The organism is Streptomyces sp. NPDC086080, assembly GCF_044540255.1.
In the GTDB taxonomy this organism is placed as follows: domain Bacteria; phylum Actinomycetota; class Actinomycetes; order Streptomycetales; family Streptomycetaceae; genus Streptomyces.
Genome location: NZ_JBITRU010000006.1, coordinates 78,496 through 136,166, shown reverse-complemented (window position 1 = coordinate 136,166; position 57,671 = coordinate 78,496). Strand labels below are relative to the sequence as shown.

Below are 57,671 nucleotides of genomic sequence, written 5' to 3'. Positions count from 1 at the left end.
GTTGCCGAGCTCCTCCTGGTTCACATAACGACGCAGTTGATCCCGCAGCAACCGCTCGGCGCGCGGCAGGAACGCGGATGTGGGTCCCCCGACGTGCGGGGTGACGAGCACGCCCGGCGCCCGCCACAAGGGGTGTTCCGCGGGCAGCGGTTCCGGATCCGTGACGTCCAGGGCCGCGGTGATGCGTCCGCTCTCCAGCTCGGTGAGCAGCGCTTTGGTGTCGACGACGCCCCCGCGGGCCACGTTCACGAGGAGTGCGCCGTCCTTCATCCGGGCCAGGAAACCGGCGTCCACGAGGTGCCGGGTGGACTCGTTCAGCGGGGTGGAGAGAATGACGACATCCGCCTGCGGGAGCAGAGAGGGCAGTTCGGTGAGCGGATGCACCGGCCCGCGCTCCGTGGTGCGCGCGGAGCGCGCGACGCGTGCCACCCGCGCGAGCTCGAACGGAACGAGCCGGTCCTCGATGGCCGCGCCGATCGAGCCGTACCCCACGATGAGGACGGACCGGTCGGCCAGCGCGGGCCGGAACCCGCCGCGCCACTCCCCCTTGTCCTGCGCCCGCACGAATCCGGGGATGCCCCGCAGGGAGGCCAGGATCAGCGCGAGCGTGAGCTCGGCGGTGCTGGCCTCGTGCACTCCGCGCGCGTTGCAGAGCCGTACGCCCGGGGGCAGGTGCTTCAGTCCGGGCTCGACGTGGTCGGTGCCGGCCGACAGGGTCTGCACGACCCGTACCGAACGCATCAGCGGCATCGGCCGCAGACCGACCCCCGCGGGCTTCATGTACGGCACGACGTAGAAGGCGCAGTCGGCGGGATCGGCGGGAAATTCCTCACCACCGTCCCAGAAGCGGTAGCGCGGCCCCTCGGGGAGGCCGTCGATCTCGTCCGGCGGAAGGGGAAGCCATACATCAGCAGCAGTCATGGTCGGGAGGCTAGTTCAGGAGCTGTCCGCGGCAGAGGTTAGGTTGGGGGGCCGAAGAGGGAGGGTCACGAGCAGGTGGAGCGCAGGACTATCGGCGCGGCGGCGCTCGCGGTGGGGGCCGTAGGACTCGGATGCATGCCGATGAGCTGGGCCTACAGCACGTCCCGGCAGCGCGGCGAGGAGTCGCTCAGGGCGGTGCACCAGGCCCTGGACGCGGGCTCGACCCTCCTCGACACCGCCGACATGTACGGCCCGTTCACCAACGAGCTGCTGCTCGGGCGGGTGCTGAGGGAGCGGCGCCGCGAGGCCTTCGTGTCCACGAAGGTCGGCCTGCTGGTGGGCGACCAGCACATCGTGGCCAACGGCCGCCCCGGGTACGTGCGAAGGGCCTGCGACGCGTCGCTGCGCAGGCTGCAGACCGATGTCATCGACCTCTACCAGCTGCACCGTGCCGACCCGGAGGTCCCGGTCGAGGAGACCTGGGGCGCGATGGCGGAGCTCGTACAGGCCGGAAAGGTACGGGCGTTGGGGCTCTGCGCGGTCGGGGCCCGCTCGTCCCGGCGGCCCGGGGCGCGGCTGCACGACGCGACGGTGCGGCAGTTGGAGCGGGTGCAGCAGGTCTTCCCGGTGAGCGCGGTGGAGGCGGAGCTGTCCGTGTGGTCGCCGGAGGCGCTGGAGACGCTGCTGCCCTGGTGCGAGTCCCGGGGAGTCGGCTTCCTGGCCGCGATGCCGCTGGGCAACGGTTTCCTGACGGGGACGCTGACCCCCGGCGGGGGTTTCGAGGCGGACGATCTGCGCGCCCGGCACCCCCGGTTCACGGCCGAGATGATGGCCGCGAACCAGCCGATCGTGGCCGGCCTGCGCCGCGTCGCCCGCCGGCACGGTGAGCACGTCACCCCGGCGCAGGTGGCCCTGGCCTGGGTGCTGGGCCGGGGTCGCCAGGTGATCCCGGTCCCGGGCACGAAGCGGGAGCGGTGGGTCACGGAGAACGCGGCGGCGGCGGCCCTGAGCCTGACGGAAGAGGACCTGACGGAGATCGCGGGACTGCCTGCAGCCCAGGGGTCGTGGGACTGAGTCGGCGGGCGGTAGGGGGGAGGCGGCCGCCCCGGCACGGCACGGTACGGCCCGGCCCGGCACCAGTGATCCGGTCCTGGGGCAGCCGGACCCGGACCTGCGGGCGGAGGTACGGGAGCGGGTCCGGATCAGCGGGTGCCGGCGGGGGATCGCCTCCTGCGGACTCGTGGTTCGAGGTCGGGCGTTCGGGAACCTGGGAGGCGCGAGCGGTGTATGACAGGTAGAACCCGCCGCGTCGAAGGGATCCATCGTGCGACATCGAGCCGTGACGACCGTGCTGGCCGCCGCCCTCCTGCTGACGGCCGGCTGTTCCTCCGACGACGGAGGAACAGCGGGCGTGGACGGCAGCGCCACCCCGACCGATACGACGGCGCGCTCGTCGGCCCCGGCGCGGACCGGGGAGGAGACCCCACCCGCGAAGGGCTCGGTGAAGGTGGTCCGCACGGTCGCGACGGGTCTGAAGAGCCCCTGGGGTCTGGCTCCCCTGCCGGGCGGAGATCTTCTGGTGTCCTCCCGGGACGAGGCGACGATCACCCTGGTCGACGGGAGGACCGGGGAGAAGACCGAGCTGGGCGAGGTACCGGGGGTGTCCCCGTCGGGCGAGGGAGGCCTGCTGGGCATCGCGCTCTCCCCCGAGTACGCCTCGGACCGGATGATCTACGCCTACTTCACCTCGGCCTCCGACAATCGCATCGTCCGCCTGATCCACGACCCGAAGAAGCCGGCCGGAGAGCAGCTGGGCGCACCGGACACGGTCTTCCGGGGCATCCCCAAGGGTGTGATCCACAACGGCGGCCGGATCGCCTTCGGCCCGGACAAGATGCTGTACGTGGGCACGGGCGAGACCGGTGACACCGGCCTGTCCCAGGACAAGGAGTCACTCGGCGGCAAGATCCTCCGGCTGACCCCGGAGGGCGAGCCGGCCCCGGGCAACCCGTTCCCCGACTCCCCCGTGTACACCTACGGCCACCGCAATGTGCAGGGGCTCGCCTGGGACGGCAAACAGCGGCTGTTCGCCTCGGAGTTCGGCCAGAACACCTGGGACGAGCTGAACGCGATCGTGCCCGGCGACAACTACGGCTGGCCGGACGCGGAGGGCGAGTCCGGCGACAGCGGTTTCCACAATCCGATCGACCAGTGGAGCACGGACGAGGCCTCCCCGAGCGGCATCGCGTACGCCGAGGGGTCGGTCTGGATGGCGGGCCTGGGCGGCGAGCGTCTGTGGCGCATACCCCTGAAGGGCACGGAGGCCTCGGCGGACCCGCAGTCCTTCCTGGAGGGCGAGTACGGCCGGTTGCGCACGGTGGTCTCGGCGGGCGACGACACGCTGTGGCTGGTCACCAGCAACACCGACGGCAGGGTCACCCCGAAGGAAGGCGACGACCGCATCCTGGAACTCCGAGTGAGCTAGTCGGCGTTCAGTCCTCCTCCGTTTCCTCGACCGGTTTTTCCTCCGACGGCGTCGGCGACCGTACGGTGACCTTTCCGGACGCGAGGTCTATCGGGCCTCGTCCGGGATCGGCGTCGCCGACGTCCTCCCGGGTGAGTTCCAGCCGGTTCTGCTCGTCGCGGGTGTGCTTGCGGCCCGGGGCGAACAGTTCCTCGAAAGCACCGAACATCGCTCCCCTTCCCGGGACCGCCCACGTCGTACGCCTAGTATCCCGCCGCCAGCCGTTCCCCGGCCTCCGCCGGAAACAGGCCGAGCCGATGGGCCAACGCCGCCGCCTCGCCGCGACCGGAGACGCCCAGCTTGGCGAGGATGTTCGAGACATGGACGCTGGCCGTCTTCGGGGAGATGAACAGTTCCTCGGCGATACGCCGGTTGGTGTGGCCGGCCGCCACCAGGCGCAGGACATCGCGCTCCCGGCTGGTGAGACCGAGGGCCTCCACCGGATCGGCGGGAGTGGGAGCCGCCTCTCGCGCCGCGAGGGCCGGCACGAGACGCGCCCGCTGGGCCAGCAGGGCGGCGGCGCGGGCCAGCGGGGCGGCACCGAGATGGCCGGCGACGGCGTCGGCCAGCCGCAGCAGTTCCGTGGCGCGGGCGCGTTCGTCGTCACCCGCCCCCGAGGAGAGCAGCGCCTCGGCGAGGCGGAACCGGACGCGCGCGAGGTCGTAGGGCCGTCCCAGCGGCTCCACCGCCTCGACGGCCGCGGACCACTCGTCCGGCGCGGTCCTGCCCTCGGCCCGCAGCAGTTCGGCGCGCAGCCACAGGTCGTAGGCCCGCCACACGGGCACCCCGGTCGCCAGGGTCTTGGCGGCCTTGCGGACCCGCTCCAGGATCTCCGGCCGGCCGGCATCGGTCGCCTGGGCGCCGCGGGCGTCCGCCTCCGCGGTGGTGGCGGCGAGCAGCAGCGGCCAGCCGTAGCGCTGGGTGCCGGGCGGGAGTCCGGTGTCCAGGGCGGCGAGCAGTTCGGCGCGGGCGTCGGGCAGACGTCCCTCGTCGGCGGCGATGCCGAGGGCGACCCGCTTCATGGGGAGGGCGTACTGCGGCATCGGGTCGTGGGTGCCGAAGAAGGCGCGGGCGTCGGCGAGACGGCGGGCCGCCTCGGCCAGGTCCCCGCGGTCGTAGGCGAGGTGCGCCAGGCGCGTCGAGCCGCCGGCGCGTGGCTTGGCGTTCTGTTCGAAGCGTTGCGCGTTGGCCGCGGCCTGCGCCGCCTCGTCCCACCGGCCGAGGGAGTGGAAGGACTCGGCGAGGTTGCCCCACACCCAGCCCTCGGAGTCCAGCAGTCCGAGCCTGCGGGCGATGTGGACGCCCTCGGCGAGGAGTGTCGCGGCCTCCTCGGAGCGGCCGACGCCTTCGAGTACGGAGGGGAGGTTCACATGGGCGCGTGCCACCACCATGTCCACGCCCAGTTCGATCGCCCTGTCCCTGACCTCGTACATCTCGGCGAGTCCGGTCTCGATGTCCCCGGCGTCGACCATGAGGCCGCCGAGGGTGAGCCGGGCGTTGAGCTCGATGTCGGGAGCGCCGACCATGCGCGCGTACTCGACGGCGCGTTCGGCGGCGGCCATGGCCTCGGGGCCGGGTTCGTGCAGCATCGACCAGCCGGCCGCGGAGGCGAGGACGTCGGCGTGCACCTCGGAGGGCGGCAGTCCGCGCACCAGGTCCTGTGCGGTGCCGAGTTCGGCCCAGCCGTCACCGCGGGCGAGGGCTTGGGTGAGCAGGGAGCGCTGCACCCAGAACCAGGCGGCGCGCAGGGGTTCGGGGTCCTCGTCGAGGAGGCGCAGCGCCCGTTTGGTGATCTTCAGCGAGCGTTCGCGTTCTCCGCAGAGACGGCCGGCGACGGCGGCTTCGGCCATCAGGTCGAGGTACCGCAGCGGCGTCTCCGGGTCGCCGCCGCACGGGGGGTAGATCTCGGCGTAGTCGACGGGTCGCAGGGTGGCCCGTACGGCGTCGGGGACGGTGTCCCACAGCTCCATGGCCCGTTCCAGCAGACGCAGTTGCTCGGCGTAGGCGTGGCGCCGACGGGCCTCGACGGAGGCGTCGAGCACGGCGGGCAGGGCCTTGACGGCGTCGTGGGCGTGGTACCAGTAGCTGGCCAGACGGGTCACCCGCTCGTCGGCGGGGACGAGGGTGGGGTCGGCTTCCAGGGCCTCGGCGTACCGGCGGTTGAGGCGGGAGCGTTCACCGGGCAGCAGGTCGTCGCTGACGGCCTCGCGGACCAGGGAGTGACGGAAGCGGTAGCCGTCACGGTCGGGCGCGGGGGCGAGGATGTTCGCGTTGACACCGGCACGCAGAGCCTCGATGAGGTCGTCCTCGGTGAGCCGGGCGACGGCGGCCAGCAGCCGGTCCTCGACGGTGGAGCCGCCCTCGGCCACGATTCTGGCGACCCGCTGGGCGGTCTCCGGCAGGCCCTCGACGCGGACCAGGAGCAGGTCGCGGAGGGAGTCGGTGAGGCCGGTGCAGCAGCCCTCGTCGGCGGCGACGGCGAGTTCCTCGACGAAGAAGGCGTTGCCGTCGGAGCGGTCAAAAATGTCGTCGACGCGGTCCGGGTCGGGTTCGCGGGCCAGGATGCCGGCGATCTGCCGGTGGACCTCGTCGCGGTTGAAGCGGCCGAGTTCGACGCGCTGGACCGTGCGGACCCGGTCGAGTTCGGCGAGGAGGGGGCGCAGGGGGTGGCGGCGGTGGATGTCGTCGGAGCGGTAGGTGGCGAGAACGACGAGGCGGCCGGTGCGCAGGGTGCGGAAGAGATAGGCGAGCAGGTGGCGGGTGGAGGCGTCGGACCAGTGCAGGTCTTCCAGGGCGAGGACGACGGTGTGCTCGGTGGTGACGCGTTCCAGCAGGCGGGCGGTGAGTTCGAAGAGGCGGGCCATGCCCTGCTCGTCGCGGCGGGCCTCGCGGGTGGCGGAGGTGCCGATCTCGGGCAGCAGACGGGCGAGTTCCTCCTCCTGCCCGGAGGCGGCCGCGGCGAGTTGCTCCGGCAGTTCGCGGCGCAGTTGGCGCAGCGCGGTGGAGAAGGGGGCGAAGGGCAGTCCGTCGGCGCCGATCTCGACGCAGCCGCCGAGCGTGACGATCGCGCCCCGGCGGCGGGCCACCGCGGCGAACTCCTCGACGAGGCGGGTCTTTCCGACTCCGGCCTCACCACCGACCAGCACTGCCTGCGGCTCACCGGCCGCGGCACGGGCGAGTGCGTTGGTCAGGGTGTCGAGCTCAGTGGTGCGGCCGACGAACACCGGACTGACAGACTTGGTCTCCACGCTCCCGAGCATCGCACGCACCTCCGACAGCAGGGCACCGGTTTTCCTCACGGCAGAGCAGCCCACCGCACCCCCGCTGCCGACCTCGCACGGAACCGCCGCGGCCCCGCACCGCGCACCACCCGGTGCCGGGATCCGGCCGGCGGATGTCGGCGCGCCGCCAGACTCCGGCCCCGTACCGGCCACCAGCCCACTGCCGGAACCGGGCCCCACGGCGATCCCCGGCCGGTGCCGGGGAATTCCGGCCGACGGGCTTCGGCACACCGCCGGACTTCGGCCCGGCACCGCCCACCGGACGGGCCGGTGCCTCGCATCCGCGGGGGCGGCCGCCGACCCCCGTGCGGCCGCCGTCGCCCGCGGAGGGCTCATGCGGCGCGGGTGAACCGATGTCGGCGGTGGCCGTGGCTTTCGGGGTCGGCGGCCCGCGCGGCGGCTTCGCGGCGGGCGGCCCGGCGGAGGCGCAGTGCTTCACGCACCTGTCGCTCGTGCTCGGCCCGATGGAGGAGCTCCTCGTGGCGGAGCTGGTGGAGAGCGTGCTCGAACATGGTGTGGTCCCCCTGGCGGAGTCGGTGTCGGTATCGCTTTTCGCGATGCCTCCACCTTCGTCTCCGAGACGGGCCGGACACATCGGGAAGGTTCCATATCTTCGAGGGTCCGCGGGACCTTAGAAGGTCCTCAGTACGGTCACCGGGCTCTCGGGTCCTTCTAAGCCCTCGGTCCGGCCCGTGCCGTGCCGGAACGTGCGCGAGGGGTCTCCGGTCGCCCGAAGACCCCATCGTGACCTGCGCCGGATCAGCCGGTGGCGGGCAGTCCCAGCAGTACGCCGGTGTACGTGAGGACCGCCAGCAGCAGTCCGACGACGCCGAGCGTGACGCCCGCCCAGGCGACCGAGGTGATCCAGGGCGCCCGGGCCGTCCGGCCGGGCCTTGCGAAAGCGGGTCCGGCGAGCACCACCACGCCCACGATCAGCGCGGTCAGCGCGAACAGGCCACCCCACAGGGCGCTGGTGTTCCAGGCGTCGCCGTAGACCTCCTTGACCTGGGTGGCGACGTCGGCGTCCGCCGCCGTCTCCAGCTGGCCCACGAGGGTCTCGCGCGCGGCGGCGACGGTGCCGAGCCAGCTGCCGGTGAGCGAGACGAGACCGAACGCCCCCGACACGACGGCGGCGGCGCCCTGCCCGACACCGGACGATTCCTCGGCCCCGGCCCCGGCCCCGTCTGCGTCCTGTTCCGGCTCCGGCTCCGGCTCGGGCTCGGGCTCCGGCTGTGTGGCGTCGGCGTCAGGGGCGTCCACTGCCGTGTCGTCGCGCTCGTTCTCGGATCCGGTCCCGGGCCCGGCCCCGGTTTCCGTTTCGGTCTCTGTCCTGGTTCCCATGCCCCGCACCGTACGGACGCTCTCTGAGAGAACGCTCAATGATCCTTGTGCGCACGCCATTCCGAGGCCAGGACCGACCACACCTCCAGGTCATGGCGCACCCCGTGGTGGAGATGGGCCTCACGGCGCACACCGTCGCGGGTCATACCGAGCCGGCGGGCGATCGCGATGCTCGGCGTATTGCCCGCCGCGGCGACCCATTCGACCCGGTGGATCCCCCGCTGCTCGACCGCCCAGTCGATGAGCACCCGCATCGCGCGGGTGACGAGCCCGCGCCCGGTGGCCGCGGGCTCCAGCCAGCACCCCACCTCGCAGGTGCCGTTCCGGGCGTCGAAGTTCAGGGTGAGCACACCACCGACGAGCTTGCCGTCCAGCCACAGCCCGTGCAGGGAGGCCGTATCGGCGGCGCGCCAGTCGGCGTACCGCTGGAGCGCCTCCCGCGCGCCGGCCACGTCCGTGGCCTGGGAGCCGAAGGGGACGTACTGGTTGATGAACTCCCGTCCCCTGTCCAGATGGGCAAGGAACTCCTCGGCGTGCCAGGGCTCCAGCGGGCGCAGTTCGGCTCCGTCGTCACCCAGTCGTATCGCGTACATCCCGCTGTCGCTCCTCCTCGGCCAGCACGTCCGCCGCCTCGGCGTCCGTGGCGGCGGCCAGCCTCTCATGCGCGGCACGGGCCTCGGGCGGCTCGATGCTGATCCGGGGCAGGACACGGTCCAGCCGGCGCGGCAGCCACCAGTTGGCGCCGCCGAGGAGATGCATGAGCGCGGGGACGAGCAGGGTGCGCAGGACGAAGGCGTCGAGAGCGACGGCCACGGCGAGCGCGATGCCGAACATGGCGATCACACGGTCGCCGGTGAGGACGAAGGCGAGGAAGACCGAAATCATGATCACGGCGGCGGAGTTGATCACCCGGCTGGTCTCCGCGAGGCCGACCCGCACGGCACGTCGGTTGTCGCCGGTCTCCAGCCACTCCTCGTACATCCGGCTCACCAGGAAGACCTGGTAGTCCATGGAGAGCCCGAAGAGGACCGACACCATGATCACGGGCAGGAAGGGCTCTATGGGGCCTCCCGCGCCCAGGCCGAGCATGTCGCTGCCCCAGCCCCACTGGAAGATCGCGACGACGACGCCGAACGCGGCGGCGACGGCGGCCACGTTCATCGCGGCGGCCTTGAGCGGGATACCGATCGAGCGGAAGGCCAGCAGGAGCAGCACGAAGCCCAGGCTGATCACGACGCCGACGAAGAGCGGCAGCTTGTCCACGATGACGTCGGCGAAGTCGTCGTAGCCGGCCGTCACGCCACCGACGTGCAGATCGAGCGAGGTGCCCGACTCGGCGCGGGGCAGCACGTCGGAGCGCAGCCGGTCGACGAGGTCACTGGTCTGCTTCGACTGCGGCGACGACTCCGGTACGACGGTGAGGTAGGCGGTGTCGCCGCTCTGCGCGTAGGTCACCGGTGACACCGAGGCGACTCCGTCGGTGCCGCGCAGGGTGGGGCCGAGGTTGTCCAGGGCCAGCCGGTCACCGGCGCCGTCGACCTCGGTGACCAGGGTGAGGGGCCCGTTCACTCCGGGACCGAAGTCATCGGCGAGGAGGTCGTAGGCCTGACGCGTGGTGGACGCCTTGGGGTCGTTGCCCTGGTCGGAGGTGCCCAGGTGCAGCGAGAGGGTGGGCAGCGCGAGGACGGCCATGACGACGACCGCGATCGCGCCGAGCAGCTTCGGGTGACGCTCCACGAACGCGGACCAGCGGGCGGCGAACCCGGTCGGCAGCTCCGGCTCGGGCCCGAGTTCGGCCAGTCGGCGCCGCTCCCGACGGCTGAGCGCGCGCATGCCGATGAACGACAGCAGGGAGGGCAGCAGGGTGATGGAGGCGGCGATGGTCAGCACCACGGTGAGCGCGGCGGCGATGGCGACGCCGTTGAGGAAGTTCAGCCGGAGGATCAGCATGCCCAGCAGGGCTATGCATACGGTCGCACCCGCGAAGACGACCGCCCGTCCGGTGGTGGCGACGGCGTTGGTGGCGGCCTCGGTGACGGTGAGGCCGCGCTTCAGTCCGCGTCGGTGCCGGGTGACGATGAACAGCGCGTAGTCGATGCCCACGCCGAGACCGACCAGCATGCCGAGCATGGGCGCGAAGTCGGCGACGGTCATGACGTGCCCGAGCAGCACGATCCCGGCGTAGGCGGTCCCGACACTGACCAGGGCGGTGGCGATGGGCAGCAACGAGGCGGCGAGCGAACCGAAGGCGAGGAACAGGACGACGGCGGCGATCAGTACGCCGACGATCTCGGCGGTGTGCCCTCCGGAGGACTCGCTGACCTCGACGGCGCTGCCGCTCAGCTCCACGCTCAGTCCGTCCGCCTCCGCGGCCTTGGCCGTCTTGACCACGGCGGCGGCCTCGTCGGCCGCCAGGTCCTCGCTCCGGTCCTCGAAGGTGACCGTGGCGTAGGCGGTGCGGCCGTCCTGGCTGACGCGTCCGGCGCCCTCGTCGTCGTACGGGCCGCTCACGGCGGCCACGCCCGGCAGGTCCTCGATCCGGTCCAGGGTGCGGGTCATGGCCTGCTCGACGCCGGCGTCCCGGACACTGCCGGACCCTACGTGCCAGACCACGTTGTCGCTCTCCCCGCCGAGGTCGGGGAAGCCCTCCCGCAGCAGTTCGGTGGCCCGCCCCGACTCGGTGCCGGGCACCTGGTAGTCGTTCGAATAGGCGGAACCGGCGGTGAAGGCGCCGACGGCGACTCCGCCGAGGGCGAGAAGCCAGAGAAGAACGACGATCAGACGGCGTCGGACACACCAGCGTGCTAGGGCTGCCACGAATGTGCTCCCGGGATGACTCGGTGTGGATCTTTGGCCGGGAACAGTCGAGCGAGAACCGAACAGCCCGCAAAGAACGCATGAGCAATGTCCTGCCACTCTTGCAGGCAGAAATGATCGTTTGTCGCTTTCGTGCACTAACTCACATTCGCGGAGCGGGTCAGTCGAACTGGTCCCCCAGCGCCATCACCAGGAGTCCTCCGATCAGCAGCCACAGGGCCCTGCGGGTTCGCCCGCGCGCTCCGAGGACGGCCGCGAGGCCACAGACCGCGGCCCCGCAGGCGTAGGCGGCCGGGACAAGGGCCGGGGCGGAGCCCGTGTTCCGGAGCAGGGCCGCGGCCACCCCGGCCACGGCGAGCACGCCCCCGGCGCCGGCCGCGGTCCACCGGGCCCGTCCCGCTTCCCCCTCGACGCCGTCACCCTGCTCGGCGTGCTCGGCGTCACCCCCGTCGCGGGCGTCGTCCCCGTCGCGGGGGTCCTCGGCGTCCTCCGGGTGCCCGGCACCCTCGGCGGCCTCCTCGGTCCGGAGGTCCCGGGGCGGGCGCGGGTGGTCGGAATCAGCGCGTCCACTCATGGCGCGGGAGCGTAGCGCGTCGGTTCGGGAACCCCGGATGCGGGTCCCGCCGGTCGCCTGCCGGCGGCGCGCGGACCGGGGCCGCACCCTGGGCTTCGCACGCGTGGTCGGCCGTCGTCGCTGATCGCATGGCAGAGGGGCGCACCGTGACCCGGTGCGCCCCTCTGTCTCCCGTACCGGCGGGACCTCAGCCCTCGCCGACGCCCAGCTTCTCCAGGATCAGCTCCTTCACGCGGGCCGCGTCGGCCTGCCCGCGCGTGGCCTTCATGACGGCGCCGACCAGCGCGCCGGCCGCGGCGACCTTGCCACCGCGGATCTTGTCCGCGACGGCCGGGTTGCCGGCGATGGCCTCCTCCACGGCCGTGGTGAGCGCGCCCTCGTCGGACACGACCTTCAGACCGCGCTTGTCGACGACCTCGTCCGGAGTTCCCTCACCCGCGAGGACGCCCTCGATGACCTGCCGGGCCAGCTTGTCGTTGAGGTCCCCGGCGTTCACCAGCTCGGTGACCCGGGCGACCTGCACCGGGGTGATGGCCAGCTCGTCGAGCGCGGTGCCGGACTCGTTGGCGGCGCGGGCCAGCTCACCCATCCACCACTTGCGGGCGGAGGCGGCGTCGGCACCGGCGTCGATCGTGGCGACGATGGAGTCCAGCGCACCGGCGTTGAGGATCGCCTGCATGTCGGTGCCGGAGATCCCCCACTCCTCACGGAGCCGGTTGCGGCGCACCAGCGGCAGCTCGGGCAGCCCCGCGCGCAGCTCCTCGACCCACGCGCGCGACGGCGCCACGGGCACCAGGTCGGGCTCCGGGAAGTACCGGTAGTCCTCGGCCTCCTCCTTCACGCGGCCCGAGGTCGTGGACCCCGTGTCCTCGTGGAAGTGCCGGGTCTCCTGGATGATCGTCCCGCCCCCGTCGAGGACGGCGGCATGCCGCTGGATCTCGAAGCGGGCGGCGCGCTCGACGGACCTGAGCGAGTTGACGTTCTTCGTCTCCGAGCGCGTGCCGAACTTCTCCCGGCCGTGCGGGCGCAGCGACAGGTTCACGTCGCAGCGCATCTGGCCCATCTCCATGCGCGCCTCGGACACGCCGAGCGCGCGGATGAGCTCGCGCAGCTCACGGACGTACGCCCGCGCGACCTCGGGGGCGCGCTCGCCGGCACCGGTGATCGGCTTGGTAACGATCTCGATGAGCGGGATGCCCGCGCGGTTGTAGTCGAGCAGCGAGTGGGAGGCGCCGTGGATACGGCCCGTGGCACCGCCCACGTGCGTGGACTTACCGGTGTCCTCCTCCATGTGGGCGCGCTCGATCTCCACGCGGAAGGTCTCGCCGTCCTCCAGCTGCACGTCGAGGTAGCCGTCGAAGGCGATCGGCTCGTCGTACTGGGAGGTCTGGAAGTTCTTCGGCATGTCCGGATAGAAGTAGTTCTTCCGGGCGAAGCGGCACCATTCGGCGATCTCGCAGTGCAGCGCGAGACCGATCTTGACGGCGGACTCGACGCCGGTCGCGTTGACGACCGGGAGAGCGCCGGGCATGCCGAGGCAGACGGGACAGGTCTGCGAGTTGGCGGCGGCGCCGAGCTCCGTGGAGCACCCGCAGAACATCTTGGTCTTGGTGCCGAGTTCGACATGGACCTCGAGGCCCATGACGGGGTCGTACGACGCGAGAGCGTCCTCGTACGACACCAGGTCGGTCGTGGTGGTCACGGTGAAACTTCCCTCTCAGCCCAGCAGGACGTCGTCGTCGCCCAGCCGCTTCAGCTCGCGGTAGAGGATGGCGAGGCCGGTGACGATGGCGGCGGCGGACACGGTGGCGTCGATCAGGACCAGGGTGTCCTTCTCCAGCCGCGCCTTCTTGACACGCTTGGCGACGCCGATCGCGCCGAACGCGGTGGCGGCCATGGACAGGTACGTCCCGGACCGGGACTTCTTGAATCCCTTGGCCTTGGTCAGTGCACTCACAGCGACGGAGCCTCCTCGATCAGCGGGTGGCCCCACTTTTCCACGAAGGCGGCCTCGACGGCCGCACCCACCTTGTAGAGGCGGTCGTCCTTCATGACCGGGGCGATGATCTGCAGTCCGACCGGCAGGTTGTCCTCCGGCGCGAGTCCGCAGGGCAGCGACATGGCGGCGTTGCCGGCCAGGTTGGTCGGGATGGTGCACAGGTCGGCGAGGTACATCGCCATCGGGTCGTCGGCGCGCTCGCCGATCGCGAAGGCGGTGGTGGGTGTCGTCGGGGAGACGATCACGTCGACCTGCTCGAACGCCTTGTCGAAGTCCTGCTTGATCAGCGTGCGGACCTTCTGGGCGCTGCCGTAGTACGCGTCGTAGTAGCCGGAGCTGAGCGCGTAGGTGCCGAGCATGATGCGGCGCTTGACCTCGTCGCCGAAGCCGGCCTCGCGGGTCAGCGAGGTGACCTCCTCGGCGGAGTGCGTGCCGTCGTCGCCGGTCCGCAGGCCGTAGCGCAGGCCGTCGAAGCGGGCGAGGTTGGACGAGCACTCGGAGGGCGCGATGAGGTAGTAGGCCGACAGGGCGAGATCGAACGAGGGGCAGTCCAGCTCGACGATCTCGGCGCCGAGTCCCCTCATCAGCTCCACGGCCTCGTCGAACCGCTGGACGACACCGGCCTGGTAGCCCTCGCCGCGGAACTGCTTGACGACGCCGACCCGCATGCCGGCCACGGAGCCGTTGCGGGCGGCCTCGACGACCGGCGGGACGGGCTCGTCGATGGAGGTGGAGTCCATCGGGTCGTGCCCGGCGATCACCTCGTGCAGCAGGGCGGCGTCCAGGACCGTACGGGCGCAGGGGCCACCCTGGTCCAGGGAACTGGAGAAGGCGACCATGCCGTACCGCGAGACCGCGCCGTACGTCGGCTTCACACCGACGGTGCCGGTGACGGCGGCGGGCTGGCGGATGGAGCCGCCGGTGTCGGTGCCGATGGCGAGCGGCGCCTGGAAGGAGGCGAGGGCGGCGGACGAGCCACCACCGGACCCCCCGGGGATCCTGGTCAGATCCCACGGATTGCCGGTCGGCCCGTAGGCGCTGTTCTCCGTGCTGGACCCCATGGCGAACTCGTCCATGTTGGTCTTGCCGAGGATGACGACGTCGGCGGCCTTGAGCCGCTTGGTGAGCGTCGCGTCGTACGGCGGGATCCAGCCCTCGAGCATCTTGGAACCGACGGTGGTCGGGATGCCCTCGGTGGTGAAGATGTCCTTCAGCGCGAGCGGGACGCCGGCCAGCGGGCCGAGCTTCTCGCCCCGGGCCCGCTTCTCGTCGACGGCGCGCGCCTGCGCCAGGGCGCCCTCACGGTCGATGTGCAGGAAGGCGTGCACCTTCTCGTCGACGGCCTCGATCCGGGCCAGGTGCGCCTCGGTGACCTCGACGGCGGTGAGTTCGCCCGAGGCGATCTTCGCGGCGGTCTCGGCGGCGGTCAGCTTGATGATGTGATCGCTCATGGCGGGTTACTCCTCCCCCAGGATCTGCGGCACCTTGAAACGCTGCTGCTCCTGGGCCGGGGCGCCGGAGAGCGCCTGCTCGGGGGTGAGCGAGGGACGGACCTCGTCCGGCCGCATGACGTTGGTCAGCGGGAGCGGGTGCGAGGTCGGCGGGACGTCTTGGTCGGCGACCTCGCTGACGCGGGCGACCGCGCCGATGATGTCGTCGAGCTGGCCTGCGAAGTGGTCGAGCTCTTCGGGCTTCAGCTCCAGACGCGCCAGCCGGGCGAGGTGGGCGACCTCCTCGCGCGTAATGCCAGGCATGCAGCGATCCTCTGGGGTGAGTGTGTGTGGTTTGGGGCCAATCCTATGGGGCGGGGGGCGGTGTCCGTGCCGATGGGCCGGGGGCCGTGCCGGGGAACTCCGTTCCGGTGGCCGCGCTGTCCCGCACCGGTACGGAATCACGGGGCCCGGCGTTGCGGTACCCGGCGGGGCTTTCGCACCCCCTCCTGGACGACCCGGCGCCCCGCAGCATCCCCGGCGTGGACGCTGGGCGGGGGGTGTTCGCGCAGCCCGGCGCCTACGGGGCGCCGTCGCGCCCACCCTCCCCCACTCTCGGCTTCGCTCGAGCGGGGGACCCCCATCGCCCCAGCGGCACGACTGCCCGCGGAGAGCGGCGAAGGCGCGGCACGGCACGCCCGCAGAGAGCGGAAGGTGTGGCACCACTGCCCACGGAGAGCGGCGAAGGCACGGCACGGCACGCCCGCAGAGAGCGGAAGGTGTGGCACCACTGCCCACGGAAGCGGCGAAGGCACGGCACGGCACGCCCGCGGAGGGCGGAGGGTGTGGCACGACTGCGCGCGGGAGCGGCGGAGTGCGGTGTGGGGGCGGGCGGCAGGCGGGTGCGACAGCCGTACACGGGTGTGGCCGACAGGCCGCATATGGCGGTGGGGGACGGATGGCGGTGGGCGGGGCGCGGGCGCCGACGGCGGGAAGGGGACGGGGCGGGGGTGCCCGCCCGCAGCGGCCGGCGCGTCCGCGCCGCTCACTTCACGAAGTACCTATTCCGCGCCGGACCGAGGACGGGTACCCCCGACCCGGCCCCGACCCACCCACCACCCCCGGGCGCTACCTCAGCCCCCACCGAAGGGACAGCTGCGCCGCAGGCATACGACCGACGACCCGCACCCGACCAAAAAGCCGGCCGCACCCCCGCCGGAACGGCGCCGACGCCGGCACCGGCTAGTCGTCGGACGTTCTCGCCGCCGGCAGTGCCGCCGCGGGCCGTTGCCAGCCCCGGGAGCCGCGGGCGAGCAGCCACGCCGTGGTCTCGTCCGGCGGCATCGCCGCGGCGACCAGCCACCCCTGCACCGCGTCGCAGCGCAGATCCCGCAACCGCTCCCAGGTCTCGTCGTCCTCGACCCCCTCCGCGACGACCAGCAGCCCCAGCGAGTGCGCCAGATCGATCGTGCACCGCACGATCTCCGCGTCCTCGGTGTCCACGGCCAGCCGCGCCACGAACGACCGGTCGATCTTCAGCTCGCTCACCGGCAGCCGCCGCAGATGCACCAGCGAGGAGTAACCGGTGCCGAAGTCGTCCAGGGACATTTTCACGCCGTGCCCGGTCAGCGCGTTCAGCGTGTCGGCCGCCCGCTGCGGGTCCTCCAGCAGAACATGCTCGGTGATCTCCAGTTGGAGCGCTCCCGCCGGCACTCCGTGCCGGGCGAGCCGCGCCGCGACGGACCCGGCGAAGCCGGGGGTGTGCACATCGCGGGGCGACACGTTGACGGCGACCGGTACGAACAGTCCCTGGGACCGCCACTCGGCCACCTGCCCGAGCGCGGTCTCCAGCACGTACTCGGTGAGGTGCGGCATCAGCCCGGACGATTCGGCGATCGCTATGAACTCGTCCGGGGGCACCCTGCCCCGATCCGGATGCACCCACCGCACCAGCGCCTCCAGCCCGGCGACCTGCCCGTCGAAGCGCACCTTGGGCTGGTAGTGCAGTTCCACCTCACGGGCGTCCAGGGCCCGGCGCAGATCGCCCAGCAGCCCCAGCCGGTCAGGAGTGTTGGAGTCCCGCTTGGACTCGTACGCCTCGACCCCCGTACGGTCCCGCTTCGCCTGGTACATCGCCACGTCCGCCCGCCGCAGCAGCCCCTCCGCGTCGACCGCGTGGTCCGGGAACACGGCGACTCCCGCACTCGCCTCCAGGACGAGGGTGAGCCCGTCGAGGTCGAGCGGGGAGCTGAGGGCGGAGACGAGACCGCGGGCGACCCGGGTCGCGGATGTCGTGGAGTCGGCGACGGGCAGTAACACGGCGAACTCGTCACCGCCGAGCCGCGCGGCCTCCGCCCCGCGCGGCAGGGCGAGTCTCAGCCGGTCGGCGATCTGCAGCAGCAGCCGGTCCCCGGCGAGATGCCCGAGCGTGTCGTTGACCGAACGGAACCGGTCCAGGTCGATCAGCATGAGGGCGGAGCGCACGCCGATCCGCTCCGCGTCGTCCAGCGCGGTCCAGATCCGTTCCAGCAGCCACTGCCGGTTGGGCAGTCCGGTCAGCGGATCGCGCAGCTGCTCCTCGGCGCGGGCGCGGGCTATCCACAGGGTGGAGTCAAGGGCGATCAGCGGGATGGAGAACAACGGCAGCAGCACGGGTTTGGCCTCGGCGACGACACACACGAGGGGTGCTATGCCGAGTAGGGCGACCGCCACAAGCCCTTGCCGCAGCAGGGCGGTCCGGGCCACGGTGGGCAGCCCCGCGCGGGGTGTGTGCAGGTACCACAACAGCCCGCGGGTGACCAGGAGATAGACGGCGGCGACGAGCACCACCCCGGGCGCGGTGTACAGCGTCCAGGTGTCCGGGCTCGACGGCGACTCGACGGACGGCACGGAGCCGAACGCGGCCAGCACCAGCGCGCCGGCGCCGATGCCGAGCAGATCCACCGCGCCGTGCAGCACGCCCTGCCGCCAGCGGCCCCGCCGGGCGACGCCGACCAGGACGACGACGGTGAGGCTGACCATCCCGGCCGCGACCCAGCCGTACAGCAGCAGCACGGCCAGCGTGAGAGCGGCACCCGAGCCCGTGCCGCCCCACCAGCGGGAGCGCCCCAGCATCACCAGATGCCCGACGATGATTCCGGTCAGCACGGCCAGGGACCAGCCGACGGCCCCGCCGGGGAACAGCGCGTGTCCTCCGGTGAAGGCCCGCAGGAAACCCGCGCCCAGCACGAAACCGGCCGCCGCGACGACAGCCGTGGGCAACGCGGGCCAGGACGGGTGCCGTTCCGTCTCCCCCTCGGACAGTGAGCCGGACAGCGAACCGGACAGGGACTGTGACGCGGACAGCCCGGCGCCGCGCCCGCCGGCCGGCTGTCCGGCGCCGCGCGCGTCCGCGGTGCGCGCACCGGTGCGCCCCTGCGCGCCCGGCTGCCCCGCGGGCCGCCCGCCCCCGCGGCCGCGCCGCCGTACGACCGCGATGCGGCGCAGGCGCAGCCGTGAGCCCGGGGCGGCGCTCTCGGTCGGTTCCATTCCCGTCCCTCTCACAGCCGGCGGTGCCCACGCCACGCGGCCCGATGCCCGACAGCCTTCAGCGGCTCCGCGTTGGAAAGCCCTTGCCCGCACCCTTCGCGGGTACGGGATTGCCCCGACCGCAGCTGGGCACGGCAGGCGCACATCTCAACAGTAGGCCGCAGAAGGCCTTCACGGGCACCGGTCGCCGACGGTTGCCCGAATGCGCCCTTGCCACCCGTATGCATCTGGTATGCGCCGATCAGACCGCCTTCAACCGTTACTCCTCGGCCGAAAGGGCGACGCCGGCAGCGGCCTCGGGCCCTTGCTCGAGAAGGACATGGAAGCCCTCTTCGTCCAGAACCGGCACGTTCAACTGCATCGCCTTGTCATATTTTGACCCGGGATTATCGCCCACCACCACGAACGAGGTCTTCTTGGAGACGGATCCGGTCACCTTCGCTCCCCGGATCTGCAGGGCCTCTTTCGCGCCATCCCGGGTGAAATGGTCCAGAGTTCCGGTCACGACGACGGTGAGCCCTTCCAGCGGACGCGGGCCCTCGTCCTCGCCCGCCCCCTCGTCCTCCATGCGGACACCGGCCGCCTTCCACTTGCGGATGATCTCGCGGTGCCAGTCTTCGGCGAACCACTGCTTGAGGGAGGCGGCGATGGTCGGGCCGACCCCCTCGGTGTTCGCCAGTTCCTCCTCGGTGGCCTGCTCGACACGGTCGATGGAGCGGAACTCGCGGGCCAGCGCCTCGGCCGCGACGGGTCCGACGTGCCGGATCGACAGACTGGTCAGCACGCGGGCCAGCGGACGCTCCTTGGCCGCGGCGATGTTCGCCAGCATCGCGACCGCGTTCTTCCTCGGCTCGCCCTCCTGGTTGGCGAAGACGGTGGCGATCTTCTCCTCGCCGGTCTTCGGGTCCCGCTTCGGCAGTCCGCTGTCCTGGTCGAGGACGTACGCCTTGATGGGCAGCAGTTGCTCGACGGTGAGGTCGAAGAGGTCGCCCTCGTCGGTCAACGGTGGCTTCGCGGGCTCCAGCGGCCGGGTCAGCGCCGCCGCCGCGACATAGCCGAAGTGCTCGATGTCCAGCGCCTTGCGCCCGGCGAGGTAGAACAGCCGCTCCCGCAACTGGGCCGGACACGAGCGGGCGTTGGGACACCGCAGGTCGACGTCGCCCTCCTTCATGGCCTTCAGCGGCGTACCGCACTCGGGGCACTCGGCCGGCATCACGAACTCCCGCTCGCTGCCGTCCCGCAGGTCGGCGACCGGACCGAGGATCTCCGGGATCACATCACCGGCCTTGCGCAGCACCACCGTGTCACCGATGAGAACACCCTTGGCCTTGACCACGTCCTGGTTGTGCAGCGTGGCGAACTCGACCTCGGACCCGGCGACCGTGACCGGCTCGACCTGCGCGTACGGGGTGACCCTGCCCGTACGGCCCACCCCCACGCGGATGTTGACCAGCTTGGTGTTGACCTCCTCGGGCGCGTACTTGTACGCGATGGCCCAGCGCGGGGCCCGCGAGGTGGTGCCGAGACGCCCCTGCAGCGGGATCTCGTCCAGCTTGACGACGACACCGTCGATCTCGTGCGCCACGGAGTGCCGGTTCTCGCCGTAGTAGGCGATGAACTCCCTTACGCCGGCCAGGTCGTCGACCACCCTGGTGTGGGTGGAGGTGGGCAGGCCCCAGGTCTTGAGCAGGTCGTAGCCCTGGGAGAGGCGGGTCATGCCCCGGTACCCCTCCAGGACCCCGATGCCGTGGACCACCATGTGGAGCCGGCGGGTGGCGGTGACCCGCGGGTCCTTCTGGCGCAGCGAACCGGCCGCCGCGTTCCGCGGATTGGCGAACGGTTTGTCGCCGCCCGCGACCAGCCGGGCGTTGAGCTCCTGGAACTTCTCCATCGGGAAGTAGACCTCGCCGCGGATCTCCACGAGGTCGGGCACGTCGTCGCCCGTCAGCCGGTCCGGGATCTCGGCGATCGTACGGACGTTGGGCGTGATGTCCTCGCCGGTGCGGCCGTCGCCGCGGGTCGCCGCGCGGACGAGCCGGCCCCGTTCATAGGTGAGGTTGACGGCGAGTCCGTCGACCTTCAGCTCGCACAGGAAATGGAACTTCTGCTCGCCCAGCTCCTTGTGGATGCGCTCGGCCCAGGCGGCGAGATCCTCGTCGTTGAACGTGTTGTCGAGGGAGAGCATCCGCGAGACGTGCCGCACGGAGGTGAACTCCGTCTCGTACGCCCCGGCGACCTTCTGGGTCGGCGAGTCCGGGGTGCGCAGTTCCGGGTGCTCCTCCTCCAGTGCCTCCAGCTCGCGCAACAGCGTGTCGAAGTCGGTGTCGCTGATGACGGGGGCGTCGTTCACGTAGTACCGGAAGCGGTGCTCCTCGATCTGCTCGGCGAGGTCGGCGTGCTTCTCCCGCGCCTCGGCGGGCACGCTCGTCGTCTCCGCTTGCTTGTCGCCGGCCACCGTGTGTCCTCCCGTTACTCTGGGTTGTCCGCGAGGGATCTCGCCGCCCGGACGCAGTGTGCGTAGGCCGTGCGCGCGTACTCCGGGGAGGCCCCCGCGAGTCCGCACGCCGGGGTGATCGTGACCGCCTCCGGGAGGAGTCCCGGCCGCAGCCCCAGCCTGCGCCAGAGCGTCCTGACCCCCATGACGCTACCGCCCGGGTCCGACAACGGGCCGTCGGTGCCCGGGACGACACCGGCGAACAGCCGGGTCCCGCTCTCCACCGCTTCCCCGATCGCTTCGTCGTCACGCTCGGTGAGAAGGGAGAAGTCGAAGGACACCGCCGCCGCGCCCGACCGGCGCAGCAGGGCGAACGGGACGTCCGGTGCGCACGAGTGGACCACGACGGGCCCGCCGTCGTGAACCCCGACGACGTCCCGCAGCGTGGCTTCGACGATCTGCCGGTCCACCGCGCGGTGGGTGCGGTAGCCACTGGCGCTGCGCACCTGTCCGCGCAGTACGGCGGTGAGGGAGGGTTCGTCGAGCTGCAGGACGAGCCGGGCGCCGGGGACGCGTCGCCGTACCTCGGCGAGATGGACGCGGAGCCCTTCGGCGAGAGACGCGGCGAGGTCGCGGCAGGCGCCGGGGTCGGAGAGGGCGGCCTCGCCGTTGCGCAGCTCCAGGGCGGTGGCGAGGGTCCAGGGGCCGACGGCCTGGACCTTGAGCGGGCCCTCGTACCCCTGGGTGAACTCCTCCAGTGCGTCGAGGTCCTCGCCGAGCCAGGAGCGGGCGCGTCGGGTGTCGCGGCCGGGGTGGTCGCCGATGCGCCAGCCGCTGGGCTCGACGCGGGCGTAGAGCTCCACGAGCATGCCCGCGGTGCGGCCGATCATGTCCGCGCCGGGGCCGCGGGCGGGGAGTTCGGGGAGGTGGGGGAAGTCCTCGAAGCTGCCGGTGACGGTCTTGGCGGCCTCTCGGGCGTTGCCGCCCGGGAGGGAGCCGATGCCGGTGGCGGGGCCGAAGGGGGGCGGCTGGCTGTTTTCGCTCACGCGAGAAGCGTACGCAGTGGGTGGGCGGGGGGTTCGCCCCCGCCGCCCCTTCCCTTCCCGTCCCCGGGGGCGCTGCCCCCGGACCCCCGCTCCTCAAACGCCGGAGGGGCTGGGATGGTGCCGGACGGGCTGGATGAGGCCGGACGGGCTGGATGGGGTTGGGCGGGTTATGGGGTGCCGCCCGGTCGTACCGTCAGGTCGTTGATCTCCGCGTCCCTCGGGAGGTCCAGGGCCATCACGATCGTCGTGGCGACCGACTCGGGGTCGATCCACCGGCCGGGGTCGTAGTCCTTGCCCTCCTGGCGGTGGACCTTGGCCTGCATGGGGCCGGCGGTGCGGCCGGGGTAGACGGAGGTGACCCTGACCCCGTTGCCGTGCTCCTCGTGGCGCAGCGAGTCGGCGAGGGCCTTCAGGCCGTGCTTGGAGGCCGCGTAGGCGGACCAGTCGGCGTGGGCGCTCAGACCGGCGCCGGAGTTGACGAACACGACATGACCCCGGCTCGTGCGGAGCTGGGGCAGGAAGTGGCGGGTCAGTTCGGCGGGGGCGACGAGGTTGACGTTGAGCTGGTGCCGCCAGGTCTTCGGGGTCAGCTCGCCGACCGGGCCGAGGTCGACCACGCCGGCGATGTGGAGCAGGGAGTCGACCGTCTCCGGGAGCGACTGGTGGGAGAAGGCCCAGCTGAGCCGGTCGGGGTCCGCGAGGTCGCCGACGAGGGTGCGGGCCCCGGGGAACTCGGCCGCCAGTTCCTTGGCCCGGCCGGCGTCGCGTGCGTGCAGTACGAGTTCGTCACCGCGCGCGTGCAGACGGCGGGCGACGGCCGCGCCGATGCCGGAGCCCGCTCCGGTGATCACATGGGTAGCCATGTGCGCCATGCTCGCATCACCGGGCGCTCACTCCACGCCCAGGCTCTCCTCCAGGTACGCCAGCGCGCCCACCGGCTCCTCGGCGAAGAACACCAGGTCGGTGAGCGGGCGGGGCAGGAAGCCCTCGTCCTCCATGCGGCGGAACTGTTCCTTCAGCCCGTCGTAGAACCCCGCGGTGTTGAGCAGCACCACCGGCATCTCGGTGTGCCCGTGCTTCTTGAGCTCCAGGATCTCGGTCGCCTCGTCGAGGGTGCCGGTGCCGCCCACCATGACGACGACCGCGTCGGCCTTCTCCAGCAGGAGCCGCTTCCTCTCCCCGAGATCCTTGGCGATCACCATCTCGTCGACGCCGGCGCGGGCCTTCGCCGCCAGGAACTCCACCGAGACGCCGAGGAGCCGCCCGCCCGCCTCTTCCACTCCGTCGGCGACGACCTTCATCAGACCGACGTCCGAGCCGCCCCAGACCAGAGTGTGTCCGCCCTTGCCGAGCAGCCGCGCGAAGTCCCGCGCGGGTTCGGTGTAGCGGTCGTCGAGGTCGGCGGCGGAAAGGAAGACGCAGATGTTCACGGGCCCACAGTACGGACCCGCTCGGACATCGCGGTCAGCCGCATCCTCGACTGCCGGTGCGGCAGTTCCTCCCAGTCGTCCATGAACCGCGCGGACAGACCGTACCGGGCGGCCAGGTCCACCAGGGTCCGCGTCCGGTAGTAGAAGTCCTCGTGCAGCACCTGGTGCTCCTCGCCGTCGGTGCGGTCGAAGGTGAAGTCGAAGAACCCGCCGGGCGCCAGCACCCTCCCGACGTGCGCGAAGCACTCCTCGATGACATGCCGGGGCGAGTGCGAGAAGACGCTGTGCGCGTGGACGACGTCGAAGTGCCCGTCGGGCAGGAAGGCGAAGGTGAGGTCGTTCGCGAGGGTCAGGTGGGGCAGCTTGGCCTGCAGTCCCTCGCGTACGAGGGTGTCCTGGGCGGCGAGCAGGATGTGCGGCGAGATGTCGATGCCGTAGTAGTGGCCCGGTTCCAGGTGGCCGATGAACAGGCGCCCCGCGCGGAGGTTGCCGCAGCCGATCTCCAGCATCCGGTGGTGCGGCTGGAGACCGTGCCCCACCAGATAGTCGAACTGCATCCGGCCGATCCGCGCCCACTGCTCGCGCGAGGGATTGTGGCCGACGGCGGCCTCGGCGCTGCGGGCCGCGTCGGAAGCCATCACCGCGCGGTAGTACGCGATGTGGTCGCGGTGCCGCAGCCGCAGCCAGGCGTCGCGCAGGGCGCGCCGCGCGTGGGCGGGGACGCGGCGCGGATGGCGCAGGGCGTAGCGGGCCCGGTGGGCCAGGGTCCCCCGGTTCCTGCCGGTCTCCTTCGCTCCCATGGGGTGGCCTCCTCGGGAAGAACTCCGCTTCAGCGTGCGCTGTAACCGCCGAGTCGGCTACCCAGGAGGAGCGATCGTGACCAGAGGCCACCGCATCACCGTCGAGCCCAGTGACCGGCACGTCCGTGTGGTGCGCGACGGACAGGTGCTGGCTCAGAGCGACCGGGCGCTGGTGCTGCGCGAGACGGGCTGCCCCGCGCGGTACTACCTCCCGCCCGAGGACGTACGCCTCGATCTGCTGACGCCGTCCGCGACGCACACGCACTGCCCCTTCAAGGGCACCGCCTCCTACTGGTCGCTGCCGGGGGCGCCGGATCTGGTCTGGGCGTACCCGGAGCCGAGGCCCGAGGTCGCGGAGATCAAGAACCACCTGTGCTTTTACGACGTGGAAACCGGCTGACGGCGTCGGTCGCGTAGAAGGGTTGCGATCGGCGGACGCGCCGCCCGCTTCCGCGATGAAGTTCGCGCCGTGCGGCAGTCTGGTGAGACATGGACAAGAACATCTCTTCGCGCGACGGCACGTCCCTGGCCTACGAGAGCGCCGGACGGGGTGCCACGATCGTTCTCGTCAGTGGCGCGCTGTCGACAGGCGGCACGGTCGCCCCGCTGGCGGCTCGCCTCTCGGAAGGGTTCCGGGTGGTGGTGTACGACCGCCGGGGCCGGGGTGCGAGCGGCGACACGGCGCCGTACGCGGTGGAGCGCGAGGTCGAGGATCTGGCGGCGCTGATCGAGTCGCTGGGGGGCGAGGCGGCGCTGTACGGCGTCTCCTCGGGTGGCGCGCTGGCGCTCCGGGCGGCGGCGAGCGGGCTGCCGGTGCGCCATGTCGCGGTGTACGAGACGCCGTACGCGATGTCCGCGGAGGACCTGGCGGAACGCGCGCGGTACACCGAGGAGCTGACGGCGGCGCTCACGGAGGGCCGCCGCGGGGACGCGGTGGAACTCTTCCTGCGGCTGACCGGGCTGGGCGAGGCGGTCATCCAGAGCGCCCGGCAGTCCCCGATGTGGGCCGGTATGGAGTCGATGGCGCCGAGCCTCGCGTACGACGACGCCGTGATGGGCGACGGGAGCGTCCCGCGCGAGCTGCTGTCGTCGATCCCCGCGCCGGTGCTGTCGATCGCGGGGGACGCGAGCCCGGCGTGGATGCGTGAGGCGGCGCGGGCGATCGCGGAGTCCGTCCCCCGGGGTACGTACCGCACCCTGGAGGGCCAGACCCACATGGTCGAACCGGACGTCCTGGCGCCGGTGCTGGCGGACTTCTTCAAGAGGTGAGGCCGGCCAGGGGACCGTCGGCCAACGGGTCGTGCCGAACGCGGTCGGCGGGCAGCCCGAGTGCGGCGAGGTGCCGGGTCACCTCGGTGACCATGGCCGACGGGCCGCTGACGTACGCGATGTGCCGGGAGAAGTCGCCGTGCCGGGCGACCGCCGCGCCGACGGAACCGGGTTCGAACCCGCCGGAACCGTCCTCGGCCACCCGGACCACCCGCAGCCAGGGGCAGCGGTTCTCCAGCCGGGCGAGGGCCGGCTCGTCGTACAGGTCGTCGGCGGTGCGGGCGCCGAGGAACAGGTGCGCCGAGCGGCCCGGGATGCGGCGCGCGGCCAGGTCCTCGAGCAACGCCCTGGCCGTGGCCCAGCCGGTGCCGCCGGCCACGATCAGCACGTCCCGCGCGGGGTCGTCGTTCAGGGTCGTGGTGCCCTGGGCCGGACCCAGCAGCAGGGTGTCGCCGACGCAGGTGCCGGTCACCAGGGCGTCGCTCACACCGCCGGGAGCGGTGCGCCGGATGTGGAACTCCAGTTCGCCATCGGCCCCGGGCACGCCGACCAGGGTGTACGGGCGCCAGGTCTGCGGGAGCAGCGGGCTCTGCAGCCTCGCGTACTGGCCCGGCAGACAGGGGTACGGCGCGGACGGGCGGAGGCGGAGAACAGCGAGGTCGGGGCGGCGGCGCCGGTGGTCCGTCACCGTGGCGCCCCAGTAGGGCGGTTCACCGAGCGAGTCGTGCGCGCCGCGCACCATGGCCTCGGCGGCGAAGCCCACCATGCGCAGCCACGCGCCCGTGACGTCGCCACCGAGCCGTCCTCCGGCCTGCCGCTGGAGCGCCTCCAGGAGCGCTTCCTCGAACATTTCGTAGTGCACCGGGAGCACGCCGAGTCTGCGGTGGTCGCGGCCGAGGCGGGTGAAGAAGGCGGTCACCTCGTCGGGGCGGTGCAGATTCTCGATCAGGTACCGGAAGGCCCGCCCCAGGTGTGCCCGCTGGAACTCCATCGAGCCGGGGAACAGCTTCCGCAGGTAGGGGTGCCGCTCGAACAGGACGTCATAGAGGTGCTCGATGAGCGCGCTGAAGGGCGTGACCTGGGCGACGTTGCGTACGATCGCCTCCGCCTCCGCGGGCCCGGCGGGAAGGGCCCGCAGGCGGGCCGCCGCGGTGACCGAGGAGGCGTGTGCCGCCGTGTGCACGGCGGACGCGCGCAGCCGGTCACGCAGGCGCATGGCCTCCTGGCGGGCCAGCAGGCTGTGGTAGTCGGTGGTCACGCGCCCACCCGCAGCGCGCTCCACGCGAGGGACACCGGGGAGGTGGCATACGCCGGGCGGTCGGCTGGGACGGGGACGGCTGTGCGAAGCATCGCGGCATTTCCTGTCGGTTCTGTGTCAAGGGGGTGCACCCTGGCCGCTGCACGGCGTCCGCGAGGAGACCAGAGGGCGCGTCCGCATCACATCAGAGCGAGCGACGGGCGGGGCACCACCGAAGGTCCCTTCCACCAGGGTCGGAGGTCCCTTCGACGGACGTGCCCGGTCGCCCTCCCGCAAGGGCCTGGTGACGTCCCCGTTCGCGCTGACGCCCGCTTCCGTCCTGATGCCCCGGCGACTGCGCTCGGGCCACGTCGGCCGTGGCCCGCACGGTCGAGGCGATCGTGGCCGAGCCGACGACGCGGGTGCCGTCGTACAGGACGATCGCCTGGCCGGGGGCGACGCCGCGGACGGGCTCGGTGAAGGACACCTCGAGGGAGCCGTCGACGAGTTCCGCCGTCACCTCGGTCTCGCCGCCGTGGGCGCGCAGCTGGGCGGTGTAGGTGCCGGGGCCGGCCGGGGCGGCGCCGCACCAGCGGGGCCTGATCGCGGAGAGCGCGGTGACGTCGAGGGCCGCCGCGGGGCCGACGGTGACGGTGTTGGTCACCGGGGAGATGTCGAGGACGTAGCGGGGCTTGCCGTCGGAGGCGGGGGTACCGATGCGCAGGCCCTTGCGCTGACCGATGGTGAAGCCGTACGCGCCCTCGTGGGTGCCGACCTTGCTGCCGGACCGTGCAGACCGCATCGAAGCCCGAGCGCTGGCTAGTGCCTTGGCGAGGAGACGGCTCCGCGCCACAGTCGCGGCTCCTCCTGCGCGAACTGCCGTTCGCGCACGTCGGCGTCGGGTAGCGCGAGCCGGACGGCCCGTCGGAAAGCCGCTCCGTGGCCGGGGTGCTTGAGGTGGCAGAGTTCATGGATCAGGACGAGGTCCACCAGGGCGACCGGCAACTGTATCACCGCCCAGTGCACGGTTATCGCGCCCTCAGGGGAACAGGCACCCCAGCGACGGCCGAGGTCCCGCACCTCGATGCCGGCCGGATCACGCACTCCGGCCAGTGACGCCAGCGGCGGCAGCCGGGCAGCGAGCCAGCGCTCCCCGCGGCTGCTGTACCACTCCACAAGGGGCCCGGCATCGGCGGCGGCCGACCGCGATCGGGGCAGCTCCAGCCATCCCTGTCGCAGTCGTACGTGACTGCCGGCGCCGTCGGGAGTGAGCCTGAGCCGGTACCGGCGGCCCAGGTAGGCGAAGCCCTCGCCACCGATCAGGTCCTTGACCGGTTCGGCCGCCCGCAGGTCCTGACGGCGGCGGACCTCGGCGGCCAGACGCGGCATGCGGCCACGCACCGCGTCGGCGATCTCTTGGGGATCCGCGTCCGCGGGAACCGCGAAGAGCACCCGGCCGTCCTCGGCGATCTCGATGCCGAGGGTGCGGCGCCGGGGCCGCACGACGACATCCCACCGCCACCCCCCGGGCACGGGGAGATCGGCGATGGCCTGTTCGACGACGGTGCTCACCCGCTCTTCCTACCATCCGGCAACGACATCACCCTGCCTGGCAGGCACCAGCGGTCACCAAGTCAGGTGTCCCCGCCGTCCGCCTCGTCACGCGGCCGGTATCCGAGGAAGTACTCGTGCCTCTCCACGGCCAGCTCCGTCAGATGGCTCGCGAGGTCGCCGATGTCGTCCCAGTCCATGGCGAGCCAGGTCTCCAGATGCTCACAGAGTTCGCTGCGCATGCGGTTGCGGGCGGCGGTCTGCGTGTGTATCTGCGGCCGCCGGACGAGCACCGACATCTCCATGGTGAGGCCACGGGCCGCCCGGATCAGGTCGGTGCCCGGCGGCCACGGTTCCCGCACGGCGTCTTCGGCGTGCTGCTGGAGCAGTCCGAGGACGAGCCGTTCGGTCCGGGAGTCGAGGCCGTCGTCGTTCTCCGGGTTCTCCGGCTCCCGCTCCGCCGCGGCCACGTCCCCGACCAGACGCTTCAGGTCGGCCGCGGCCTGCTCGAAGTCGTCCTCCATCCGCGCGATGATCTCTTCGAGCCGGAGACTGAACCGCTGGTAGCCGGCCCGGTCGCCGCCGATCTTCGCGGTGATGCGCAGCTTCAGCGAGCCCGTCATGTACGAGCACCGCGCCCGGGGGTCGGCATTCGCGTCGACCCGTTCCATGAACTCCGGGTCGGTGAGTTCGACGGGCGGGATCCGCTGCCGGATACCGGTGGTCTCGATGTGCTGCGAGATGAGCCGGCGCACCTTGGCCCCGTAGCGGCGCGGGCTGAACTGTTCGCGGCCGTCGAGGTAGCGGCGTCTGGCCATGTACTGCAGTGTGCCCAACTGACCTGCCAGCTCACGGTACTTCAGGGCCTCCGGGTCCGGCAGGACCGCGTTGAGCGCGGTCAGGAAGTCGCGGACCCGCTCGTCGAACTCCCCCCGCAGCAGCGGGTCGTCGAGGCGCCGGCCGAGAAATTCCTCCCACTGCGACTCGTCGCCGGGGTCGGTGACGTTCTGCCCGGCCAGGAAGCGGGTGACCTTCGCCCCGAGGTCCTCCAGGAGGGCCTTGGCGGCGGTGTCGGACCGCAGCAGCAGTGCGTCCCGGTCCGGGCCGCGGCCGTCGGGCTGCGGTCCCTCGTAGTCCGGCTGGAGGTGGTCCACGGAGACGTTCCGGTAGCCGAGGACGTGCCGCAGGTGCTCCTGGTCGTAGGAGGCGAGCGAGCGGGCCAGTTCGGGACCGATGCCGACGTAGTCGACGACCTGGCCCCACTTCTTCGCCGGGTAGGGCCGGTTGGTGCGGGCCACGGCCTGCAGCAGTCCCGCGCCGGACAGCTTGCAGTCCAGGTAGAGGACCTGCTCGACGGGTGCGTCGAAGCCGGTGAGCAGCATCGACTGGACCACCAGGAAGGCCATGGTCTCCGGTGGCGTGCTGCCCTCCGTGTCCGGCGGCGAGGGCGGTTCGCTGTCCGCGGGCAGGTCGAGATCGACGTTCCACACCTGGCCGCCGCTCGCCGCGGTGCCGGCGCCGGACGGCTGCGCCCCGTGCGTCCTGACGTTCCATGCCGGGTCGGCCGTGATGTCGCGCGGGGGCAGCCCCTTCTTGAAGCGTTCGATGTGCGCGTCCTGGTGGCTCTTGGCGATCCACGGCCGCCACTCCTGCGGATCGCTGCCGCCCTGGCCCGCCGGGGAGATGACGACGGCCGCGTCGAGCGTTCTCAGTACCTCGCGGTCCGGCAGGAGCATGAGGAGCGCCCGCTCCTCGTCGTCGGCTTCGAGCGCGGCCATGGGGTCGGCGATCAGGGCCGGGTCGAGCGCGTCGAGGCGGGCGACGAGCCGGTCTCGGGCGGCGAGCAGCGCGGTGCGGTAGCGGACGGCGGCGAGCCGGGAGACGGTGGCGATCTGCGCCCCGAAGCGGTCGGGCAGCGCGGTGCGGGCCCAGTGGCCGAGCATGTGCTCGGCCTTGGCCTCGATCACCGACGGCGCTTCCAGGATCTCCTTGCGGCGGCCGAACCTGCGCAGCACCTTGGCCCGCAGCTCCGGATCGGACGGCACCTTCTCGTCGAACCGGGCGTCGAGGGCGGCCTGTTCGACGACATCGAGCGGTACGGCGTACGCCTCGTAGCGGACGGGCACGACGGACCGGTCGAGTTCGGCGTCGCGCAGGGTGTATGTGTCGGCGTACGGGCCGAAGATCTCCTCGCTGCGTCTGCGGTTGCCGCTGATCACCGGGGTGCCGGTGAAGCCGACGAAGGCGGCACGCGGCAGCATGGCCCGCCAGCGGGCGTGCTGCCATTTGTCCTGGCCCCGGTGGGCCTCGTCGATGAGGACGACGACATGGTGGTGCGGATTGGCCACTCGGTTCTGTACGTGTCCCTCGTCGGCGGCGTCCTCGTCGTCGGGGACGGTGTCGGGCAGTGACTCCTCCCGGCCGTCGTACGCCGTGTCATCACGCTGCGCCTTCTGCAACGTGACGAGGACGACGTCCCCGACGTCCACCTCCAGGTACTTCCTGGCCCGCTTGACGCTCGGCGCACGGTGCACCTTCTCCTCGGTGGCGGCGAGGCTTGCCCGGATCTGCTTCTCCAGGTCGATGCGGTCGGTGACCACGACCACCTTGTGCGACTTCAGAGCGGGCCGGCTGCGCAGGTGCCGGACCAGGAACGCCATGGTCAGGCTCTTGCCGGAGCCCTGGGTGTGCCAGACGACACCGCCCCGATGGCCGACGGCCACGCCGGCCGCCGCCTTCCGGTCCCGCTCCTCCAGCTTCCGCGTGAGTGCCTTCACCGCCTTGAACTGCTGGTGGCGGCCGACCAGTTTGACCGTTCGGCGTCCACTGCCGAGCCGGGTGGTGAAGTCCCTTACCAGGTCGAGGAGATGGTCAGGGCGCAGCATCCCGGCGACGAGGATCTCCTGGTCGGTGAGGGCCGCCGACGCGGGTTTGCGCACCTCCTCGCGTACGCGGTCCTCGCTCACGGGCGCGACCGTGCGCCAGGGGGCGAAGTGCCGGGGCTCGGCGGTGACCGTGCCGGTCTCGGCGTGGTCACGGTCGGTGCCGACCAGGACCTGCGCGAAGCGGACGAATTCGGGTACGGCGGCCGGGGAGTTGACGCCCGCGTACCGGAGGACCTGGTCGACGGCGTCGTCCAGGGCGGCCCGCACGTCTCCCTGAGGGCCGGACACCACGGGCGCCTTGCACTCGATCACCACCCAGGGCAGCCCGTTGACGAACAGCACGAGGTCGGGTGTGACGGGAGCGGCGTCCTTGTGCTCGACCCGGAACTGGGAGACGACGAGCAGGTCGTTGCCGCCACCGGGAGTGTCCGGGTGCTCCCCGAACTCGCCGTCCCAGTCGACGAGCCGTACGTGTTCGGGGTCGCCCTTCGTCCAGCCCGGCAGGGTGCGGGCGTTGCGGCCCTTGCGCAGGAGGTCGGTCACCTCCAGGTTCCCGGCGACACCGCGTTCCTTCGGGCCCTGCCCCGGCGCGGCGCCCTGGACCAGGGCGAGGAGATGGTCCAACTGCGCGTCGCTCAGCCAGGGTTTTCCGTCCGACGGCCTCGGGTTGATCCTCGCCACGGCGGCCTTGAACCGGTCCGCGTACACGACGGCCCCGAAGCTCGTACGGTCCGAGGCGCCCGGCGCGGTGGCGGGTCCGGCGCTCGGTCCGCCCCGGAGATGGGTCCAGCCCATCGCCGTCAGTTGCTCGATCAGCGGCCGCTCGGTCCTGACGTACTCCGGCTGCTCCGCCACGCGCCTGCCCTCCCCGGCCACCGGCCTCGTTCCCCACCCTCCGGTACAGGACAGGGAATCGAAACTCTATCGGCGGCCGGGGAGTGTGGCGCGAGGTGCGCGCGGATCAGGCGGCGAGCACGGGAGAGGGTGGCCGGAAACCACCTGCTCCTTGCTCAGAGGCGCGTGGTGTCCAGGACGATCCCGAAGGGCTCGGGCAGGGTGACCGGGGTACCGAAGGCGTGAGGGCCGTCGGCCTTGGTGTAACCGAGGCCGCCCGGCTCGGAGAAGAGGGTGAGTTCGCGGTGCTGACGGTCGACCAGTAGGTACAGCGGAGCGCCGTACTCGGCGTAGCGCTTGCGCTTGGTGACGCGGTCCGTGTCGCCGTTGGACTTCGAGGTGACCTCGACCGCCAGAAGCGTCAGATCCGGAGTGACGACGATGTTGTCGTCCTGCGCGAGTTCCTCGGGGACGACGGCGATGTCCGGGACGTACCAGTTGGGCGAGCCGGGGAGATCGATGTCCCCGGAACCCTCGACGCAGCCGAGTTCGTCGACACGGTCCTCGATCTGACGGCGGATGACCCGTGTGGCGCGTTCGTGGTCCCAGGTCGGCGGCACGGGTTGGATGATCCCCTCGATGATCTGTACACGGCTGCCGGCCATGTACCTGATGGCGTGCTTCAGGGCCCGCTCGTGATCGATGTCCGCGTACCTGTCGTCGGGCTGCGGGTGGGTGCTCATGGCGTCGTCGCCTTACTTTCGCGGAACGGCGTGATCGGTGTACCACGGACGCGGTGAGTCCTGAACCGGGACGCAGGCAGTGTTCCCCATACGGGTGAGGAACACTGCCGGCGTCGGCTGCGGGAGGTACGGCACCGGGTGTGCGGATCAGGCCGCGAGCACCGGGGACGGCGGCCGGAAATCACCGCCAAGGGCAAGCTCGAACCAGATGGTCTTGCCATCCGGCCCGTCGACGCCCCCGCAGCCGCCCCACCGGTCGGCGAGACTCTCGATGATCGGCAGCCCACGGCCGCAGAGGGCCGCGGGATCGGGCATGGCCGCGCCCGGCGCGAACGGAGGCAGATCCGGACTCGCGTCCCACACACTCACGCGCAGCGCGGGGCACAGCCACTGCATCCGGACGATGACCGGGCCCTTGGAGTACCGCACCGAGTTGGTGGCGAGTTCACAGGTCAACAGCTCGGCCCGGTCGGCGAGTTCACCGATCCCGTGCGCGTGGAGTACGGCACGGAGGGTGCCCCGGACGATCCGGGGGCCGCGTGGGTCGCAGGGGAGGTGGATCTCGTACATCCAGGGGGCGGTGAACGGGATCGGGGCGGGGTGGTCGCCGTAGCCGACGTCTCGACTGACGCCGTAACCGACGGGGTGGATCGATTCGTTGCTCGGTTCAGTGCTCTGTTCGTTGCTGCTCACGAGGGTGTACCTCCGTGGTGCGGAACGGGTTCTGGGGCGCCAGGGCGCCTGCATGCGAACTGCCGGATGGCGGTGGCAGTGCCGGGACCCTGCCTTCCGGAGGGCAGGGTCCCGGTGCGCTTCCGTTGAGCGGCTGAAACGCGAATGGCGCGCTACACAATGTAGAGCCGCCCACTTAACCCGTGCCATGCTTTGAACTGGAACGAGTGAATAATTGGATTTGGTTGGACCCGGCCCACCAGCGTCGGCACACTGTGCGCGAGCAAGGAGGCTGCAAATGGCACCGAAGCACCAGCCCACGATCCGTCAGCGCCGACTCGGCGCCGAGCTGCGACGGCTCCGAGAGTCCGCAGGCATGCCCGCTCCCAGAGCAGCCGAGTTGCTGGGCACCGACCGCACCAACATCTCCAACATCGAGGCCGGTCGGTACGGCATCAGCGAGGATCGTCTGCGTCGGCTCGTGAGCATCTACGAGTGTGACGACGAGGAACTCATCGACGCTCTGGCGTCCATGACCGGAGGCCGCCGGAGCGGCTGGTGGGAGGAGTACCGGGGCAAGATCCCGCCCGATTTCCTCGACACCTCCGAACTGGAGCACTACGCCACGAGCCTGCGCTCAGTCCAGACTGCCCATATTCCCGGCATCTTCCAGACCGAAGACCATGCACGCGCCCTCTTCGACATGTTCATCCCTACCCTGCCCCGGCTTGAGGTGGAACTCCGCATCGCTCATCGGCTGGCGCGGCATGCACGGATCGCAGACGAGCCCGGTATCCCCTACATCGGACTCATCCACGAATCCGCGCTGCGTATGCAGGTGGGCGGGCGCAAGGTAGCCAAGGCCCAGCTCACTCGCCTCCTGGAAGAAGGCGAGCGTGACAACGTCACTCTCTGGGTCATCCCGTTCTCGGCTGGCGGCTTCCCCATGGCCGGCGACTCCGTGATGTACGCGGCGGGCCCCAGCTCTCACCTGGACACAGTCCTGGTCGACTCTCCGCTCGGCGCCGCGTTCTTCCACTCCTCCACTCAACTCGCCAACTTCCGCCGACGACTGGACGCAATCGAACAGGTGGCGTTGAATCCGAAGCAGTCATCAGATGCCATCGCCGAAATCGCCAACGACCTGTAAGAGGTGCCCGTCGTGTCCGCCCTGAAGTGGATCAAGTCCTCCTACTCCGAGGCCAGTGGCAACAACTGCGTTGAGGTCGCTTGGACGCAGACAGAAGTCGCCCTGCGGGACAGCAAACGCCCGGCGGATGTGATCGTCATGGACCGGGCGTCGCTTGGTGCGCTGATAGAAAGCCTCAGGTCCGGTTCACTCGGGACCGACCGCTGAGCAGGTCTTCGACCACGCCTTGCTGGATCGTGCGGAGCTTGGCGATCTGCCCATGCAGAGAATCGACTGCGCGGATTCCTGTACGCCAGGTCTTCACGATCTTCCGCTGCTCCTCGATGGGCACCACCGGGAACGGGGCATCCGCCAGCAGTTTTGAGTTGATCGTGTAGAGGCCGGAACTCGTAGCGCACCGGCTGATCCAGTACGAGCGAACAGCCTCCGCGTTCAGCCACAACATCGCGAACTCCGGGACGACCTCGTCGCGGTCGAACCTGAGCCGGAAGAGGTGGTTCTGGTAGAGCAGCCCCTCTTCGGCAGGGCCGACCAGCGCAGCACGACCGATTTGCTCCGGATTTGCATGCCCTTCGACTACCAGAACGTCACCGGCCTCCAGCTCGTACCTGGGACGGTCGCTGCTGGTCGACTCCAGGAAAGCGATGTCCGAAGCGTCAATCCGTCCCATCCGCACGTTGGCCACACGCAGGTATCCAGTGGCCCGCTTCTGTGGGGCGCGATGCGCCCCCAGCGTGATGCCTGGGTCACAGGAGACCATCATCGTCTCCAGCGTCGTACATGAGCTGTCCTGACCCCGAAGCAGTGCGGACACTGCGGCCGAGAGCAGGGTGCTCCGCTTTTCCGCGACTTGTTCGAGGTCCCCGATCCGCCGCTCGAACGCCTCGTGCGCGGCGACGACGTCACGCTGCTCAGGCAGCGGCGGGAATCCGATCTCCAGCGCGTTGAGTCGGTTCGTGTCCAGGCGCCCGCTGCCATGGCTGGTCTCCTCGACCATGCTCAGGATTGTCGGCGTCAGTACCCGCATGGCATGCGCCAGGTAGTACGGATCGATGCCACCGTCTGGGACAAGCGCCTTGCAGTCCTGGCCGAAGGCCACTTCACGCTGCGTCACCCCAATCCTGAACTCCGACTTGAGGCTCATCCCTCTCACGATGAAGAGCACGGCGCCCTTGTCGACCAGCCGTGAGCCGTTCTCTGCCCCAAGCCGGGTAACACGGCGCTCAGAATCCGTAATGCGGAACTGCTTCATGCTCGCGCCGCTGATCCAGGGGATGTCTCCGTCCCAGTACGCCTCGTTCGAGGTGCTCGGCGTCCCTCCGGACATCCACCGACCGGCATCCGCCAATCTGACCCGCTGCCACTGCTCAGGCCAGGTACAGCTTCCGGTCTCCACCGTCTCAACGCCCATAACCCAGCACCCCCAGCCACTCCGCAAGCCCCTTCGCCGCGTCCCCGCTCTCGTCCTCCAGGTCCGTCAGCGACACCTCGTACTTCTCGGCCCAGCGGCGGAAGGAGGCGACGATCTCGCGGCGGCCCGCCGCCAACGCCGCGTTCAGGCGGTCGGACAGGTCACGGCGGAGGACCGCCAGGACGACGCTCTCCGGGCCGTCCTCCTCTACCTTCTTCAGGTCCGCCGCCGCCTTCAGGTCCGGCAGGAAACGGTCGTCCAGCGCCTTGCGCTTCTTGCGCGCAGCCGTCAGGGCCCTCTTGGCCGCCGTCAACGCCTTGTCCAGGGCGACGAGTTTCTCCGGGGCGACGGGCTCCGCCGGTTCACCGGAGTCGGACTCGGACTCGTCGCCGGTGTCCGTCCCCGCGTCCGCCACCGCCGCCCTCGCCTCAGCCCCCGTCTTCGCCGCGGCCTCCGCCTCCGCGACCGCCAGATCCTCCGCCTTGACCGCCTCCAGGAACTCCGGGATCAGCTCCCGTACGACCGGCTGGTCGAGGGCCCTGCGACGCTCGGCCGGGGAGACCGACGAGCGCTTGGCGTCATCCGCGCCGCCACCGGGGACCGCCGGGTCGACGATCGCCTCGACGGAGTCGACCCAGCCTTCCAGGACCCGCTCGAAGCCGCCCGCCGCGAGGGCCTTCATGTCGTAGCGGTTCTCCGTCCACCAGGCGGCGATGATGCCGGCGGTCGTGAACTCGTCGAGGACTCCGGCTCCGCCGACCGCGGCCGTGAACCCGTCGAGAAGCCCGCTGCGCAGGTCCATCAGCTTCCGGTCCGTCGCGAGCTGCGCGAAGAGACCGGAGCTCTTCGACCACCACTCGTCATACGTCTCGCGCAGTTCCGACTCCCGCGCGTACGTCAGTCGCGGAATACGGGCGGCCGTCGCCTCCGCGCCCTCCGGCAGGAAGTCGTAGTACTCCCCTGAGTCCGTATCCGCACCCGCGTCACCGTCCCGGCGCGCGAACAGCGAACCGGCATCGACCCCGTACGCCTTGAACAGCGCCTCCTTGGCCGCGACTTCGGCGACCGGCACGCCCCCGTACAGATGCGCCCGTACGTCCTGCGGCTCTGCGGGCGGCGAGTTGTCCACCCAGCGGCGGATGTTGAAGTTCGCCTCGGGGACGCCCTTCGCGTCAGGGGCGAGGAGTTCGTCGCGGTGGACCTCGCGCGAGTAGCCGTCGACGAGGCGCCATTCACGGAAGACCGTCACGATCTTCTCGATGTGTTCGGGGCCGAGTTCGTTCTGGTTGCGGCCGGGGGTGAAGTCCCGGTCGGCGTTGATGAAGAGGACCTTCTCCAGGCGCTTCGGGTCCATCTTGCCGTGCGGGGGCCGCAGGATCAGGATGCAGGCCGGGACGCCCGCGCCGTAGAACAGGTTCGGGCCGAGGCCGATGACGGCCTCCACGCAGTCCGCGCGGAGCATCCCGATGCGGATCTCGCGTTCCTTGCCGCCCCGGAAGAGCACCCCGTACGGCATGACGACGGCCGCTCGTCCGCCGTCCTCCTCCAGAACCGACACCATGTGCTGGACGAACATCAGGTCGGCCTTCTTGCCGCTCCCCGGCGTCCAGCCCCAGTGCATCCGCTTGCCGTGGTCCTCGTCGGCCTTGGCGACGGCGTCCTCGTCGTAGGGGAGAGAGAACGGAGGGTTCGACAGGATCGCCGAGAACTTGCGCAGCCGCCCGTTCGCGTCGAGGTGGAGCGGCTCGGCGAGGGTGTCACCGTGCTGGAGGTCGAAGGTGTGGATGCCGTGCAGGACCATGTTCATGCTTGCCATGGACCAGGACGGGCCGTTCTTGTCCTGCCCGTTGACCGACAGTTCCTCGGGGTCGCCGCCGTGTTCCTCGACGTGCTCGCGGGCCGCGATCAGCATGCCGCCGGAGCCCGCGCACGGGTCGTACACCGACTCCCCGGGCTGCGGGTCGACCAGGCGCACCATCATCCGCACCACCGAACGCGGTGTGTAGAACTCGCCGCCGCGCTGGCCGGCCGAGTCCGCGAACCGGCCGAGAAGGTACTCGTAGGCCGCGCCCAGCATGTCGGGGAACTCGAAGTCCTCGTTGCGCAGCCGGTAGAGGCTGAAGTGCCGGATCAGCGAGCGGAGTTCGGGGTCGGTGAAGCGCGGCTTGGTGCCGACCACCTCGTTGAAGCCGATGTGCGAGGCGATGCCCGCGAGCAGGTCGTTGCCCTCCTGCAGCGCCACCAGGGCCTCGTCGAGGCCCTGGCCGACCTTCTCGGTCAGGGCCATGATGCCGGGCGCCGGGCTCTGCGGCTTCTCCGGGTCGTGGTGGGGTCCACGCCACCAGCGGGCCCTCGGCGGCACGTAGAAGACGCGGGGGTAGGCGGCCGGATTGTTCGCCTTGGCCAGCGCCTTCGTCTCGTCGCTGCCGGTCTGCGCGAGCCGCTCCTCGTACACCCGCTTCCACTCCGGCTCGAACTCGTCCGAGGCCCGCTTCAGGAAGAGCATCCCGAAGATGAAGTCGCGGTACTCGGAGGCGTCCATCCGGCCGCGCAGGATGTCGGCGGCCGAGAAGAGATGGCGTTCGAGCTCGGGCAGGGTGATTCGGGCCACGCGCGGATCCTTCGTACGGAAATGGAGGTGCTACGGAAGGTTAGACGGCCCGCCGGTGCGGGAGGTAACCCGCGCGGAACCCGGACATCCGCCGCCGCCGTACGGCGAGGGGCGCGGCCGTCGCTCAGACCTTGACGATGCCCAGGCTGACCAGGAGTCGCCACACGTCCGTGGACGGGTCGCGGCTCAGGACCTCGCAGTTCTTGGCGTGCCCCGAGCGGGCGGCCCGTTCCTTCGCCGAGCGACCGTACTGCGGGGCCTCGAACGTGGCGTTGGCGGGCTTGCACGCATCGTGCTCGCACTGACCGACCAGGGCTCGCGCGTGCTGCACCGCCGCCTTCTCCTTGCCCTTCAGCGCCTTGGTACGGGCAGCGTCAAGGCCCTTGTCGGGCTTGTCGAACCGCTTGTACGCGGGGTCGGCCTTGCGCAGCTTCTCCAGGACGTGCGTGTTCTTCGCCGCGCCCTGGGCGCCGCCGAACGGCTGGAAGTGCAGCAGCAGCCACAGCTCGAAGGAGGGGTGGGAGAAGCAGACCTCGGTGTCCGAGTCCGCCGCGGCCTCGAAGGCCTCGGGGATGTCGTGGTGGCTGTCCCGGTCGAAGAGCACCCAGGTCTCGTCCTCCCCCTGGGCAGCGTCGACGACCGCCTTGACGGCACGGGACGGGATCAGGCCGTCGGCCTTGCGGACCGGCTTGATGGTGAAGGCCGGCCGGCCGGTCTCGCTGTCCCCGCTCCCGTACTCCTTGTTGAGGTATCGCAGGTAGTCGTACTCGGTCACCTCGCCTTCGCATCCCACGTACAGCACCCGCTCGCGACGTGAGTACTGCGGCGGAGGTGCCTGCGGCGCCATCACCGTGCTCGCCGCGTCCTTCTTCGACCTGCGCTTGCTGCTCATGCTCCGTGCCCACCCCGCTCGCTCACGCCGTCGCTGCCGCCTTCTCCTCCAGCCAGGACACCTCACGGGCGATCTCGCCCGGAGTCACCCGGGGCACCCCTCCGTACCGGCCCCGCAGATAGCCGCGCTCCAGGTCCTCGCCGACCTCCGGGTGTGCGGCGACCAGCGGATACAGCTCGGTCGCGCCGGACTTCGTCTTCGCGGTGAGCCATACCTGGTCCCGGCCGAGCGGGCGGTCCAGCACGGCGTTGCCGAGCAGCGTGGCGTCATGCGTGGTGAAGATCAGCTGGGCACCCTTGGCATTGGCCTTACGGTCCTGGAAGAGGCGGACGACCTCGGCGGCCAGCGTGGGGTGGAGACTGGAGTCGAGCTCGTCGACCAGCAGCGTCGTCCCGTTGTCAAGGACGGTGAGCATCGGGCCGAGGAAAGCGAACCACGCGTGTGTGCCGAAGCTCTCCTCGCTGAGGAAGTCGAGCGGCACCGCTTCCGCCCCCTCCGTCCGGTGCCGAAGGGAGACCCCACCGGTGTCCGGATCGAGATCGAGGCCGGTGACGCCCAGGTCGGCGGCAGCCAGCAGCTGGACGAGCCGTTCGCGGTAGCCGGTGTCATCGTGGAGTTCGGTGAGGCGGCGCTTGGTCCAGTCGGCACGGTGTGTGATGTCCTCGCCCGGGGTCATCAGCCACAGGTTGTTCAGGAACCAGCGGTGCAGGGCGGACAGCTGAGGGTCGTTGAGGGTGGCTGCGGTGGAGAGGAAGAGGGCGTTCGGCCGGGTGAGCGCGACCAGGTCGTCGCGGCGGCCGGTGAAGGCCGAGCTCTCGAAGAGGTATTCGTCGCCGTCCTCCGGCGGGCGGTCCGCCTCCCTGTCGAACCACACCTCCCGGATGCCGCCCGGGTAGGCGTGCAGCCATTCGGCCTCCACCCGGTCGTCGGAGAGTTCGAAGCCGTAGGTGTAGCGGACGGGGGTGCGGGCGCCGAGGACCAGGTCGACCTCGAAGAGGGTGGTCTCCTCGGCGCCGGCGGCGGCCAGCTTGAAGGGCTGCCGGTTCGGCACCCCGGGATACTTGGCCCAGTCCGCGAAGGAGGTACGTACCGCCTCCCGCATGGCGTGGAACGCGCTGAGCATGTTGCTCTTGCCGGAGGCGTTCGCACCGAAGATCCCGGCCACGGGCAGCACCGGCACGTGCCCGCCACCGTCCTGAGCGATCCCGCTGTCCCGCGCGATGCTGTTGGAACTGTCCACACTGTCCGCAGCGACAAGTGTCAGCTCGGCCTCGTCCCGGATCGAGCGGTGATTCGCCACGCGAAAGCGCAGAAGCACCGTCCACCTCCCGAAGGGGCGGGGAGGTCCCGCCGCCGGCTCACACTGCGCGGACCTTCCGCGACGGCCAGCCTATGCCGGGGTGGCCGGACCGTGCCAGCTCCAATGAGCCCCCGATGATCAGGCTGTGGCAGTTTCCCGGCGAACCGTGGTGGCGATCGTGGCCGAGCCGACGACGCGGGTGCCGTCGTACAGGACGATCGCCTGGCCGGGGGCGACGCCGCGGACGGGCTCGGTGAAGGACACCTCGAGGGAGCCGTCGACGAGTTCCGCCGTCACCTCGGTCTCGCCGCCGTGGGCGCGCAGCTGGGCGGTGTAGGTGCCGGGGCCGGCCGGGGCGGCGCCGCACCAGCGGGGCCTGATCGCGGAGAGCGCGGTGACGTCGAGGGCCGCCGCGGGGCCGACGGTGACGGTGTTGGTCACCGGGGAGATGTCGAGGACGTAGCGGGGCTTGCCGTCGGAGGCGGGGGTACCGATGCGCAGGCCCTTGCGCTGACCGATGGTGAAGCCGTACGCGCCCTCGTGGGTGCCGACCTTGCTGCCGGACTCGTCGACGATGTCGCCCTCGGCGCGGCCGAGGCGGTTCGCGAGGAAGCCCTGGGTGTCGCCGTCGGCGATGAAGCAGATGTCGTGCGAGTCCGGCTTCTTGGCGACGGCGAGTCCGCGTCGCCCGGCCTCCGCGCGGATCTCCTCCTTGGTGGTGACCGTGTCGCCGAGCGGGAACATCGCGTGGGCGAGCTGGCGGTCGTCGAGCACGCCGAGGACATAGCTCTGGTCCTTGGCCATGTCGGAGGCACGGTGCAGTTCGCGGGTGCCGTCCTCGCGGAGGACCACCTGCGCGTAGTGGCCGGTGCAGACCGCGTCGAAGCCGAGGGCCAGCGCCTTGTCGAGCAGCGCGGCGAACTTGATCTTCTCGTTGCAGCGCAGGCAGGGGTTGGGGGTGCGGCCCGCCTCGTACTCGGCGACGAAGTCCTCGACGACGTCCTCGCGGAAGCGGTCGGCGAGGTCCCACACATAGAACGGGATGCCGATGACGTCGGCGGCGCGACGGGCGTCACGCGAGTCCTCGATGGTGCAACAGCCCCGCGCGCCCGTGCGGAAGGATTGGGGGTTCGCGGAGAGGGCGAGGTGGACGCCGGTCACGTCGTGACCCGCTTCGGCCGCGCGGGCGGCGGCGACGGCGGAGTCGACTCCACCGGACATGGCGGCCATGACGCGGAGGGGGCGGAAGGGCTGCGGGGTGTCAGTCATAACCCTTCAAGGGTACGGGGCGAGGGAACCCGGGCCGCCGGAATTCCGTTTACGATCATGTGACTCCACCCACGCGTAAACGCGCGGGCTTCCTGCGTCGGTGGCTAAGCCGCCGCGCAGAGGACCAGCCCGGCCCTGTTGAGGACGTTCACCGCGCCGACGTGGTCCGCGTTCGCCGCGAACCCGCACGCCGTGCACTGGAACTTCGCTTGGGTGACGCGGTTCTCCTTCGCGACATGCCCGCATTCGGGGCATGTGCGGGAGGTGTTGCGCGCGTCCACCGGGACCACGAGGCGAGAGGCACTCTCAGCCTTGTTCGCCAGGATTCCGAGGAACTGCGCCCAACCCGCGTCGAGGATGCTGCGGTTGAGCCCGGCCTTCGCGGCAGCGCCGTTCGGGAGGAACGCGCCGTCGTTGTCGGGGTCGGGCTTGGGCTTGGGGGTGCGGGTCATGCCCGATGTGTTCAGCCGCTCGTGCGCGATCACGTCGTGGTCGGTGATGAGCGCGCGGGCGGTCTTGTGGTGGAAGTCGGCGCGCTGCCGCCGGATCTTGCCGTGCAGCTTGGCGACCTTCCGGGCGGCGGCCCGGTGGGCCTTGGTGCGCCGCTTGGTGCGCTTGGGGAACGTCGCGAGGTGCCGCTGTGCCTCGGCGAGTTCGTCGGCCGCCGCTTGAAGGAAGCGGGGGTTGGCGACGTGTTCACCGTCCGAGGTGGTCAGGAATTGGGCGACACCCATATCGATACCGACGATCGCCCCGGTGGACGGCAGCTCCTCGGCGGGCACGTTGTCGCAGGCGAGGACAACGTACCAGCGGTTGCCCTCGCGCTTCAACGAGATCGTCTTGACACGGCCGCGCACGGGCCGGTGCTGGTGCACGCGGACGTGCCCGATGCCCTGGAGGCGTACGCGGGTCTGGCGGTCGTGCGGGGTGGAGTCCCAGCGGCAGCCGTCGCCGTCCTTCGGGAACACCACGGTGTCGAAGTGCCCGACCCCCTTGAAGCGCGGGTAGCCCGGCGTCCGACCGGCCTTGACCCGGCGGAAGAAGGCGGCGAACGCCTTGTCGAGGCGGCGCAGGGTGGCCTGCTGCGAGGAGAACGACCAGCGGCCCTGGCGCTCGGGATCGAACGCGCGGATCTCCTTGAGCTGCGCGGACTGGTCCCCGTAGCGCACGGTGGTCTTCGAGGCGTGCCGGTAGGCGTCCCGGCGTTCCTGGAGGGCGCCGTTGTACAGCGAGCAGTGGTCGCGCAGCATCTCGCCGAGCGCGACGGTCTGACGGGCCGTGGGGCGCAGGAGGAACTTGTACGCGCGGATCACGAGCCGTCCCCCTTCTTCTCCGGGCGTTCCCACTGGGTGTTGATGTACTTCTCGACCGTGGCCGCCGACACGGCGCCGACCGATGCCGCGAAGTACGACGACGACCACAGCGTGGGCATCCTCGACTTCAGGTGCGGGAACTCCTCGCGCAGGACGCGGGACGTGAAGCCCTTGAACTGGTTCGCCACGTATGAGGCCGACGACTTCGCATCGTGCTTCACGAAGAGGTGCACGTGGTCGGGCGTCACCTCAAGGGTGATGACCTCCCACCCTCGTTCGTCGGCCTTCTGCCGGATCAGTTCGTCCAGCCGTTCCGCGACCCGGCCGTCGAGGACCGGGCGGCGGTACTTCGGGCACCACACGATGTGGAGCCCGAGGTCATACACGCCGCCGGAGAATCGGCGAACCTTCCTGGTCACAGTCACGGTCACGCGATCACTATACACACGTCGCAGGTCTAGTGCGACAGAAAGGTGGGCTCAGGTGAACAGTGCAGATCCGTGCGCACAGTTGAGGTCAGAGCAGGGCTCAGAAGCCATTCCCCACCCCGCTAAAGCGGGGCGTCCCCTGGCTAGGTCCTGATGGGGGAGAACAAAGCAGCCGAGGACGGCGACCGGCGCATCGGACGACGGGCCCTGATCGTGGGCGGGCTGGCGGCCGCGACGGGTACGGCGGTGCTGGCCCGGGACGAGCTGGCGCGGCTGTGGTGGCGCGTGCCCGGCATCGAGAAGCCGCGCGAGCAGGGCGTGGTCGACTTCGCGGGCGCCCGCTGGGTGGCGGCCTCGGAGGCAAACTGGCGGCGCGCGGACCGGCCGGACGACTACGACATCGACATGGTGATCGTCCATGTCACGCAGGGCGACTTCGACAGCGCGGTGCAGGCGTTCCAGGACCCGGAGCACAAGGCGTCCACGCACTACATCGTCGGTCAGGACGGCCGTATCACGCAGATGATCCGCGAGCTGGACGTGGCGTACCACGCGGGGAATCGCGACTACAACGAGCGCAGTGTCGGCATCGAGCACGAGGGCTTCGTGGACCGGCCCGAGGATTTCACGGACGAGATGTACGAGGCCTCGGCCCGTCTCACGGCCCGCATATGCGCGCGCTACGGCATCCCCGCCGACCGGGAGCACATCATCGGCCACATCGAGGTCCCCGGCACCGACCACACCGACCCGGGCCCCCACTGGGACTGGAACCGCTACCTGAAACTCGTCCGCGCGGCCCGCACGTCGCGGGCCTGAGCGGCAGCCCCGCCCGGCCGTACGTGCCGGGCGGGGCTGCCGCTCACCGGCTCATGCCGGCTGCCGCGGCGCCCTCGCGAACTCCTCCACGGACGGCAGCAGACCGGTGATCATCTGCCAGACCTCCTTGGCGTCGACCCGGACCAGCTTGAGCGCGGTGGTGTCGTCGACCTGACCGGGCAGCACCGGTTCGGCGGGCAGCTCGCGGTGCCAGTAGCCGAGGGGACCGCAGTCCCACACCGCGAACCCGCGCACCCGGGCGGCGGGGGCGCCCTCGTCGTGGCCCTGCCACGCGGCGGTCATCCGCCAGCTGGACCGCATCCCGGCGATCAGCCGGGCGAGGGTGCCGAGCTGCGACTTCCGGGTGAGCCCGGCGCCCCTCAGCGCATCGGTCACCCGCTCGATGCCCTCCTCGGCGGTCAGTCCGGGCAGACCGTCCAGGGTGCCGAGCCCCGCGTCGAGGACTGTCATGGTCGTCTCGACCACCGGCGTGGGCACGTCCACGGTGTCCTCCGCCTGGAGGTTGACCATCCGCGCCAGCGCCCACACGAGCATCTTCGGCTCCAGGCGGACGTACTCCGACTCCGCCGAACCCGGCCAGGACTCGTGGGAGTAGACGTAGCCGTCGCCGATGGTGACGCCGTGGTGGAGGGTGCCGTGCTCGCCGAGCGCCTCGACGTGGAGGACGACGGCGGGCGCCCGCAGGGTGCTGACCAGCGGGCCCAGCAGGAAATCGAGGTCGCCCTCCGGGTCGATGAGGCCCGCCTCGCGCAGTTCGCGGTCGGCCTCGGCCAGCTCGGGGGGCACCTCCTCCCCTCCGGTGCGGTGACCGAGGACGGCCAGGTGGCTCTCGGCGAGCCGGAACCGGCCCCGCGTGCTGTCATACGAGGGCATGGTGTGTCGCTTTCATCGGCGGAAGGGTCGGGCGGCGGGGGCCCGGGGAGGCGGGGCGGGGGCTCGGGCGGTCCGTGGGGCTCACTGGAAGACCTCCAGCCAGTTCAGCGACCTGTTGAAGAAGGCGCGGACGGCCCCGCCCCGGGTGAGGTTGCGGGTGTTGACGCCGCACATCACGGCGGCCAGGACGAGGTCGGTGGCGTCGGCCGGACCGAGGACGGTCAGCGTGGCCTTCTTCCGGGCGCCCCTGCCGTGCCGGCCGGTCCGGATCTCCACGCCGTCCCGGACGAGTGCGCGGTCGCGGTGCCTGGAGCCGGTCGCGAGGTAGCGGTACTCCCGGCCGGCGACCCGCATCCGCAGGGCCCGTCCGGCTCTGGTCTGCGCCCAGCGGTTGCGCTGGAGACGGATCCCGGCCCCGCCGACGCTGAGCTGTCCCAGATGCAGCGAGGGCTTGCGCCCGTAGGCCCAGCCGCTGAAGGAGGTCGCGGGGAGGGTGTCCCCGCTGACCGCGGTGACATGACGGTCACCGTGCCGGCTCACCGGGTAGACCACCTCGACCCGCCCGAACTCCCCCAGGGCGCCCCGGTAGCCGAACGTCCAGGTCGTCCGATGACCCGAACGGTCCTCCCAGTGGTCCAGGGTGTACGTGTGTCGCTGCATCGTTCCTTCCCCTCGCGCCGCGCGGCGCGGATCTGCCGTGGCCCGCATCAGTCGAACGGGTTGAGTGCGCTGCCGAGTGCCTTGGCGCCCTCCGAGATGGCCTCGCCGGCCTTCTCGGCCTTGTCGCCGACCCAGTCGGCGGCCTCCTCCGCGCCCTTGCTGATGCTGTCCCAGTTGTCCCAGACCAGGGTTCCGGCGTACGCGATCCCAGTGCCGACGGCGAGGCCGACGGTGACCGGGTTGGGGGCGATCATGGCGGCGGTGAGCGAGGCGTTGAAGGCCGTACCGGTCCAGTTGGAGAGGTACTTGGCCTTGTCCTCCTTCCACGCCTTGCCGTGGTCCATGGTCGCCAGGTTGGCCACGCCCCAGGCGGTGGCGCCGGCGGAGCCCACGATGCCGAGGCCGCGCATCCATCCGGCGGCCTTGGCCGCGTTGGCGAGACCACCGCGCTGGGCGACGCGGAGCAGGTTGGCCTCGGTGGAGGTGGGCAGGTAGAAGGCCCCCTGGCGCATGTATCCGGCGAGCATCGCCGCCTCGTCGGAGCCCGCGAGCGCGGCGGTCGGCACCCGGGTCAGCCAGCTTCCGGCCCTGGGGATCCTGGACAGCTTGTCCCAGTGGCCGTTGATCATGCGGGCGGTGAAGGTGCCCGGCGCGTTGAGCACCTTGGAGGACTTGAAGTACGAGATGAGCGACTTGCCGCCCAGCAGTGCCGTGGTCGACGAGGTGAAGAACGCCGACAGGTTGGCCGCGCCCTCGATGTACGTCGAGACCGCCTTGCCCAGCTTCTCGTTGCCGGTGAGCTGGGTGACGGCGTCGCCCTGGATCCGTACGAGCCAGTCGTCGAGGACCTCAGAGCTCGTACCGGTCAGGATTTCACATTCCCGGGTCGCGCCGGGCGGGCTCAGGTCAGTCCCGCCGCCCGGGCCCGTTCCACTGCCGGGCCGATGGCCTTGGCCAGCGCCTCCACGTCGGCTTCCGTGGACGTGTGCCCCAGGGAGAAGCGCAGGGTGCCGCGGGCCAGATCGGGGTCCACCCCGGTGGCCAGCAGGACGTGGCTCGGCTGGGCCACACCGGCGGTGCACGCGGAGCCGGTGGAGCACTCGATGCCCTGGGCGTCGAGCAGGAGAAGCAGGGAGTCGCCCTCGCAGCCCGGGAAGGTGAAGTGGGCGTTGGCCGGGAGGCGGCCGTCCGGGGCGGGGTCGCCGCCGAGGACGGCGTCCGGTACGGCGTCGAGGACCGCCGCCGCGAGGTCGTCGCGCAGCAGCCCGATCTCGCGGGCGAACCACTCCTGTTGCTGGGCGGCGAGTCGTCCGGCGACCGCGAAGGAGGCGATGGCGGGGACATCGAGCGTGCCGGAGCGGACATGTCGCTCCTGGCCGCCGCCGTGCAGTACGGGTACGGGGGTGTACTCGCGCCCGAGAACCAGGGCGCCGATGCCGTACGGGCCGCCGATCTTGTGGCCGGAGACGGTCATCGCGGCGAGCCCGGCGGCGGCGAAGTCCACCGGGACCTGGCCGAAGGCCTGGACCGCGTCGGAGTGCAGGGGCACGCCGAACTCGGCGGCGGCCTCGGCAAGTTCACGGACCGGCAGGATCGTGCCGATCTCGTTGTTGGCCCACATGACGGTGGCCAGGGCGACATCGTCGGGGTTGCGGGCGATGGCTTCGCGCAGGGTGTCCGGGTGGACCCGGCCGTGGGGGTCGACCGGCAGGTACTCGACGGTCGCGCCCTCGTGCTCGCCCAGCCAGTGGACGGCGTCGAGGACGGCGTGGTGCTCGACAGGGCTGGCGAGGACCCGGGTACGGGCCGGGTCGGCGTCGCGGCGGGCCCAGTACAGGCCCTTCACTGCGAGGTTGTCGGCCTCCGTACCGCCCGAGGTGAAGACGATCTCGCTGGGGCGGGCGCCGAGTGCTTCGGCGAGGGTTTCGCGGGCCTCCTCGACGGTGCGCCGGGCGCGGCGGCCGGCCGCGTGGAGGGAGGAGGCGTTGCCGGTGACGCCCAGGTGCGCGGTGAGCGCCTCGACCGCCTCGGGGAGCATCGGGGTGGTCGCGGCGTGGTCGAGGTAAGCCATGGTGGGGACGATTCTACGGGGCGGGGTGCCGCGGGCACGGATCGCGGGTGGTCGGGGTGGGGGGCGGCTCGGGGGCTCCCTGTCCTCCGGTGCGGTCTCCGGGGTTGTCCGGTGCGGTCGCCGGTGCCCGTCGCAGGGGTTTTCGCCCCCGCCGCCCCTTCCCGTCCCGTCCCCGGGGGCTGTGCCCCCGGACCCCCCTTCGGCCCTTCGGGCCTCGTCCTCAAACGCCGGACGGGCTGGGATAGGCCGGACGGGCTGGGATAGGCCGGGCGGGCTGGGATCAGGCCAGGCGGACTCTGGCCAGTTGGCGGGACTGGGCCACCAGGCGGTTCTCGCTGTCCCAGACCTCGGCGTCCTCCTCCAGGAAGCCGCCGGCCAGGTTGCGGGTGGTGATCGAGACGCGCAGGGGGCCGGGGGCGGGGCGGGAGCGGATGTGCGCGGTGAGTTCCACCGTGGGGACCCAGCCGGAGATACCCAGTTCGAAGGCGGTCGGCGGCAGGGCGTCCACCGCGAGCAGCAGGGAGAACGGGTCGGGGTCCCGGCCGTCGGCGAGGCCGAACCAGGCCCGCATCTCCCCCTTGCCGGAGGGCTGCCCGAGGGCCCAGCCCAGGGTCGAGGGGTCGAGCTTGAGCATCAGACGGTCGGTGATCGCGGAGCTGCCCTCGACGGGGGCGGGACCGTCTTCCGCACCGAAGCACTGCTCCATCGGCGGGATCGCGGGCGGCTCGGCCGTCGTACGGACGTCGTCGGGGAGGGAGTCCAGGTCGCCGTAGGAGGCGAGGACGCGGATGCGTTCGATCTCCCGGCCCTGCTCGTCCCGCTGGACCAGGGATGCCTGACCGGTCGACAGGGTCCGTCCGGTGCGCACGGTCTCGGTGCGGACGACGGCCGGGCCCGGCTGGGAGGCGGTCAGATAGTGAGCGGAGATGGTGAACGGGTCGGAGTGCGGCAGGAAGTCCGCGAGCGCGCGGCCCAGGACCGCCAGCAGGTAGCCGCCGTTGACGGCGTTGATGATCGTCCAGCCGGCGGAGAGGTCGATGTCGTAGACGCCGGGGGCACGCGGGGTGAGAGCGGTGTCGCGGTCGAACTCGCTGGCGCCGATCGCGGCCCGGGTGGCCTGGGCGGAGGCTGCTTCTGACATGGCTGAACAGTACAAGAAGATAATACTAAGCGGTAGCTTTGTGCCGGGGGGAACGGGAACCGGCGCCGACTACTCCTCCTCGCGGGCCGTCGAACGGCGGTGCCACGCGCGCGGCGCCCTCCAGTGGTAGCGCATCGCGAGCAGCCGCAGCACGAAGGCCGTGACCACGGCGAGGGAGCTGGTCATCGCGTTCAGCACGTCGAAGCGGATGCACAGAGCGACCATGACGGCGCCGACCATGGCCGGGACCGCGTACAGATCACGGTCCCAGCGCAACAGCGAGGGCACCTCGTTGGCCAGCACGTCGCGCAGCACACCGCCGCCGACCGCGGTGGCCAGCCCCAGACAGGCGGACGCGGTCAGGCCGAGCCCGTAGTCGTAGGCCTTGGTGGTCCCCACGACACAGAAGAGGCCGAGGCCGGCCGCGTCGAAGACGTTGACGCCGACCTGGATGCGCTCCACGTGCGGGTGGAGGAAGAACACCAGGGACGCGGCGACCAGGGGCGTGACGAAGTAGCCCAGGTCAGTGAAGGCGGCGGGCGGCACTGCGCCGATCACCAGATCGCGAAAGAGCCCTCCGCCCAGCGCGGTGCCCTCGGCGAGTACGGCGATGCCGAAGACGTCGAAGTTCTTGCGCACGGCCAGCAGGGCACCGGAGATCGCGAAGACGAAGATGCCCATCAGGTCGAGCACATGCAGGACGGACGGACTGAACAGTTGCTGGAGCACCCGTACATTCTTACTCAGCAAGCAGCCCTCGCCTTGCAAAACAAGGCGAGGGCTGCTGTGAGCTTGCTGTCTCCAGCGGAGCAGCGGACTATACGGCTTCGTCGGCCTTTTCAGCCTTGTCCGTCTTCTCGGGCTCGTCCGCCAACTCGGGCTCGTCGGCCTTGCCGGTGTCCGCGGTGTCCGCGGTGTCCGCGGCCTTGTCCACCTTCACGGCCTTCGCGGCCTGCTCGGCCTTGCCCGCCGCCGCTTCCGCCTTCTCGGCCTGCTCCGGCAGCGTCGGCGGGACGTCCTCCACGCCCTCGCGCGTGGCCGGCACGACCTCGCCGGTGGTCCGCTTCAGCGTTCCGGCCGCGATCTCGTCGGCGAAGTGGCAGGCCACCCGGTGACCGCCGCCGACGTCCCGGAGTTCCGGCCGCTCGGTCGCGCACCGGTCGGCCTGCGCCCACGGGCAGCGGGTGTGGAAGCGGCATCCGCTCGGCGGGTTCGCCGGAGAGGGCAGGTCGCCGATGAGCAGGATGCGCTCGCGCCGGTCCTCCACCTCCGGGTCGGGCACCGGCACGGCCGACATCAGGGCCTTGGTGTACGGGTGCCTCGGCTCGGCGTAGAGCGCGTCGCTCGGCGCCTCCTCGACCAGGGAGCCCAGGTACATCACACCGATCACGTCGGAGATGTGCCGGACCACCGCGAGGTCGTGGGCGATCACCAGATAGGTCAGGCCGAGTTCCTCCTGGAGTTCCTCCAGCAGGTTGATGACCTGGGCCTGGACGGACACGTCGAGCGCGGAGACCGGCTCGTCGCAGATGATCACATCGGGTTCGAGAACCAGCGCGCGGGCGATGCCGATGCGCTGGCGCTGGCCGCCGGAGAACTCGTGCGGGTAGCGGGCGAGCGCGTTGGAGGGCAGGCCGACCTTGTCCAGGATCGACTTGATCTTCTCCCGGCGCTCCTCCTGGTCCTTGCCGATGCCGTGGGCGACCATGCCCTCGGACAGGATCGACTCGATGTTCTGCCGGGGGTTGAGCGAGCCCAGCGGGTCCTGGAAGACCATCTGGAGCCGGCGCCGGAAGCGGCGCATCTCCTCACCCGGTAGCTTCGCGAGGTCGGTGCCGTCGAGGACGACGGAGCCCTCGGTGATGTCCACCAGCCGCAGCACCGACCGCCCGAGGGTGGTCTTGCCGCAGCCGGACTCGCCGACCAGGCCGTAGGTCTGGCCGGCCTCGACCTTCAGGGAGATCCCGTCCACGGCGTAGACGTGACCGACCGTGCGGTCGAACAGGACCCCCTTCTTGATGGGGAAGTGGACCTTGACGCCGTCCAGTTCGAGCAGGCTCATGCGGGGACCTCCTCGGCCTTAGCGTCGTCGAGTACGGGGTGGACGCACCGCACCTGATGACCGGTGGCACGCGGTTCGGTGAGCGGCGGGGTGCCGGTCAGGCAGCCCATCTCGTACCGGTCGCAGCGGGGCGCGAAGGCGCAGCCGTCGGCCCAGGCGATGCGGTCGTTGATGGAGCCGCGGATGGGCTGGAGCGGCTCGCCCCGGGGGGCGTCGAGACGCGGGATGGAGCCCAGCAGCCCGTGCGCGTACGGGTGGGTGGGGTGGGCGAACAGCTCACGGCGCCCGGCGGACTCCACGACCTTGCCCGCGTAGAGCACGTTGACCTGGTCGCAGAGACCGGCGACCACACCGAGGTCGTGGGTGATCATCAGCAGGGCGGTGCCCTCCTGGTCCACGAGTTCCTTGAGCAGTTCCAGGATCTGCGCCTGGATCGTCACGTCCAGCGCCGTGGTGGGCTCGTCGGCGATGAGCATGCTCGGGGCGCAGGCCACCGCCATGGCGATCAGCGCGCGCTGGCGCATGCCGCCGGAGAGCTGGTGCGGGTATTCATTGAGCCGGCGGGTCGGGTCGGGGATGCCGACCCGGTCCAGCAGGGTGGCGGCCTCCTTGCGGGCGGCCGCGCCCTTCATCCCGCGGTGGCGTTCGAGGATCTCGGTGACCTGCACCCCGACCGGCACGACCGGGTTGAGCGAGGACAGCGGGTCCTGGAAGATCATCGCCATCTGGCTGCCGCGCAGATCGCGGCGGGCGGACGGGCTCATCGTGAACAGGTCCGTACCGTCGAACAGGGCACGGCCGCCGACCTTGACGCCCTTGTGGGGCAGCAGGCCCATCAGGGCCAGGGAGGTGACGGACTTTCCGCAGCCGGACTCGCCGACCAGGCCCACGACCTGGCCCTGGTCGACCTCGAAGGAGACGCCGTCGACCGCCCGGGACTCCTGGCGGCCGTGGCCGCCGAAGGTGACGGTCAGTTCGTCGACAGTGAGCAGAGACATGGTGGTTCAGCCCCTCAGCTTCGGGTCGAGGGCTTCCCGCATGGCCTCGCCGAGGAGGGTGAAGCCGAGGGCGGTGATGATGATGCCGACGGCGGGGTAGACCGCCATCATCGGCGCGTTGTCGAAGAAGCGCTGCGCCTGGGTGAGCATGACGCCCCACTCGGGGATGGCCGGGTCGGGGTTGCCGAGGCCCAGGTAGGACAGCGCGGCGGCCTCGATGATCGCGGTGGCCAGGGAGAGCGTGGCCTGCACGATCACCGGGCTGAGCGAGTTGGGGATGATCTGCGAGACCACGATGCGCCGCTTGCGCACGCCCAGGGACTTGGCGGCCAGCACGTAGTCCGCTCCGCCCTGCACCAGCATGGAGCCGCGCAGCAGCCGGGCGAACACCGGGATCTGCACGATCCCCACGGCGATCATCACCGTGGTCAGGGACTGCCCCATGACGGCGGCGATGGACACCGCCAGCAGCAGCGAGGGCATCGCCAGCATGATGTCGATGAACCGCATGATGACGGAGTCGATGCGCCTGCCCCGCTCGCCACCGAGGGTGGCGAACGCGCCGGCCAGGCCGCCGATCAGGAAGCCGATGCTCAGGCCGATCAGTGTGGCGACGACACCGACCAGCAGCGTCTGGCGGGCGCCGACCAGGAAGCGGGAGAACAGGTCCCTGCCGAGGTGGTCCAGCCCGAACCAGTTCTCGCCGCGCATGCCGACGAACTCGCCGCGGTTGGAGAAGACCTCGTCGCGCCAGGTCTGCGCGGTCGGGGAGTACGGGGCGATGTAGGGGCCGACGATCGCGAGAAGGACGAACAGGGCGATGATGACCGCGCCGACGATCGCCATCTTGCTGCGCTTGAGGCGTCGGAACGCCTCCCGCCACAGGCTGGCGCCGGTGCTGGTCTCCTTGGTCGCGGCCAGTTCGGCGAGGCGCTGGATCTTGTCGGTCTTGGTGGTGGCGACGCTCATTAGTGCACCCGCACTCTCGGGTCGATGAGGCTGTACGCCAGGTCCACCAGCAAGTTGATCAGGACGTAAATCAGCGCGATGAACATGATGAATCCGACGAGCACGGGGTAGTCACGGCCGTTGATCGCGGTCCAGATGAAAGAGCCGATGCCGCCGAAGGAGAACACCGACTCGGTCAGGACCGCGCCGGACAGCAGGGAGCCGGTGAGCAGGCCGACGGCGGTGATCACGGGAAGCAGCGCGTTGCGCATCACGTGCCGGCCGCGGATGACGCTCCGCTTGAGGCCCTTGGCCTCGGCGGTGCGGACGTAGTCCTCGTCCTGCACCTCGAGGACGCTGGCGCGGGTCATGCGCACGATGACCGCGAGCGGGATGGTGGCCAGGGCGACGGAGGGCAGGACCAGATGGGTGATCGCGTTCCAGGAGGCGTCGAACTCACCGGTGAGGATGCCGTCCAGGACGGCGAAGCCGGTCACGTCGGTGGCGTTGATACCGGTGTCCAGGCGTCCGTAGCTGGGGAAGATGCCGAGGTTGACGGCGAAGATCTGCTTGAGGATCAGGGCCAGGAAGAAGACCGGGATGCAGATGCCGACGAGTGAGCCGGAGACGGCGCTGAGGTCGAGCCAGCTGCCGCGCTTGCGAGCGGCGAAGTAACCGAGCGGGACACCGACGGCCACGGCGAGCAGGATCGCCAGCAGGGACAGCTCCACGGTCGCGGGGAACCGCAGGACGAACTCGTCCCACACCGGCTGTCCGGTCTGGGTGGAGGTCCCCAGGTCGAGTTCGAAGATGCGCTTGAGGAAGCGCCAGTACTGAACGTGTACGGGCTGGTCGAGCCCGAGCGCACGGTTGATGCGCGCCACTTCGGCTTCGGTGGCCTTTTCCCCCAGGATCGCTGAGGCGGGTCCACCGGGCAGCCGGTTGAGCCACAGGAAGAGCAGAACCGACAGGCCGAGCAGCGTGGGTATGAGCTGGAGCAGTCTTCGTACGACGAGACGCAGCACCCCGCATGCCCCTTTCTTGCGTGAGGTCTTACATGAATGGACCCGCCCGGCCGCCGAGGTGCGGCGGCCGGGCGGAACCCCCCGTTGGTTTTCCTGCCGATCAGGCGCTTACTTGAACGAGGCCTCGGAGAAGACCTCCTGCGTCAGCGGGGAGACGTTCGGCGGGTTCACGTTCTTGGCGAAGGCGATGGCCGGCGGGGAGGACGAGATCGGAACACCCGGGAGGTAGTTCATGATGACCTCGTTGGCCTTCTCGTACGCGGCGGTGCGCTCCTCGGCCTTGCCCATCTTCGAGCCGGCGTTCACGGCGTCGAAGACCGTCTTGTCCTTGAAGCCCCACTGCTTGTCGAACCCGGCGAACCAGGTGCCGATGAAGTTGTAGCCGTCGTTGAAGTCACCGGTCCAGCCGAGCATGTGCAGGGCGCAGGAGCCCGCCTCGGTGGCGTCCAGGTAGTCCGGGGCCCACTTCATGGCCTTCGGCACGACGGTGATGCCGGCCTTCTCGAGGTCGGCCTTCATCAGCTCGAACAGGTCCTGCGGGGCAGGCATGTACGGGCGGGTGACCTCGGTCGGGTAGCAGAACTCGATCTTGAGCTTCTCCTCACCGGCCTTCTTCAGGAGCGCCTTGGACGCGGCGGTGTCGAAGGGGTACTGCGTGACCTTCTTGGAGTAGCCCGCGATGGTGTCCGGCATGAACTGGTCGGCGACCTTGCCGCCCTCGGGCAGCTGGGTCTTGACCAGGTTCTCCTTGTCGATCGCCTGCGCGATCGCCTGGCGGACTTCCTTCTTCTTGAGGGCCGGGTTCGCCGACTGGCTCATACCGACGTAGAAGAGGTTGAAGACGCCACGGGTCGGGACGACGTAGCCATCCTTCTCGAGGGTCTTGACGTCGGCCGGGGCGACGAGGTCGTAGCCGTCGATGTCACCGGCCTGGAGCGCCTGGCGGCGGCCCTCTTCGGTGTCGATGGTGCGGAAGACCAGGTTCTTGATCTTCGCCTTCTCGCCCCAGTAGTCGTCGAAGCGCTCAAGGGTGACTTCCTTGTTGCCCTTGTTCCACTTCGTGATCTTGTACGGGCCGGTACCGGCGACCGTGCCGGCCTCCTGGCTGTACTTGGGGTACGTGATGGCGTCGCCCTTGGCGGACGCGTCCTGCTTCTTGTACTCCTCGATGGCCTTCGGCGAGTGGATCGCGAGGGCGTTGAGGGAGAAGCCGCCGGGGAGGTTCGCGGAGGGCTGCTTGACCTCGATGACGGCGGTGTTCTCGTCCTTCGCGGTGCAGGACTTGTAGTTCGCCGGGGGCGCCTCCTTGTCCTCGTTCTTCGCGAAGCCGCCCATGATGGTCTGCCAGTAGTAGGAGACCGCGCTCGACTGGTAGGTGCCCGTCCAGTTGAACCAGTGGTCGTAGTTGGCGCAGACCGCCGCGGCGTTGAACGCCTCACCGTCGTGGAACTTCACGCCCTTGCGGAGGTTGAAGGTCCAGACGGTGCCGGCGTCGTTGCTCGACCAGGTCTCGGCGAGGCCGCCGACGAGGTCGGTGCCGCCGGACTCGTGCTCGAGGAGGGCCTCGAACGCCTGCCGCGTCACACGGAAGGTTTCACCGTCGCTCGCGAGGGCAGGGTCCAGAGAACCCGGGTCGCCGGCACCGGCGAAGACGAAGGTGTCCTTCGCGCCGCCGCTATCGTTGTCAGCGTCCCGCTCGCTGGAGCAGCCCGTGGCGATCAGACCGACCGCCACCGCGGCCGTGATCGCCCGAGCGACTCGGGACTTGGTTATGCGCATATTGGGGCCACTCCGGGTCCGCTATGTGGATGCATCTTGACAGCCGAACACTACAGACGTTCGCAGTCAGTCAGGAACAGTCCGGATAGCGGTGATACCTAGCTGAGATCTGAACACTTGACATATCGGACTGTTCAGACACTCGGCCGTCGGAATTTAACCCCACGGACACAGAATGCGGTTCCCCAAGGGGCGCCCGGAGACCGTCCGCCGACGTGGAGAGCGGGTGAAACCGCAGGTGACAGGGGGTCAAGACGCGGTCGCTCAGTGCGCATGGCCGAAAACCTGACGCGAAATCACCGGCCGCCGGGAGGCAGGGTGGAGCGTCGGACCTTGTGTCCACATGGTGGACATGGTCACGCTGAGTCAACGTCGGTCGGGGACGTGGATAGGATCCGGACATCGATGGTCGGCGGTGGTCAGCGCTGGTGCGCGGGCGGGTAGCCGTAGCCCGAGGCGGGGGGCTGGACGACTCCGTGCGCCTCGCGGTCGTAGAAGGGGCGGGCGTTGGCGCGCAGCCACATCGCGACCGGGTCGTGCTCGTCCGACATCGCGACGGTCGACACGGGCAGTCCGTCCGGGACCGCGGCGAGGGACTGCTGCATCATCGCGCGCACCGCGTCCACGGCGGGCGGGGAGGTGTCGTACACGTCCAGGCCGATGGCCAGGTACGGGGCGCCCAGCGCGGGCTGCACCCAGGCGCGGCGCAACCCGCGGACCGCCGGGGTGCGGTGGGCGTTCTGCGCGAGGAGGGCGTAGAACTGAGGGATCTCGATGGCGGGTTCGGACAGCCTCAGCGGACCGGCGGGCTGTCGGTCCAGGCCGCCGGCGATCCGGCGCAGATCCAGCCAGGGGATGCCGACACCGCCGCCCGGGGCGTGCGGATTGAGCCAGAGTCCGTAGCGGTCGGGGTAGAGCGCGCGGGCCGCTTCGAGGCCGTCGACCACCTCGTACGATCTGTTCCAGCCGCTGGCCGACAGTTCCTGTGCGGAGGTGACGCAGGGCGCGTAGCCGAAGCCGTCCACCTCCATGTTCCCGTACTGGGCGTCGGGGGATCCGGCCTGGCCGCGCCAGAGGAGCATCCAGACCTGGCCGGACGGAGGGGTCGCCAGGGCGCGCAGCAACGCCTCATAGGCGTCGTAACGCCCGGGCGTCACCTGGCGCAGCATGTGCTCGACCTGTCCGGCCGCCGCGGTGCCAGCGCTCACTTTGTATCGCCCCTCCGTACCATGCCCTCGCCCAGCCAATGAACTTAGCGTAAGCCTCCGGCGGGTGGATGAGGTGGGCCGTGCGGGTGCGGTGTCGCGAGGCGCGGGAGGGCTCGGGCGGTGGGTGCGGGTGCGTGGTGGGTGGTTGCGCCCACGCGGCGGAGCCGCACGTCGGTACGGTCCCGCGCCCCTGAAAGGGGGTGAGCGCACCGCGACCGGCAGAGGCGCAGGGCGCCGGAGGGGCGGATGGTGAAGCCCGTGCGGCGGGTGCCGGTGCGTCGTGGGTGGTTGCGCCCACGCGGCGGAGCCGCACGTCGGTACGGTCCCGCGCCCCTGAAAGGGGGTGAGCGCACCGCGACCGGCAGAGGCGCAGGGC

At 70.8% G+C, this 57,671-nt stretch carries 49 protein-coding genes and 1 pseudogene (1 of these 50 running past the window's edge); 7 read left to right on the top strand and 43 right to left on the bottom strand.

Features of this window, described 5'->3' with window-relative positions; genetic code table 11:
• Positions 1 to 921, bottom strand: partial view of a 2-hydroxyacid dehydrogenase gene (locus ACIF9R_RS10085; protein WP_399976948.1) — the 5' portion only. It extends 33 nt beyond the left edge of the window; only the first 921 of its 954 coding nucleotides appear in the window; its start codon is at positions 919 to 921; the stop codon falls past the left edge of the window.
• Positions 922 to 996: 75 nt separating this feature from the next.
• Between ACIF9R_RS10085 and ACIF9R_RS10080 the strand changes: the two genes are divergently transcribed.
• The gene (locus tag ACIF9R_RS10080) at positions 997 to 1,995 is read left to right on the top strand and encodes an aldo/keto reductase (protein WP_399976946.1); all 999 of its coding nucleotides are present in this window, start codon (positions 997 to 999) and stop codon (positions 1,993 to 1,995) included.
• 250 nt (positions 1,996 to 2,245) lie between these two features.
• Positions 2,246 to 3,406: a PQQ-dependent sugar dehydrogenase gene (locus tag ACIF9R_RS10075; protein ID WP_399976945.1), complete on the top strand. Its 1,161-nt coding sequence runs from the start codon at positions 2,246 to 2,248 to the stop codon at positions 3,404 to 3,406.
• Between the two features lie 7 nt (positions 3,407 to 3,413).
• Here ACIF9R_RS10075 and ACIF9R_RS10070 read toward each other — a convergent pair whose 3' ends face one another.
• The 17 genes from ACIF9R_RS10070 to ACIF9R_RS09990 form a co-directional block, all read right to left on the bottom strand.
• A complete protein-coding gene (locus tag ACIF9R_RS10070) occupies positions 3,414 to 3,614 on the bottom strand; it encodes a DUF6191 domain-containing protein (protein ID WP_399976942.1) in 201 nt (66 codons plus the stop codon).
• A 34-nt stretch (positions 3,615 to 3,648) separates the two neighbouring features.
• Entirely contained in the window at positions 3,649 to 6,705 is a 3,057-nt protein-coding gene (locus ACIF9R_RS10065) for an AAA family ATPase (protein ID WP_399976939.1), read from the bottom strand.
• A gap of 353 nt (positions 6,706 to 7,058) precedes the next feature.
• Positions 7,059 to 7,238, bottom strand: a complete 180-nt coding sequence (locus tag ACIF9R_RS10060; protein WP_399976936.1) for a hypothetical protein — start codon at positions 7,236 to 7,238, stop codon at positions 7,059 to 7,061.
• Positions 7,239 to 7,485: 247 nt separating this feature from the next.
• A complete protein-coding gene (locus ACIF9R_RS10055) occupies positions 7,486 to 8,067 on the bottom strand; it encodes a hypothetical protein (RefSeq protein ID WP_399976934.1) in 582 nt (193 codons plus the stop codon).
• Positions 8,068 to 8,102: 35 nt separating this feature from the next.
• A complete protein-coding gene (locus ACIF9R_RS10050; protein WP_399976930.1) occupies positions 8,103 to 8,660 on the bottom strand; it encodes a GNAT family N-acetyltransferase in 558 nt (185 codons plus the stop codon).
• Positions 8,638 to 10,884, bottom strand: a complete 2,247-nt coding sequence (locus tag ACIF9R_RS10045; RefSeq protein WP_399976927.1) for an MMPL family transporter — start codon at positions 10,882 to 10,884, stop codon at positions 8,638 to 8,640. Before ACIF9R_RS10045 ends, ACIF9R_RS10050 begins: the two co-directional genes overlap by 23 nt.
• Before the next feature lie 160 nt (positions 10,885 to 11,044).
• Positions 11,045 to 11,458 (bottom strand): hypothetical protein, encoded by a 414-nt coding sequence (locus tag ACIF9R_RS10040; RefSeq protein ID WP_399976924.1) that lies wholly within the window; start codon positions 11,456 to 11,458, stop codon positions 11,045 to 11,047.
• A 187-nt stretch (positions 11,459 to 11,645) separates the two neighbouring features.
• Positions 11,646 to 13,160, bottom strand: a complete 1,515-nt coding sequence (gene gatB / locus ACIF9R_RS10035; RefSeq protein WP_399976922.1) for an Asp-tRNA(Asn)/Glu-tRNA(Gln) amidotransferase subunit GatB — start codon at positions 13,158 to 13,160, stop codon at positions 11,646 to 11,648.
• A 15-nt stretch (positions 13,161 to 13,175) separates the two neighbouring features.
• Positions 13,176 to 13,415, bottom strand: coding sequence for a hypothetical protein (locus ACIF9R_RS10030; protein WP_399976919.1), 240 nt, complete (start codon positions 13,413 to 13,415; stop codon positions 13,176 to 13,178).
• Positions 13,412 to 14,908 carry an Asp-tRNA(Asn)/Glu-tRNA(Gln) amidotransferase subunit GatA gene (gatA, locus tag ACIF9R_RS10025; protein ID WP_399976916.1) on the bottom strand — a complete coding sequence of 499 codons (1,497 nt, stop codon included), beginning with the start codon at positions 14,906 to 14,908 and terminating at the stop codon, positions 13,412 to 13,414. Before gatA ends, ACIF9R_RS10030 begins: the two co-directional genes overlap by 4 nt.
• 6 nt (positions 14,909 to 14,914) lie before the next feature.
• Positions 14,915 to 15,211, bottom strand: a complete 297-nt coding sequence (gene gatC / locus ACIF9R_RS10020) for an Asp-tRNA(Asn)/Glu-tRNA(Gln) amidotransferase subunit GatC (RefSeq protein WP_004925108.1) — start codon at positions 15,209 to 15,211, stop codon at positions 14,915 to 14,917.
• 918 nt (positions 15,212 to 16,129) lie between these two features.
• Positions 16,130 to 18,415 (bottom strand): putative bifunctional diguanylate cyclase/phosphodiesterase, encoded by a 2,286-nt coding sequence (locus ACIF9R_RS10015; RefSeq protein WP_399976913.1) that lies wholly within the window; start codon positions 18,413 to 18,415, stop codon positions 16,130 to 16,132.
• 259 nt (positions 18,416 to 18,674) lie between these two features.
• On the bottom strand, positions 18,675 to 20,870 hold the full coding sequence (ligA, locus tag ACIF9R_RS10010; protein WP_399976910.1) for an NAD-dependent DNA ligase LigA: 2,196 nt from the start codon (positions 20,868 to 20,870) through the stop codon (positions 18,675 to 18,677).
• 14 nt (positions 20,871 to 20,884) lie between these two features.
• Complete coding sequence (locus ACIF9R_RS10005; protein WP_399976908.1) at positions 20,885 to 21,895, bottom strand: methionine synthase; 1,011 nt, start codon at positions 21,893 to 21,895, stop codon at positions 20,885 to 20,887.
• A 167-nt stretch (positions 21,896 to 22,062) separates the two neighbouring features.
• Positions 22,063 to 22,767 (bottom strand): SDR family oxidoreductase, encoded by a 705-nt coding sequence (locus ACIF9R_RS10000; protein ID WP_399976905.1) that lies wholly within the window; start codon positions 22,765 to 22,767, stop codon positions 22,063 to 22,065.
• Between the two features lie 18 nt (positions 22,768 to 22,785).
• The gene (locus ACIF9R_RS09995; protein ID WP_399976902.1) at positions 22,786 to 23,325 is read right to left on the bottom strand and encodes a TIGR00730 family Rossman fold protein; all 540 of its coding nucleotides are present in this window, start codon (positions 23,323 to 23,325) and stop codon (positions 22,786 to 22,788) included.
• Entirely contained in the window at positions 23,322 to 24,125 is an 804-nt protein-coding gene (locus ACIF9R_RS09990; protein WP_399976899.1) for a class I SAM-dependent methyltransferase, read from the bottom strand. The genes ACIF9R_RS09995 and ACIF9R_RS09990 overlap by 4 nt, the downstream gene beginning before the upstream one ends.
• 76 nt (positions 24,126 to 24,201) lie before the next feature.
• On the opposite strand from ACIF9R_RS09990, the gene ACIF9R_RS09985 reads away from it, so the two are divergent.
• Positions 24,202 to 24,525, top strand: a complete 324-nt coding sequence (locus ACIF9R_RS09985; protein WP_399976896.1) for a DUF427 domain-containing protein — start codon at positions 24,202 to 24,204, stop codon at positions 24,523 to 24,525.
• 89 nt (positions 24,526 to 24,614) lie between these two features.
• Positions 24,615 to 25,394 (top strand): alpha/beta fold hydrolase, encoded by a 780-nt coding sequence (locus tag ACIF9R_RS09980; protein WP_399976894.1) that lies wholly within the window; start codon positions 24,615 to 24,617, stop codon positions 25,392 to 25,394.
• Here the strand turns inward: ACIF9R_RS09980 and ACIF9R_RS09975 are convergent.
• From ACIF9R_RS09975 to ACIF9R_RS09950, 6 genes and pseudogenes are all read right to left on the bottom strand, one after another.
• Positions 25,384 to 26,652, bottom strand: a complete 1,269-nt coding sequence (locus tag ACIF9R_RS09975) for a globin domain-containing protein (protein ID WP_399976891.1) — start codon at positions 26,650 to 26,652, stop codon at positions 25,384 to 25,386. The genes ACIF9R_RS09980 and ACIF9R_RS09975 overlap by 11 nt on opposite strands.
• Before the next feature lie 184 nt (positions 26,653 to 26,836).
• Positions 26,837 to 27,418 (bottom strand): annotated as a pseudogene (locus ACIF9R_RS09970) (aminomethyltransferase beta-barrel domain-containing protein); the annotation flags it as partial.
• Between the two features lie 32 nt (positions 27,419 to 27,450).
• A complete protein-coding gene (locus tag ACIF9R_RS09965; RefSeq protein WP_399976889.1) occupies positions 27,451 to 28,203 on the bottom strand; it encodes a M48 family metallopeptidase in 753 nt (250 codons plus the stop codon).
• A gap of 62 nt (positions 28,204 to 28,265) precedes the next feature.
• A complete protein-coding gene (locus ACIF9R_RS09960) occupies positions 28,266 to 31,922 on the bottom strand; it encodes a type I restriction endonuclease subunit R (protein ID WP_399976886.1) in 3,657 nt (1,218 codons plus the stop codon).
• Between the two features lie 155 nt (positions 31,923 to 32,077).
• Positions 32,078 to 32,644, bottom strand: a complete 567-nt coding sequence (locus tag ACIF9R_RS09955) for a Uma2 family endonuclease (protein ID WP_399976884.1) — start codon at positions 32,642 to 32,644, stop codon at positions 32,078 to 32,080.
• 147 nt (positions 32,645 to 32,791) lie between these two features.
• Positions 32,792 to 33,337, bottom strand: a complete 546-nt coding sequence (locus ACIF9R_RS09950) for an ATP-binding protein (RefSeq protein WP_399976881.1) — start codon at positions 33,335 to 33,337, stop codon at positions 32,792 to 32,794.
• Between the two features lie 277 nt (positions 33,338 to 33,614).
• On the opposite strand from ACIF9R_RS09950, the gene ACIF9R_RS09945 reads away from it, so the two are divergent.
• A complete protein-coding gene (locus ACIF9R_RS09945; protein WP_399976878.1) occupies positions 33,615 to 34,466 on the top strand; it encodes a helix-turn-helix domain-containing protein in 852 nt (283 codons plus the stop codon).
• A 3-nt stretch (positions 34,467 to 34,469) separates the two neighbouring features.
• The gene (locus tag ACIF9R_RS09940; RefSeq protein ID WP_399976875.1) at positions 34,470 to 34,673 is read left to right on the top strand and encodes a DUF397 domain-containing protein; all 204 of its coding nucleotides are present in this window, start codon (positions 34,470 to 34,472) and stop codon (positions 34,671 to 34,673) included.
• Here ACIF9R_RS09940 and ACIF9R_RS09935 read toward each other — a convergent pair.
• The 7 genes from ACIF9R_RS09935 to tnpA all read right to left on the bottom strand — a co-directional run bounded on the left by ACIF9R_RS09935 (position 34,642) and on the right by tnpA (position 43,681).
• A complete protein-coding gene (locus ACIF9R_RS09935; protein ID WP_399976872.1) occupies positions 34,642 to 35,877 on the bottom strand; it encodes a restriction endonuclease subunit S in 1,236 nt (411 codons plus the stop codon). The two genes, ACIF9R_RS09940 and ACIF9R_RS09935, sit on opposite strands and share 32 nt — an antisense overlap.
• On the bottom strand, positions 35,867 to 38,488 hold the full coding sequence (locus ACIF9R_RS09930; protein ID WP_399976869.1) for an N-6 DNA methylase: 2,622 nt from the start codon (positions 38,486 to 38,488) through the stop codon (positions 35,867 to 35,869). Before ACIF9R_RS09930 ends, ACIF9R_RS09935 begins: the two co-directional genes overlap by 11 nt.
• 124 nt (positions 38,489 to 38,612) lie before the next feature.
• Positions 38,613 to 39,380 (bottom strand): RloB family protein, encoded by a 768-nt coding sequence (locus ACIF9R_RS09925; protein ID WP_399976867.1) that lies wholly within the window; start codon positions 39,378 to 39,380, stop codon positions 38,613 to 38,615.
• Between the two features lie 22 nt (positions 39,381 to 39,402).
• The gene (locus ACIF9R_RS09920; RefSeq protein ID WP_399976864.1) at positions 39,403 to 40,680 is read right to left on the bottom strand and encodes an ATP/GTP-binding protein; all 1,278 of its coding nucleotides are present in this window, start codon (positions 40,678 to 40,680) and stop codon (positions 39,403 to 39,405) included.
• Between the two features lie 138 nt (positions 40,681 to 40,818).
• Positions 40,819 to 41,949: a tRNA 2-thiouridine(34) synthase MnmA gene (mnmA, locus tag ACIF9R_RS09915; RefSeq protein WP_399976861.1), complete on the bottom strand. Its 1,131-nt coding sequence runs from the start codon at positions 41,947 to 41,949 to the stop codon at positions 40,819 to 40,821.
• A 104-nt stretch (positions 41,950 to 42,053) separates the two neighbouring features.
• Positions 42,054 to 43,262 carry an RNA-guided endonuclease InsQ/TnpB family protein gene (locus tag ACIF9R_RS09910; RefSeq protein WP_399976859.1) on the bottom strand — a complete coding sequence of 403 codons (1,209 nt, stop codon included), beginning with the start codon at positions 43,260 to 43,262 and terminating at the stop codon, positions 42,054 to 42,056.
• Positions 43,259 to 43,681, bottom strand: a complete 423-nt coding sequence (tnpA, locus tag ACIF9R_RS09905) for an IS200/IS605 family transposase (protein WP_399977271.1) — start codon at positions 43,679 to 43,681, stop codon at positions 43,259 to 43,261. The genes ACIF9R_RS09910 and tnpA overlap by 4 nt, the downstream gene beginning before the upstream one ends.
• A gap of 162 nt (positions 43,682 to 43,843) precedes the next feature.
• Here tnpA and ACIF9R_RS09900 point away from each other — a divergent pair, with 162 nt between their 5' ends.
• Positions 43,844 to 44,509, top strand: a complete 666-nt coding sequence (locus ACIF9R_RS09900; RefSeq protein WP_399976857.1) for an N-acetylmuramoyl-L-alanine amidase — start codon at positions 43,844 to 43,846, stop codon at positions 44,507 to 44,509.
• Between the two features lie 51 nt (positions 44,510 to 44,560).
• On the opposite strand, the gene ACIF9R_RS09895 is transcribed toward ACIF9R_RS09900, so the two are convergent.
• From ACIF9R_RS09895 to ACIF9R_RS09840, 12 genes are all read right to left on the bottom strand, one after another.
• Positions 44,561 to 45,403 (bottom strand): hypothetical protein, encoded by an 843-nt coding sequence (locus ACIF9R_RS09895; protein ID WP_399976854.1) that lies wholly within the window; start codon positions 45,401 to 45,403, stop codon positions 44,561 to 44,563.
• Between the two features lie 81 nt (positions 45,404 to 45,484).
• Positions 45,485 to 46,063 (bottom strand): hypothetical protein, encoded by a 579-nt coding sequence (locus ACIF9R_RS09890; protein WP_399976851.1) that lies wholly within the window; start codon positions 46,061 to 46,063, stop codon positions 45,485 to 45,487.
• Positions 46,064 to 46,110: 47 nt separating this feature from the next.
• Positions 46,111 to 46,725, bottom strand: a complete 615-nt coding sequence (locus tag ACIF9R_RS09885; protein WP_399976848.1) for a hypothetical protein — start codon at positions 46,723 to 46,725, stop codon at positions 46,111 to 46,113.
• A 239-nt stretch (positions 46,726 to 46,964) separates the two neighbouring features.
• The gene (locus tag ACIF9R_RS09880) at positions 46,965 to 48,134 is read right to left on the bottom strand and encodes a cysteine desulfurase family protein (protein ID WP_399976846.1); all 1,170 of its coding nucleotides are present in this window, start codon (positions 48,132 to 48,134) and stop codon (positions 46,965 to 46,967) included.
• Positions 48,135 to 48,414: 280 nt separating this feature from the next.
• A complete protein-coding gene (locus ACIF9R_RS09875; protein WP_399976843.1) occupies positions 48,415 to 49,275 on the bottom strand; it encodes a thioesterase family protein in 861 nt (286 codons plus the stop codon).
• Positions 49,276 to 49,344: 69 nt separating this feature from the next.
• Positions 49,345 to 50,004: a trimeric intracellular cation channel family protein gene (locus ACIF9R_RS09870; RefSeq protein ID WP_399977268.1), complete on the bottom strand. Its 660-nt coding sequence runs from the start codon at positions 50,002 to 50,004 to the stop codon at positions 49,345 to 49,347.
• An 88-nt stretch (positions 50,005 to 50,092) separates the two neighbouring features.
• Positions 50,093 to 51,337, bottom strand: a complete 1,245-nt coding sequence (locus ACIF9R_RS09865) for an ABC transporter ATP-binding protein (protein WP_399976840.1) — start codon at positions 51,335 to 51,337, stop codon at positions 50,093 to 50,095.
• Positions 51,334 to 52,335 (bottom strand): ABC transporter ATP-binding protein, encoded by a 1,002-nt coding sequence (locus ACIF9R_RS09860; protein WP_399976837.1) that lies wholly within the window; start codon positions 52,333 to 52,335, stop codon positions 51,334 to 51,336. Before ACIF9R_RS09860 ends, ACIF9R_RS09865 begins: the two co-directional genes overlap by 4 nt.
• A gap of 6 nt (positions 52,336 to 52,341) precedes the next feature.
• Positions 52,342 to 53,304: an ABC transporter permease gene (locus ACIF9R_RS09855; RefSeq protein WP_399976835.1), complete on the bottom strand. Its 963-nt coding sequence runs from the start codon at positions 53,302 to 53,304 to the stop codon at positions 52,342 to 52,344.
• Entirely contained in the window at positions 53,304 to 54,308 is a 1,005-nt protein-coding gene (locus ACIF9R_RS09850; protein WP_399976832.1) for an ABC transporter permease, read from the bottom strand. The genes ACIF9R_RS09855 and ACIF9R_RS09850 overlap by 1 nt, the downstream gene beginning before the upstream one ends.
• A 108-nt stretch (positions 54,309 to 54,416) precedes the next feature.
• Complete coding sequence (locus tag ACIF9R_RS09845) at positions 54,417 to 56,087, bottom strand: ABC transporter substrate-binding protein (RefSeq protein WP_399976829.1); 1,671 nt, start codon at positions 56,085 to 56,087, stop codon at positions 54,417 to 54,419.
• Positions 56,088 to 56,506: 419 nt separating this feature from the next.
• Positions 56,507 to 57,256 carry an enhanced serine sensitivity protein SseB C-terminal domain-containing protein gene (locus ACIF9R_RS09840; RefSeq protein ID WP_399977265.1) on the bottom strand — a complete coding sequence of 250 codons (750 nt, stop codon included), beginning with the start codon at positions 57,254 to 57,256 and terminating at the stop codon, positions 56,507 to 56,509.
• Positions 57,257 to 57,671 lie beyond the last annotated feature (415 nt).

What these genes read in the sequence shown, in the direction of transcription:
- ACIF9R_RS10070 (WP_399976942.1), bottom strand. Translation starts at nt 3,614, where the DNA reads ATGTTCGGTGCTTTCGAGGAACTGTTCGCCCCGGGCCGCAAGCACACC.
- ACIF9R_RS10065 (WP_399976939.1), bottom strand. Translation starts at nt 6,705, where the DNA reads ATGCTCGGGAGCGTGGAGACCAAGTCTGTCAGTCCGGTGTTCGTCGGC.
- ACIF9R_RS10060 (WP_399976936.1), bottom strand. Translation starts at nt 7,238, where the DNA reads ATGTTCGAGCACGCTCTCCACCAGCTCCGCCACGAGGAGCTCCTCCAT.
- ACIF9R_RS10055 (WP_399976934.1), bottom strand. Translation starts at nt 8,067, where the DNA reads ATGGGAACCAGGACAGAGACCGAAACGGAAACCGGGGCCGGGCCCGGG.
- ACIF9R_RS10050 (WP_399976930.1), bottom strand. Translation starts at nt 8,660, where the DNA reads ATGTACGCGATACGACTGGGTGACGACGGAGCCGAACTGCGCCCGCTG.
- ACIF9R_RS10040 (WP_399976924.1), bottom strand. Translation starts at nt 11,458, where the DNA reads ATGAGTGGACGCGCTGATTCCGACCACCCGCGCCCGCCCCGGGACCTC.
- gatA (WP_399976916.1), bottom strand. Translation starts at nt 14,908, where the DNA reads ATGAGCGATCACATCATCAAGCTGACCGCCGCCGAGACCGCCGCGAAG.
- gatC (WP_004925108.1), bottom strand. Translation starts at nt 15,211, where the DNA reads ATGCCTGGCATTACGCGCGAGGAGGTCGCCCACCTCGCCCGGCTGGCG.
- ACIF9R_RS10015 (WP_399976913.1), bottom strand. Translation starts at nt 18,415, where the DNA reads ATGGAACCGACCGAGAGCGCCGCCCCGGGCTCACGGCTGCGCCTGCGC.
- ACIF9R_RS10000 (WP_399976905.1), bottom strand. Translation starts at nt 22,767, where the DNA reads ATGGCGCACATGGCTACCCATGTGATCACCGGAGCGGGCTCCGGCATC.
- ACIF9R_RS09990 (WP_399976899.1), bottom strand. Translation starts at nt 24,125, where the DNA reads ATGGGAGCGAAGGAGACCGGCAGGAACCGGGGGACCCTGGCCCACCGG.
- ACIF9R_RS09980 (WP_399976894.1), top strand. Translation starts at nt 24,615, where the DNA reads ATGGACAAGAACATCTCTTCGCGCGACGGCACGTCCCTGGCCTACGAG.
- ACIF9R_RS09955 (WP_399976884.1), bottom strand. Translation starts at nt 32,644, where the DNA reads ATGAGCACCCACCCGCAGCCCGACGACAGGTACGCGGACATCGATCAC.
- ACIF9R_RS09945 (WP_399976878.1), top strand. Translation starts at nt 33,615, where the DNA reads ATGGCACCGAAGCACCAGCCCACGATCCGTCAGCGCCGACTCGGCGCC.
- ACIF9R_RS09935 (WP_399976872.1), bottom strand. Translation starts at nt 35,877, where the DNA reads ATGGGCGTTGAGACGGTGGAGACCGGAAGCTGTACCTGGCCTGAGCAG.
- ACIF9R_RS09925 (WP_399976867.1), bottom strand. Translation starts at nt 39,380, where the DNA reads ATGAGCAGCAAGCGCAGGTCGAAGAAGGACGCGGCGAGCACGGTGATG.
- mnmA (WP_399976861.1), bottom strand. Translation starts at nt 41,949, where the DNA reads ATGACTGACACCCCGCAGCCCTTCCGCCCCCTCCGCGTCATGGCCGCC.
- ACIF9R_RS09900 (WP_399976857.1), top strand. Translation starts at nt 43,844, where the DNA reads ATGGGGGAGAACAAAGCAGCCGAGGACGGCGACCGGCGCATCGGACGA.
- ACIF9R_RS09895 (WP_399976854.1), bottom strand. Translation starts at nt 45,403, where the DNA reads ATGCCCTCGTATGACAGCACGCGGGGCCGGTTCCGGCTCGCCGAGAGC.
- ACIF9R_RS09890 (WP_399976851.1), bottom strand. Translation starts at nt 46,063, where the DNA reads ATGCAGCGACACACGTACACCCTGGACCACTGGGAGGACCGTTCGGGT.
- ACIF9R_RS09880 (WP_399976846.1), bottom strand. Translation starts at nt 48,134, where the DNA reads ATGGCTTACCTCGACCACGCCGCGACCACCCCGATGCTCCCCGAGGCG.
- ACIF9R_RS09875 (WP_399976843.1), bottom strand. Translation starts at nt 49,275, where the DNA reads ATGTCAGAAGCAGCCTCCGCCCAGGCCACCCGGGCCGCGATCGGCGCC.
- ACIF9R_RS09865 (WP_399976840.1), bottom strand. Translation starts at nt 51,337, where the DNA reads ATGAGCCTGCTCGAACTGGACGGCGTCAAGGTCCACTTCCCCATCAAG.
- ACIF9R_RS09860 (WP_399976837.1), bottom strand. Translation starts at nt 52,335, where the DNA reads ATGTCTCTGCTCACTGTCGACGAACTGACCGTCACCTTCGGCGGCCAC.
- ACIF9R_RS09855 (WP_399976835.1), bottom strand. Translation starts at nt 53,304, where the DNA reads ATGAGCGTCGCCACCACCAAGACCGACAAGATCCAGCGCCTCGCCGAA.
- ACIF9R_RS09845 (WP_399976829.1), bottom strand. Translation starts at nt 56,087, where the DNA reads ATGCGCATAACCAAGTCCCGAGTCGCTCGGGCGATCACGGCCGCGGTG.
- ACIF9R_RS09840 (WP_399977265.1), bottom strand. Translation starts at nt 57,256, where the DNA reads ATGCTGCGCCAGGTGACGCCCGGGCGTTACGACGCCTATGAGGCGTTG.